Genomic DNA, 56,783 nt, shown 5'->3' on the forward strand with positions numbered 1-56,783 from the left:
TGTTGCGTCGACCGATTGAGACCGCCGGCTTCACTGAGCAGGAAGTGACCTTCGCTTCCGCGGTGTCCCCGGCGCCAGGATCAAGGGGTGTGCGAGTAATCAGCGCGCGGTGTAGCCGCCGTCGATGGCCAGCTCGGCGCCGGTGACGAACTTGGATTCGTCGGAGGCCAGGTAGACGATGCCCCACGCGATGTCGTCGACGTCGCCCATGTGGCCGAGCGGATGCAGCTCCCCGACCGCCTTGCGCGCGGCGGCGACGTCGGTGGCGCCGCTGGCCTTGAGGTGGCCCTCGACCATCGGCGTCCAGATGTAGCCGGGGTGCACCGAGTTCACCCGGATCCTGTCGGCGGCGTAGCAGAGCGCGTCGGTCTTGCTCATCAGCCGCACCGCGCCCTTGGAGGCGTGGTAGGCGGGTACGTCGGGCGCGCCGACCAGGCCGTAGATGGACGAAAGGTTGATGATGCTGCCGCCACCGGCCGCCTTCATGTGCGGGATCGCGTGCTTGCAGCAGAACAGCACGCCCTTGACGTTCACCGCCTGCACCCGGTCCCACTCGGCTTCGGTGATCTCGTGGGTGAGCTTGGTGGAGCCGGAGATGCCGGCGTTGTTGACCAGCACGTGCACGCCGCCGAACTCGGCCGCGGCCTCGTCCACGGCGCGCTTCACCGCGGCCTCGTCACTGACATCGACGTGCCAGTAGCGGGCACGGGCGCCCTGCGCGCGCAGGGCTGCGGCGACGGCCTCGCCCTCGGCGTCATGCAGGTCGAACAGCGCGACCGCGCCGCCTTCCCCGGCCAGCCGTTCGGCGCAGGCCTTGCCGATGCCGAGCGCCGCGCCCGTGACGATGCAGGTTTTTCCCTTTACGCGATCCATGGCGGTTCTCCGGAATGGCCAGGCCTCCAGTGTGTACCGGTTGGCGGCCGCTGCTTTGACTTGCGTCAGCTGGCCCGGTCGCGCCCGCGGCTGATCCAGGTCAGGGACGGGCGCCGCCGTCGGGGCCAGCATGGCAGCCGGTCAGCCTGGGCAATGACCCGCCGTTCACGAGGGAGGCATGGGATGGACATCGTTTGGAACGACTTCGGTTCGCACCAGCTCAGCGGCGTGGCCGAAGCGCTGGATGCGGCGGGGATCGGCACCTCGGCGGCCGAGGGGCCCGGGGCGACCGCCGCCGACGCTGCGGCGCGGGCTTCCGTCGAAGTGGATGCCGCCCTCGTGGCATCCGGCCTGGGCCTGGCACCCGCGCAGGTGCCGGCGATGCTGGCGGACCGGCGCATCGCCACCTTGTGCGAGCGCGGCACCGGCGAGGATGCCGGGCGGTACCGGTTCACCTTCTATCTCGGGAACCGGCGTTTCCGGCTGCTTACCGACGCGAGCGGACGCCCGCTGCCAGGCTGAGGGTCGAGCGGCCAGGGGGCCCGCGCCGGTAAACTGCCGCGATGATCCCGCTGCCCGCCCCCGAAGCCACCCGCCTGACGGTGGCGCCGATGATGGACTGGACCGACCGGCACTGCCGCGTCTTCCACCGCCTGCTGGCGCCCAATGCCCGGCTCTACACCGAGATGGTGCACGCGCAGGCGGTGATCCACGGCGACCGCGACCGTCTGCTGGGCTTCGATCCGATTGAACATCCCGTGGCGCTGCAGCTGGGCGGCAGCGATCCCGCGCACCTGGCCGAGGCCAGCCGCATCGGCGCCGACTGGGGCTACGACGAGATCAACCTCAACGTCGGCTGCCCGTCCGATCGCGTGCAGGCCGGGCGTTTCGGCGCCTGCCTGATGCGCGAGCCGCGGCTGGTGGCCGAGTGCGTCGCCGCGATGGCGGCCGCCTCGCCGGTGCCGGTGACGGTGAAGTGCCGGCTGGGCGTGGACGAGATGGAGGACTACGAGGTGTTCCTGGCCTTCGTCGATACCGTCGCCGCCGCGGGCTGCGGCCTGTTCGTGGTGCATGCGCGCAAGGCCTGGCTGCAGGGCCTGAGCCCGAAGGAAAACCGCGAGATCCCGCCGCTGCGCTACGACTGGGTGCATCGCCTCAAGCGCGAGCGGCCGAAGCTGCGCATCCTGCTCAACGGCGGACTGGCCACGGTGGAGGACGCCGTGGCGGCGCTGGACCACGTCGACGGCGTGATGATCGGCCGCGCCGCGTACCACGAGCCCTACCGCCTGCACCTGATGGACCAGGCGATGTTCGCGCCGGGCGCGCCGCCCCGCGATCGGGCCGAGCTGCTGCGTTCGCTGCGGCCCTACATCGAGTCGCAGCGCGCGCGCGGCGTCGCGCTCAAGCACGTCAGCCGCCATTTGCTCGGGCTCTTCCACGGCCAGCCGGGCGGGCGCGCGTTCCGCCAGGTCATCAGCGAAGGCGCGCCGCGCCCGGGCGCGGGCTGGGAGCTGATCGAGCAGGCGCTGGCGATGACCACGCGCGCCGGGCGCGCCGCATGATCACGCGCGACGCCGCCGCCTTCGTGGCCCACGCGCGGTCGCTGGCGCCGGACTTCGGGCCGTCGTGTGCGTCGGCTGCGTTCCTGGTGACGCCGGAGGGCTTCGCCCTGGCCGAGCAGTCGGCCAGCGACAACGCCTACATGGATCTTTCGGCCGCCGTGGACCCGGCGCGCGCGCTGGACCAGCACCGCGGCCTGCAGCGCGCGCTGGCGCAGGACCTGCCGGTGGTGGCCTTCCCGGGCGATCCGGCGGCGCCGGACGGGCTGTTCCCGAACAACGTCTTCGCCACCGCGCCGGGCCGGCTGCTGGTCGGGCGCATGCGCCACCCGGTGCGCCAGCGCGAGGCCGAGCGGGCCGACATCCGCGGCTTCTTCCGCGCCATGGGCCGCGAGGAAGTGGACCTGCGAAGCCGGCCCGGCGTCTGTGAGCTCACCGGCTCGGTGGTGGTCGACCGCGCCCGCGGCATCGCCTTCGCCGGCCTCGGCGAGCGCTGCGACGAAGCCGGCGCCGCGGCCCTGCACGCCGCGCTCGGCCTGCGCGCGACCCTGCTGTTCGACCTCGCGCCCGGCGAGTACCACGCCAACGTGGTGATGAGCGTGCTGGCCGGCCGCGCCCTGGTGGCCTGCCCGGCCGGCTTCGCCGACCCTGGCGTGGCCGCCGCCATCGCCAGCCTTTATGCCCCGGCGGTGGTGCTGCTGGATCCCGCGCAGAAGGCCGCCTTCGCCGGCAACTGCATCGCCCTGGCCCCCGGGCGCGCCTGGTTCAGCGCCGCCGGCGCCGCGGCGCTGCGCGACGACCAGCGCGCCGTGCTGGCCGCGGCGGGCTTCGAGGTCGGCGCCGTGCCGCTGGATGAAATCGAGAAGGCCGGTGGCTCGCTGCGCTGCTGCGTGGCTGAAATCTACTGAGTGCTGAACCCTGCCCGCCGCCAAGTATTTGAAGCGCTTAGGGTTCAGAAAGGATTCACCGCCTCCCGCCCAGACTTCGTCGCATGGTCCGGCTGGCTAGCGGACCCCCTTGGAGCTAGTATCCCGACGATGCCAACCGCCCTTCGCCCCCTGCTGCTGTTGATCGCCTTCGTGGCGGTCGCGCCCGTGCAGGCGCAGGACGAGGCGCCGCGCCCGAGCCAGCGCGAGGACGCCGGCGCCCGCGTGCGGCAGGTCGAACGCGACGGCGGGCGCGTGCTGCAGGCCGAGCCGATGCAGCGCGGCGGCCGCCAGGTCTACCGCCTCAAGGTGCTCACCCCGGAAGGCCGCGTGCGCGTGCTGCAGGACCAGGACGGCCCGTCCGTGCGTCCGCCGCCCCGCGAGGCGCGGTTCCAGCTTCGCGAGCGCGAAAGCCGGCGCGACAGCCTGATCCGCCCACGCACCCCGGTCCGCACCGAGCCCGCCGCCCCGCCCCCGCGTGGCGACGACATGCCCCGCGAGCTCGACTGATCCGTTCCCGTTCCTGTTTCGCCTGCCCGCAAGGGTCGGCCCCTGTCGAAAGGAGACGACATGCGCGTACTGCTGGTCGAGGATGAAGCCCCGCTGCGCGAGACCCTGGCTGCGCGCCTGAAGCGCGAGGGTTTCGCCGTGGATACCGCCGGTGACGGCGAGGAAGGCCTGTACCACGGCCGCGAAGTGCCGTTCGACATCGCCGTGATCGACCTGGGCCTGCCCAAGATGTCGGGCATGGACCTGGTCAAGGCGCTGCGCGCCGAGGGCCAGAAATTCCCGATCCTGATCCTGACCGCGCGCTCGAGCTGGCAGGACAAGGTCGAGGGCCTGAAGTCCGGCGCCGACGACTACCTGGTCAAGCCCTTCCATGTCGAAGAGCTGCTGGCCCGCATGAACGCCCTGTTGCGCCGCGCCGCGGGCTGGTCCAAGCCCTCGCTCGACTGCGGCCCGGTCAAGCTCGACCTCTCGGCCCAGACGGTCACCGTCAACGGCGTCGGAGTCGACCTGACCAGCTACGAGTACAAGGTGCTCGAGTACCTGATGCTGCACGCCGGCGAGCTGGTCTCGAAGGCCGACCTGACCGAGCACATCTACCAGCAGGATTTCGACCGCGATTCGAACGTGCTCGAGGTCTTCATCGGCCGCCTGCGCAAGAAGCTCGATCCGGAAGGCGAGATCAAGCCGATCGAGACCGTCCGCGGCCGCGGCTACCGCTTCGCCATCCCGCGCGACGAGTAAGCCGCCTTGCGCGGCTGGCGCACGCTTTCGCTGCAGGCCCGACAGCTGCTGGCGGCCAGCCTCGCGCTGGTCGCCTTCCTCGGGCTGACCGGCTACGCGCTCGACCGCGCCTTCGTCGACACCGCCCAGAACGCCCTGCGCGAACGCCTGGCCGACTTGGCCAACGGCTATCTTTCCGGCAGCGAGCTCGACCGCGGCCGCGCCTTCATCTCGCCGGAAACGCCGCCCGACATCCGCTTCATGATCCCGGGCAGCGGCCTCTACGCCAGCGTGCGCGGCGATGGCCTGCGCTGGGAGTCGGCCTCGTCGCTGGGGCGCTCGCTGCCGCCGGTGGCCTTCCTAGAGCCCGGCGAGCGCCGCTTCGAAGGGCCGCTGCGCATCATCGATGCGCGCGGCATGGAGAACAGCGTCTACGCCTATTCGATCGGCGTGATCTGGGAGTCGGCCGGTGATTTCCGCCTGACCTTCAGCGTCTACGAGGACGCGGCCCAGATCCAGGACCAGGTCAACGTGTTCCGGCGCGCGCTCTGGGGCTACCTCGGCCTGGCCGCCGGCCTGCTGCTGATGGTGCAGGTGCTGGTGCTGCGCTGGAGCCTGATGCCGCTGCGCAACGTCGAGCGCGAGCTGGCGCGCGTGCGCAAGGCGCAGAGCCAGCGCCTGTCCGGCCGGCATCCGCGCGAGCTTGAATCGATCACCGAATCGATCAACAACCTGATCGAATCCGAGCGCAGCCACCTCGAGCGCAGCCGCAACACGCTCTCCGACCTCGCCCACAGCCTCAAGACGCCGCTGGCCGTGCTGCGCTCGCGCCTGGAGGCCGATGCCAGCCACGAGGAGCTGCGCACCGAGGTCGCGGCGCAGGTGCAGCGCATGAACGAGATCGTGTCCTACCAGCTTTCGCGCGCCGCCCGCAGCGGCCACGCGCTATTCGCCGCGCCGATCGAGATCGAGGCGCGCGCCGAGGAGATCGTCGCCGGCCTGGAGAAGGTGTACGCCGCCAAGGGCGTGCTGTGCGAATTCGAGATCGACGCCAGCGCGCGCTTCTACGGCGAGCTGGGCGACCTGCAGGAGTTGCTGGGCAACCTGCTCGAGAACGCCTTCAAGTGGGCCCGCAAGCGCGTGCTGCTGGTGGTGCAGGTCGAGCCGGCCGCGCCCAACCAGCGCCCGGGCGTGAACTTCATCGTCGACGACGATGGCCCCGGCATCCCGGCCGAGGCGGTGGAGCGCCTGCTGCAGCGCGGCGTGCGCGGCGACGAGCGGGTGCAGGGCCACGGCATCGGCCTGTCGATCGTGCAGGACATCGTGGCGGCCTACCGCGGCCAGCTGCGGGTGGAGCGCGCCCCCGAACTGGGCGGCGCCCGCTTCCAGGTGCGCATCCCGCCGGCGTTCTGAGCCGGCCGCGCGCGTCAGGCCGCGGGAATCGGCGAACGGCCGTAGAAGCGATGCAGGTGCGCGGCCACGGCCGGCATTTCGGCGGCCAGCAGCGCCGGCGCGGAGAAGTGGTACTCGCTGGTGACGGCGAAGAATTCCTCGGGCGCCTCGGCCGCGTACGGATCGATCGGCGTGTCCTCGCCCGCGTCCACGCGCGCGCAGAAGGCTTCGTAGGCCGCCTGGAAGTCCCGCGCCCACTCGCGCTGCCAGGCCGCGGGCAGCGGCGGGGTGCCGTCCATCGCGCCGTCGAGCGCGTCGAGCTTGTGCGCCATCTCGTGAACCACCAGCTGGAAGCCGGCCTCGGGCTCGGCCAGGTCGGCCTCGATGTCATCCCAGGACAGCACCAGCGGGCCCTGGTCCCAGGCCTCGCCCGCGAGCTCGTCCTCCCACTCGGCGACCACGCCGGTGTCCTCGTCGTGGTGGCGGCGGTGCACGCGGAAGGCGCCGGGATAGACGATCACCTCCGACCAGCCGCGCAGGCCTTCTTCACCGAACTCGAGCAGGGGCAGGCAGGCCAGCGCGGCCAGCCGGCGCTTGTGCACCGGCGACAGCACCAGCCCGTGCACGGGCGTGATGGCCTTGCGGGCCAGGAAGCGGGCGGTGAGCGCGAACAGGCGTTCGCGGCGCGCGTCGTCGAGGCGCGAGAGCCAGGGCAGGTCGGCGAGCAGGCCCGCGGCGTCCTCCGGGGACAGCGCGGGCGGGGCGGGCAGCAGGCGGCGGAGCAGGGACTTCATGCCCGCAGCGTGCGGGCGATGCGTGCCACAGGCAAGGCGTCGGCCTTAGCGGATCATCCCGGGCAGCAGGCTGTGCCAGCGCGGACCGCTGCGGGTGCCGGTGGCGCGCGGCCGCACCGGCGCGGGCGTGCCCGGGCGGGTGGCGGTGGTGGAGCCATCGGCCGCGGCCGGCGCCTCGCCGGCGGCGGGCTTGGCCTTGGTGCAACCCGGGGCCTCGGATTCGACCGGCACGGGTTCGGCGGCGAGCGCGGCCGGGGCGGCGAGGGCGAGGCTGAGGGCGAGCAGCATGCGGTACATGGCGGACACCTTCGGTGGGGGACGTCCCTTCGGATGCCGTGGCGGGCCCGAGGGTTGCAACGCGGGATTCTAACCCCCTTTTCCGGCCGCTGCCGGGCGCCCCGGATGCGGCGGCGCAGCATGGCCGCCGGCGCGCGTTTTGCGGCAGACTCCGGCAGCCCATGAACGCCGCATTCCTTGAATCTCCCCGCCCGCTGATCCGCGGCCCCGCGCTCCGTCGCGCCCTGATCGCCGGCGCCCGCCGCGTCATCGCCCAGCGCGAACAGCTCAACAAGATCAACGTCTTCCCGGTGCCCGACGGCGACACCGGCAGCAACCTCGCCTTCACCCTCGGCGGCGTGCTGGCCGGCGCGCTGAGCCGCCGCACCCAGGGCGCCGGCGACCTGCTGCGCCGGGTCGGCGAGGACGCGGTGGACGGCGCCCGCGGCAATTCCGGCGCGATCCTCGCGCAGTTCCTCACCGGTGTCGCCGAGGCCGCGGGCAGTGCCCGTGCGCTCGAGCCCGAGGCCCTGGCCCGCGCCATCCGCGCCGGCGCCGCGTCCGCGCGGCAGGCGCTGTCGGAGCCGCGCGAGGGCACCATCATCAGCGTGATCGCCGCCTTCGCCGAAGCGCTGGAGCATCCCGGCGGCGGCGACCTCGGCGAATGGTTCCGGCGCGGGCTCGAGCACAGCCGGCGCGCATTGGCGAACACCCCCAACCAGCTGCCGGTGTTGGCCAAGGCCGGCGTGGTGGATGCGGGCGCGCAGGGCTTCGTCGACCTGCTCGAGGGCATCGACGAGTTCATCGCCTCCGGCGCCGTCGACGCGATTGGCGTCGCCGACGAGCAGCCCGCCGACCTCGAGGCCGCCGAAGGCCACGGCGAACTCGGCGACGCCGATCCCGAGCATCGCTGGTGCAGCGAATGCCTGCTGGTCGGCGAAGGCCTGGACCGCGCCGGCCTGCGCGCGGCGATGGGCGAGCTGGGCTCGTCCTGCGTGGTGATCGCGGGCAGCCACACCCGGCTGCGCCTGCACGCGCACGTGGCCAACCCGAGCGCGATGTTCGAAGTGGCGGCGCGCTTCGGCCGCGTCGAGGGCGCCAAGGCCGACGACATGCACGCCCAGGCCCGCACCGCCGCCGGCGCCATCGCGGTGGCCGTGATCACCGACAGCGCGGCCGACCTGCCCGAAGCCGAGATGCAGCGGCTCAACATCCACATGGTGCCGGCGCGGGTGAACTTCGGCGACCAGGATTACCTGGACAAGGTCGGGCTCTCGACCGCCGAGTTCTACCGCAAGCTGCGCACGGAGCTGGTGCTGCCGCGCACCAGCCAGCCGCCGCCGGGTGATTTCCGCCGGCAGTTCGAGTTCCTGCTCTCGCACCATCGCGAGATGGTCTACGTCGGCCTGTCGCGCGCGATCTCCGGCACGCTGCAGTCGGCCGAGACCGCGGCCCAGCGCGGCCATCCCGACCGCACCCACGTGTTCGACACCGGCAATGCCTCCGGCGGCGAAGGCCTGCTGGTGATGCGCGCGGCGGAAATGGCCCAGGCCGGCGCCGACGCGGCGACGATCCTGGCTGAGCTCGCCCGGCTCAAGCCGCTGACCCTGACCTGGGCCCTGGCCCGCGACGTCCGCCACGCCGTGCGCGGCGGCCGCATCCCGGCCTGGGCCAAGCCGCTGGTGGACTGGCTGGGCCTGACGCCGATGGCGAAGGTGAAGCCGAGCGGGCGGCTGGGCGTGGTCGGCGGCCTGTTTGGCGCCGCGAACCAGCCCGAACGCTTCGGACGCTACGTGGCCCGGCGGGTGGGGCGCGGCCAGCGCCTGCGCGTGATCGTCGGCCACTGCGATGCCGCCGCCGACGGCGAGCGCCTGCTGGCCACCCTGCGCGCCGAGCTGGACGTGGCCGAGGGCTGGCTGGTCGAAACCGGCTCGGCGATCGGTGCGCACGCCGGCCCGGGGGCGCTGGTGGTGTCGGTGCAGCCGCTGGCCTGACGGGGGCGGCGGGCTGGCCCATAATGCGGCGATGATCGCGTTCGCCCTTCTCGTCGTTGCCTACCTGCTTGGCTCGCTGTCGGGCAGCCTGCTGCTCGGCCGCCTGCGCGGCGTGGACATCCGCACGCAGGGCAGCGGCAATGCCGGCGGCACCAACGCGCTGCGCACGCAGGGCTGGAAGTTCGCGCTGGGCACCGTGCTGGTGGACGTCGGCAAGGGCGTGCTGGCGGCGTGGCTGGCGCTGCGCTTCGGCGGCGGTGAGCCCTGGCTGCCGTGGGCGGCCGGTTTCGCGGCGGTGCTGGGCCACGTGTGGCCGGTCTTCCATGGCTTCCGCGGCGGCAAGGGCGCGGGCACCCTGGTCGGCGTGCTGCTGGTGCTGTGGCCGCTGGGCCTCGCCGTGCTGATCGGTACCTGGCTGCTGGTGCTGGGCCTCGGCGGCTACGTCGGGTTGTCCACCATCCTCGCCGCGGCCAGCCTGGTGCCGCTGGCGCTGCTCACCGGCGCCGATCCGTGGCGGCTGGGCTTCGCAGGCGTGCTGGCGGTCTTCATCCTGTTCACCCACCGCAGCAACGTGGCGCGGCTGCGGGCCGGCACCGAGCCGCGCTTCGAGCGCGCGCGCTTCCTGGTGCCGCGGCGCCGCGCGCATGACTGACCGCGCGCTGCTGGCGCGGCTGTGCGACGGCCCCGCCTCGGGCGCGGCGCTGTCGCGCGAACTCGGCATCACGCGCAGCGCGGTGTGGAAGCGGATCGAGGCCTTGCGCGCGGCGGGCGTCGGGATCGACGCGCAGGCGGGGCAGGGCTACACCCTGGCGCGGCCGGTGCAGCTGCTCGACGCCGCGCGGCTTTCGGAGGCGCTGGCCCCGGCGGCGCGCGCCGAGCTGGCGGGCCTGGAGGTGCTGTTCGACACGGACTCCACCAACGCCGTGGCGCTGCGCGAGCCGGTGCCGTCGCGCGGCTGCGGCGTGTGGTTCGCCGAGCGCCAGTCGGCGGGGCGCGGCCGCCGCGGCCGCGCCTGGGCGTCGCCGCTGGCGGCGCACGTGTACCTCAGCGTGTCGCGCCGCTTCGAAGGCGGCGTCGCCGCGCTGCAGGGCCTGAGCCTGGCGGTCGGCGTGGCGGCGGCGGAAGCGCTGCATTCGCTCGGCTACCGCGACGTCGGCCTGAAGTGGCCGAACGACCTGCTGGTCGGCGACCGCAAGCTCGGCGGCATCCTGGTCGAGATCGGCGGCGACGCCGGCGGGCCGCTGCGCGTGGTGGTCGGCCTCGGCCTCAACGTGGCGATGCCCCCCGACGCGGCGCGCGCCATCGATCAACCCTGGTGCGACCTCGCCGGGCTGTCCGGACACGCGCCCGATCGCCACGCGGTCTGCGTCGCCCTGCTCGACCACCTGCTGCCGATGCTGGCGAATTTCGAGCGCGAAGGCCTGGCGCCCTGGCTCGAGGCCTGGGACCGCCACGACCTGCTCGCCGGCCGCGCCGTGCGCGTGGTGGAAGGCGAACGCGTGTACGAAGGCGTGGCCGCCGGCATCGCCGCCGACGGCGCGCTGCGCCTGCGAATTGCCGACGGCGAACGGCGCTGCCACGCCGGCGAAGCCAGCTTGCGCGCCGCATGAACTGGCTCCTCGACCTCGGCAACTCGCGGCTCAAGGTCGCGCCCTGGGATCCGGCCGGCGGCCTCGGTGCGGTGCAGGCGTGGGCGCACGGCGCCGCCGACTTCGCGCCGTCGCTGCAGCGCTGGCTGGCCGGCGTGCAGCCGGGCGACCGCTGCTGGCTGGCCTCGGTGGCGGGCTCGGAGCCCACGGCGGCGGTGGCCGAAGCGCTGGCCCGCCACGGCCACCCGGCCACGCGCGCGCGCACCCAGGCCGAATGCGCAGGCGTGCGCATCGCCTATGCCGAACCGGCGCGCCTGGGCGTGGACCGCTTCCTCGGCCTGCTGGCCGCGCACGCGCGCGGCCCCGGGCCGTGGCTGACGGTGTCGGCCGGCAGCGCACTCACCGTCGACCTGCTCGACGGCAGCGGCCAGCACCGCGGCGGCGTGATCGCGCCCAGCCCCGAACACATGCGCGCGGCGCTGGCCGCGCGCTTCCCCGCGCTGGCCTATGCCGGCGGCGAGGCCTGCGACTTCGCCACCGACACCGCCGATGCGCTCGCCGGCGGCAGCGTCGGCGCCGCGGTCGGCCTGGTCGAGCGCTGCCACCGCCAGGCGATCCGCCTGCTCGGCGTGGCGCCGCGGGTGCTGGTCAGCGGCGGCGGCGCGCCGCGCCTGCTCGAGTGGCTCGAGATCGAATCCGAATCCGCACCCGGACTGGTGCTGGAAGGCCTGGCGGTCTACGCCGCCGACAAGAGGAACAAGGACGAATGATCCTGCGTGGACTGGCGGTGCTGCTGATCTGCCTCAACCTCGGCGTCGCCGCCTGGTGGGCGCTGCACGAACCGCCGCAGCCGCTGGCGCCGCCGGCGCGCGACGATGGCGTCGGCAGCCTGGTGCTGCTCGGCGAGGCCGAGGCGCCGCCGCCGCCCGATGCCGCCGAACTGGGCGCGGTGCCGGTGCCGCTGCCGGCGGAGCCCAGCTGCCTCAGCCTCGGGCCGTTCGGCACGCCGGCGGAGCTGCGCGCGGCGATGGCCGCGCTCACGCCCGGCGTCGCCCGCATCCAGTTCCGCGAGGTGCCTGCGACCGAACTGCGCGGCTACCGCGTCTTCCTGCCCGCCGCCGGCAGCCGCGAGGCCGCGCTCGCCACCGCGCGCCAGCTCGCCGCCAAGGGCGTGCGCGACTATTACGTCGTCACCGCCGGCGCCCAGGAAAACACCGTGTCGCTCGGGCTGTTCCGCGACCTCGGCAACGCCAACAACCGCCGCGAGGAACTCGCGACGCTGGGTTTCCAGGCGGTGCTGGAGCCGCGCACCGAGGACGCCGCGCAGTGGTGGATCGACATCGCCGCCGAGCCCGGCTTCCAGTGGCAGCCGCTGCTGCCGCGCGCCACCGGCATCGAAGCGCGCCCGGTCGCCTGCGAGTGACCGGCGCCACGGCCGCGCGCCGCGGGTTAGAATCCGCCGCGTTGCCGGCATAGCTCAGTTGGTAGAGCAACCGCCTTGTAAGCGGTAGGTCCCCAGTTCGAATCCGGGTGCCGGCACCATCCCTGCCCTGGCTGCGAAATCCGGTCATGGCATTCGCCCCGGAATTGCGTTCCTATAGCCAAAGGCAGACTGGCCGCGATGGCTGGTGGAGTCGGCGTCGCGCATGGGGAACGAACACCGCACAGACGCAGTGCAGCCTCCCGGCGCGTCCCCGGACGGGCAGCCTTGGCTCGTGCCGGGCATCGGCCTGCTGCTGCTGACGCTGGTCGACGCGCTGCTGGTGCGGCCGTCCACGCCGGCCCCCGGCCTGCCGGCGCTGCTGGCCCTGGCCACGCCCTTCCTGGTGGGTACCTGGTTCCTGCTGTTGGGCCTGGCGCCGGCGCGGGCCGGCGCCACGCGCATCCTCCCGGGCCTGCTGCTCGTCGTGCTGGGTGGCCTCGTGGCCTGGCCGGCGGCGCACTGGCTGGCGCAGCCGGCGGCGGCCCTGGGCACCGCCATGGCGCTGGTCGGACTCGGCCTGGCCGGGGCGCCGCGCCCGCCGCTGCGCGATGCCGCGGTGCGGGTGATGGGCGCCGCGCAGCTGGCGCTGGCCGCCGTGGCCTTCGCCGCCGCCGACGGGCGGTCGCCGCGCAGCGATGAATTCCTGCTGGCCGCGTCGGCGATCGCCGCGCACGCCGCGCTGGGCGGATGGCTGCTCGTCGCCGGCTTGGGCGCGCAGCCGCAGCGGATGCTGCGGCTGGCCTCGGCGCTGCTCGCGGGCCTTGGGCTGCTGGCGATGCTGGGCTGGGCCACCGGCAGTGCCGACATCGTCCAGGCCGGCACCGACTACGTGCCGATGCAGTTCAACACCGCGCTGTCCTGCGTGCTTGCCGCGGCCAGCCTGGGGCTGATGGCCGTCGGTTGGCGCCGCCGGGCGCTGCTGCCGATGCTGCCGGTGGTGGTGCTGGCCGCGGCGAGCCTGGCCGAGGAGTACGCCGGGCTGGCGCTGGGCGTTGGCGAATGGCTGATCTCGCACGGCATCGTCGCCGAGGACGTGGTGCCGGGGCGCATGGCCCCGAACACCGCCACGGCGTTCCTGCTGGCCGCGCTGGGCGTCGCGCTGGCGCCGCGCACCGGGCAGCTGGCGCCGACCCGCTGGGCGGCGACCTGGGCCTGCGGCTTCATGGTGGCGGTGATCGGCGCGGTGGTGCTGGCCGGCTATCTGGTCGACGTGCCCGTGGTCCGCGCCTGGGGTTCGCACACGCCGATGGCGCTGCTCACCGGCGCCGCGATGCTGGTGATGGGGCTGGGCCTGGCCTTCGCCGGCCCGGGCGCCGGCGTCCGCGACGGCCAGCGGCGGCGGGGAGTGTGGCTGCCGCTGGTGGTGGCGGTCGCGGTGACCCTGACGTCGCTGGTGGTCTGGTACGGCATCAACCAGGACCAGGCGCGGCGCGAGAAGGCGTCCCTGTTGCGCCAGATGGACGTGGTGGTGCTGGCGCTCGAGGAGGGCGAGCGCACCCGCCTGGGCGCGCTTGATCGCATGGCGGCCCGCATGACCCGCGCCACGGATACCGAGACCCAGCGCCGCTACTTCCGGCTTGACGCCGAGCTGTTCGTGCGCGACTTCCCCAGCATGGCCGCGATGGTCTGGGCCGATCCGGACGGTGTGGCCACCGAGGTCTACACGCGCCTCGAGAACCCGCCTGACCTGGTGGGCAAGCATCTGGAGCTGGACGCAGGCCTGGCCGCACTGTTCCGCGACGCCGAGTCGGATACGGACTCGGCCGGCGCCCGCTCGTCGCCGGTCGATCGCGGCGAGCTGGTGGTCAAGCGCGCCGCCCGCGACGGCCAGACCCTGGGCTTCGTAGTGACCGCCATCGAGTACGAGCGGCTGTTCCCGCGCGTGCTCGGCGGCGTCGTGCCGCAGAACGCGCTGGTGCTGCGACGCGATGGGCGCGCGGTGTTCCGGCGCGGCGAGGCCGAAGGTCCGGCGGCGCTCGTGCGCGAGGTGGAATTCCTCAATGCGCCGCTGCGGATCGAGCTCTGGCCTATCGCGCCCGTGCCCGGCACCGGCAACTTCGCCAACCTGCTGCTGTTCACCGGCCTGGCCACCGGCGGGCTGCTGGCGCTGGCGTTGCGGCTGGCGGCGCTGGCCCGCGAGCGCGCCGAGCTGGCCGAGCAGCGCGGCCAGGCCTTGCGCCTGCAGGTCGAGGAGCACGAGCGTGCGCGCACGGCGCTCTACAGCGTCGAGCGCGAGCTGGCCACGGTGTTCGGCAGCATCAGCGACGCGTTCTATACCTTGGACAAGGAATGGCGCTTCGCACTGCTCAATCCCCGGGCCGAGGCGCTGGTCAGGCGACGGAAGGAAGAGCTGATCGGGCAGTCGGTATGGGAGGCCTTCCCCGAGGCCCTGGGCACCGAGGTGGAGGTCCAGTACCGCAAGGCGGTGTCCGAGCGCTGCACGGTGGCGTTCGAGGTGTTCTACCCGCCGCTGGGCACCTGGTTCGCGGTTCGCGCCTTCCCGCATCCGAACGGACTGGCCGTCTATTTCCAGGACATCGGCGAACGCAAGCGGGCCGAGCTGGCGCTGGCCCGCGCCCAGGCCAGCTCGAGCCGCGCCCAGCGCCTGGCCCAGCTCGGCGCCTGGGAATACGACCTGACCACCGGCGAGCTGCAGTGGTCGGATGAAGTCCTGCGGATCTTAGGCCTGGCCGGCCAGCGCTTGGCGCGGGGCCTGCCGGCCCTGCTCGAGCGCGTGGCCTTCGACGACCGTCCGCGGGTGCAGGAAGCGCACCGCAGCCTGCACGCCGGCGAGGGCGACATCGACCTCGAGTACAAGGTGCTGCGTCCGGACGGCGAGACCCGCACGGTGCGCGAGATCGGCACCCTGGTCCACGACGACCAGGGCCAGCCGCTGTTCGCGGCCGGTGCGGTGCAGGACATCACCGACCGCCGTCGTTCCGAGGACGCCCTGCGCGAGCTGACGCGGCGCCTGGAGCAGTCGCTGGTGCTCAACCGCCTGGTGATGGACAACTCGCTGGACGTGATTTGCGCGATCGACGCCAACGGCCGCTTCAGCCAGGTCAGCGCGGCCAGCGCCACGGTCTGGGGCTATCCGCCGAACGAACTGCTGGGCCGGTCGGTGGTCGACCTGGTGCACCCGGACGACCGCGGCGCCACCCACCGCGCGATGGCCGACGTGCTGGCGGGCCGGCCCACTCTCGACTTCCGCAACCGCCACATCGCCCGCGACGGCCGCGTCGCGATCATGCAGTGGTCGCTGGTGTGGTCGCCGCGCGAACGGCTGGTGTTCGCAGTGGCGCGCGACGCCACCGAGGCGGAGCGCCAGTCGCAAGCCCTGCGCGAGGCCAAGGAAAGCCTGCAGCGCGCGCAACAGGTCGCCCGCATGGGCGCCTGGGAACTCGACCTGGCCAGCCAGCGCCTGGCCTGGTCGGACGAGGTGTATTCGATCTTCGAAGTGGGCCCGGACGAGTTCGCGGGCAACTTCGAGGCCTTCAGCGCCCGCGTCCACCCGGATGACTTCCCGGTGGTGAGGCGGGCGCAGGAGGCGACCGTGGCCGGCGGTCCCGACCTCGACATCGAGCACCGCATCCTGCTGCCCGGCGGCCGCATCGGCCACGTGCACGAGCGCGCGCGCCTCGTCCGCGACGAGGCCGGCGTGCCGCGCCTGCTGGCCGGCAGCGTGCAGGACATCACCGAGCGCAAGCGCACCCAGGAGCAGCTCGAGCGCAGCGAACAGCTGCTGCGCATCGCCGGCCAGGCGGCGCGATTGGGTGGCTGGTACCTCGACCTGGCCGAAAATCGCGTGGTCTGGTCGGACGAGGTGGCCGCGATCCACGAGCGGCCGGCCGGCTACTCGCCGCCGGTCGACGAGGCTATCGGCTATTACGCGCCGGAATACCGGGACCGCCTGCGTGCCCTGCTGGCCGACTGCGTGGAGAACGGCCGGCCCTTCGACGAGCAGATGGAGCTGCTGCCGGCCAGCGGGCGCCGGGTCTGGGTGCGCGCCCTGGGCCTGCCGGTGTTCGATGCCCAGGGCAAGGTGGTGCGCGTGCAGGGCGCCTTCCAGGACGTGTCCGAGCGCAAGCAGCAGGAGCTCCGGCTGCTCGAGAGCGAGCAGCGCATGCGCACCACGGTCGAGAGCGCGTTCGACTGCATCATCACCATGGGCGGCGATGGCCGGATCATCGAGTTCAATCCGGCCGCGGTGCGCCTGTTCGGCCATGCGCGCGCCGACGTGATCGGCCGCAGGCTCTCCGACGTCATCATTCCGCACGGCCTGCGCGCCGCGCACGAGGCCGGCATGCGCCGCTACCTGAAGACCGGCGAGGAGCGGGTGCTGGGCCGGCGCCTGGAGCTGTCGGCCCTGCGCGCGGACGGCGAGGAGATCCAGGTCGAGCTCTCGATCACCGAGGTCGAGTCGGAGACCGGGCGCGCCTTCACCGGCTTCATCCGCGACATCACCGCGGCCAAGCTGGCGCAGCGGATCGAGGCCGGCCAGCGCGCGATCCTGGCCGGCATCGCCGCGCGCCGGCCGCTGCCCGAAACCCTCGACGCCGTCGCCCGCCTGTACCAGCTGCAGTACCCCGAGGCGATGTGCTCGATCCTGCTGCTCGACGAGGACGGCAAGCGCGTGCTCACCGGCGCGGCACCGGACCTGCCCGAGGCCTTCACGCTCGGCGTCCACGGGCAGCCGATCGGCCCCAAGGCCGGCTCCTGCGGCACCGCGGCCTGGCGCCGCGAGCGCGTGGTGGTCACCGACATCGCCACCGACCCGCTCTGGGAGGACTACCGCGCCCTGGCCCTGGAGCACGGCCTGCACGCCTGCTGGTCGACGCCGGTGCTGTCCGCCAAGGGCGGGGTGCTGGCCACCTTCGCCACCTACTACCGCCAGCCGCGCACGCCGACCGACGCCGAGCTGGCCGTGGTGGACAGCCTGGCCGCGATGGTGGCCATGGCGGTGGAGCAGGTCGCCGACTACCGCCGCATCCAGCTCAGCGAGCAGCGCTTCCGCTCCCTGTTCGACGAGCATCCGGATGCGGTGTACTCGATGGACCTCGACGGGCGCTACACCGATTACAACGGGCGCCTGCGCGCCACCGGCCGCAGCATCGAGCAGGTGCGCGGCCAGATGTTCGATGCCAACGTGGCGCCCGAGCAGCGCGAAATCGTGCGGGCCCACTTCAGTGCCGCCGTGCGCGGCGAAGCGCGCACCTACGAGGCCACCGCCGTGCTCGATGGCGGGCACCGGCTGGACATGCGCGTCACCAACCTGCCGATCGTGGTGGACGGGCGGGTGACCGGCGTGTTCGGCATCGCCCAGGACATCAGCCTGCTGCGCAAGCACCAGCGCGACCTGGCCGACGCCCTGGATGCCGCCGAGAACAACAGCCGCCAGCTGCGCCGCCTCAGCGACGCGGCGATCCTGCTCAACCGCGACATCGCCGAAAAGGAGCTCTACCAGCTCCTCGCCGACCAGGCGCGCGCCATCCTCGGCGCAAACCAGGCCGTCGCCAGCGTGGTCCTGGGCGGGGCGGTGCACCAGATACACGCGGTTTCGCTGGCCGCGAAATACGCGAAGTGGCGCGACTACGCGACGCCGGCCGACAACAGCGGCATCTACGCGCTGGTGGCGGAGACCAACCAGCCGATGCGCCTGACCCAGGCCGAGCTGGAGGCTCACCCCCGTTGGCGCGGTTTCGGCCCGCACGCCAAGGACCATCCGCCGATGCGCGGCTGGCTGGCGGTGCCGCTGGTGGACGGCGCCGGCCGCAACATGGGCCTGCTGCAGCTGAGCGACAAGCAGCAGGGCGAGTTCACCGAGGACGACCAGCTGGTGGCGATGCAGTTCGCGCAGATGGCCTCGATCGCGATCGAGCGCGCGCGCCTGATCGAGCGCCTGAGCGTGCGCGACCGCTTCTTCGACATGTCCGCGGAGATCTTCGTCATCTACGACCCCGCGACCCGGCGCTGGCTGCAGGTCAACCCGGTGTTCACCCAGATCACCGGCTACAGCGCCGAGGAGCTGTGCAGCCGCGAGTTCACCGACTTCATCCATCCCGACGACCATGGCGCCACCCGCGACCGGTCCGCCCGGCTCAAGGCGCGGGTGCCGGTGCCGCTGCACTTCGAGAACCGCTACGTGCGCAAGGACGGCGCGGTGCGCTGGATCGACTGGATCTCGGTGCCCGGCGCCGATGGCCTGGTCTACGGCGTCGGCCGCGACATCACCGAGCGCCGCCGCGCCGAGCAGGCCCTGCGTCAGACCCTGGCCGACCTCAACAACCGCAACCGCGAGCTGCAGGATTTCGCCTTCATCGCCTCGCACGACCTGCAGGAGCCGCTGCGCAAGATCCGCGCCTTCTCCGACCGCCTCAAGGAGCGCCACGCCGCGCAGCTGGCGCCCGAGGCGCGCGATTACCTCGACCGCACCGGCCAGGCCGCGGCGCGCATGCAGACCCTGATCGACGACCTGCTGGCCTACTCGCGGGTGGTCGCGCGCGGCAAGCCCTTCGCGCAGGTGGACCTGGACAAGGTGCTGTCGGAAGTGATCGAGGACCTCGAGGCGCGGCTGGAGTCCAGTGGCGGCCGGATCGAGCGCGGACCCTTGCCGACGATCGAGGCGGATCCGACCCAGATGCGCCAGATGCTGCAGAACCTGCTGTCGAATGCGCTCAAGTTCCGGTCCCCGGACCGCCCGCCCGTCGTCACCCTCGCCGCGACCGCGACCACGCTCGAGGGTGCCGCGGCCTGGGAGCTGCGCATCGGCGACAACGGCATCGGCTTCGAGCCCAAGTACGCGGAGAAGATCTTCGGGCCCTTCCAGCGCCTCCACGGTCGCCAGGAGTACGAAGGCACCGGCATCGGGCTGGCCATCGTCCGCCGCATCGTCGAGCGCCACCGGGGGACCATCCGCGCCGACGGCCGGCCCGGCGAGGGCGCTACGTTCACCCTGCTGCTGCCCGCGCGGCAGCCGGCCGAGGCCGAAGCCCCGCCCCCACCCCTGCCATCCGGCGGGCTGGGGTGAAGACATGAAAGTGGGTTAGATTTGGAGCGAACCTCAATGCCTGTCCTGGGAGCCCCCCCGTTGATCACCATCCTGATGGCCGAGGACGACGCCGACGACAGGCTGATGACCCGCGAGGCGTTCCAGGAATGCCGCCTGGGCAATCCGCTGCAGTTCGTGGCGGACGGCGAGGAGCTGATGGACTACCTCAAGCGTCGCGGCGCCTTCGCCGACGCCGTGCGCTACCCCATGCCGGGCCTGATCCTGCTCGACCTCAACATGCCCCGCAAGGACGGCCGCGAGGCCCTGCGCGAGATCAAGGCCGACCCCGAGCTGCGTGAAATCCCGGTGGTGGTGCTGACCACCTCCAAGGCCGAGGAGGACGTGGCCAACAGCTACAGCGATGGCGCCAATTCCTTCATCACCAAGCCGGTCAGCTTCGCGGCCCTGATCGAGGTCGTGCAGACGCTGGGCAAGTACTGGCTGCAGATCGTCGACCTGCCGCCCGCGGGGCACCCGGCGAAATGATGCGGCCGATCCATCTTCGCGTCCTCGTGGTGGACGACGACGAAGAGGATTTCCTGATCCTGCGCGACCTGCTGGCGGATTTCCCCGCCGGCCAGTTCACGCTCGACTGGGTGCCGACCCTGAAGCAGGGCGTCGAGGCCCTGCGCGCGGGCCGCTACGACGTCTACCTGGTCGATTACCTGCTGGGCCCCGACAACGGCCTGGACCTGGTGCGGCTGGCGGTGGCCGAGGGCAGCGCGCACCGGCCGGTGATCATGCTGACCGGCCAGGGCAACGACGAAGTGGACCGCGAGGCCCTGGATGCGGGCGCCGCCGATTACCTGGTCAAGGGCAACATCGACGGCGAGAAGCTGGCGCGCTCGCTGCGCTACGCCGCCGAGCGCGCCCGCCACGTCGGTGAGCTGGACGAGGCCCGGCAGCGCTACCAGACCCTGTTCAACCGCAACCCGATGCCGGCCTGGGTCTACGACACCGAGACGCTGCGCTTCGTGGCGGTGAACGACGCCATGGTGGCCAACTACGGCTACGACCGCGACGAGCTGGCGATGATGACCATCGCCGACATCCGCACCCCGGCCGAGGCCGAGCGCCTCCGCGCCCACCTGGCCGGCCGGGGCTGCATCGATGGCTTCGCCGGCGTCTGGCAGCACCGGCGCAAGGACGGCAGCACGCTCTGGGTCGAGATCACCAGCCACCGGCTGGTGCTGGACGGCCGGCCCTGCCGGCAGGTGCTGGCCAACGACATCAGCGCCCGCCGCTCGGCCGAGGAGCGGCTGCAGCTGCTCGAGCGCGCGGTCGAGTCGAGCATCAACGGCATCGTCATCACCGACCCGCGCCAGGCCGACAACCCCATCGTCTACGTGAACCCGGCCTTCGTGGAGATGACCGGCTACACCGCGGAGGAAGCGATCGGCCGCAACTGCCGCTTCCTGCAGGACGGCGCCACCAGCCAGGCCGAACTCGACATCCTGCGCGCGGCCCTGCGCGAGGAGCGCGACTGCAACGTCATCATCAGCAACCGGCGCAAGGACGGCAGCCATTTCTGGAACCACCTGTTCCTCTCGCCGGTGCGCGACGACCAGGGCCGGCTGGTGAACTACGTCGGCGTGCAGAACGACCTCACCGAGCGCCACCGGGTGGAGGCCGAGCTGGCCTACACCGCCAGCCACGACGCGGTCACCGGGCTGCAGCGCTTCCCGGTGCTCGAGTCCACGCTGGCGGAGTTGCTGTCGGCCGAGGGCGCGGTGGTGTCGGTGCTGTTCATCGACATCGACCGCTTCCACGCCATCAACGAATCCATGGGCCACCTGATCGGCGACGAGGCCCTGCAGCTGCTGGCCGCCCGCATCGGCCCGGAAGTGGGCGGCCGGGGCTTCCTGTCGCGCTTCGCCGGCGACGAGTTCGTGGCGATCGCGCCGGGCGTCGACAGCGCCGGCGCCATGGACATGGCCCGCCGGGTGCGGGCCGCCGTCGCGCAGCCGATCGAAGGCGATGGCTACAAGCTCTTCCTCACCGCCAGCATCGGCATCAGCCGTTCGCCCGAGCACGGCGACAGCGGCATGGAGCTGCTGCGCCGCGCCGAGGCGGCGATGACCCGCGCCAAGCGCCAGGGCCGCGACAGCATCTGCGAGTTCTCCGCCACCCAGATGCAGGAGCTCGAGGACCGGCTGGTGCTCGGCGCGCGCCTGCGCGAGGCCATCGCCCGCGACGAGCTGAGCCTGCACTACCAGCCGCAGCTTTCCGCCGCCGACCTGCGCATCACCGGTTTCGAGGCGCTCGTGCGCTGGACCAGCCCCGACCTCGGGCCGGTGCCGCCGGGCCGCTTCATCCCGATCGCCGAGTCGCTGGGCCTGATGCCGGAAGTGGGCCTGTGGGTGCTCAACGAGGCCTGCCGGCAGCTGCGCGTCTGGCGCGACCAGGGTCGCGACGGCTTCACGGTGGCGGTGAACTTCTCGGCCCAGCAGCTGCAGCGGCCCGACATCGTCGAACAGGTGCGCGAGGCGCTGTCGCGCCACGGCGTGCCGGCGACCATGCTCGAGATCGAGCTGACCGAAAGCTCGCTGATGGAAAACGTCGAGCGCGTTCAGGGCCGCCTGGCCGAACTCAAGGCGTTGGGCGTGTCGCTGTCGCTGGATGACTTCGGCACCGGGTATTCCAGCCTGTCCTACCTGCGCGAGTTCTCGCTCGACAAGCTCAAGATCGACCGCAGCTTCGTCCGCGACCTGCCCGAGAGCGCCGACGACGCCGTGATCGCCCGCACCATCGTCGCCATGGCGCACCAGCTGCGCATGCGGGTGGCGGCCGAGGGCGTGGAGAACGAGGCCCAGGCCGGCTTCCTGCGCCAGATCGGCTGCGACGAGCTGCAGGGCTACCACTTCGGCCGCCCGGCGCCCGCCGACGAGATCGACCGCAAGTTCCCGCGCGACTGAACCGCCGCCGCGCCGCGGGTGGCGGCCGGCGCGCGGGCGGGCTTATCCTGAGGGCCCCCAAACCACGCGAGGACGCGCCCATGCGCCGTCATCCGATGCTGCTTTCCCGGGCCCGCCAGGGCCTGCTGCTGGCCTGCCTGCTGCCGATCGCGGCGCTGGCCGGCCGCCCCGACGTTTCCCCGGCCGCGGTCGCCGAGATCACCGCCCGCCCGGATGCGCCGCTGCTGCTGGACGTGCGCAGCCCCGAGGAGTTCGCGGCCGGCCACGTCGCCGGCGCGGTGAACATCCCGCATGACCAGCTGGCTTCGCGGCTGGCCGAGGTCGAGGCCGCCGACCGCCCCTGGGTGCTGGTGTATTGCCGCAGCGGCAAGCGCGCCACCAGCGCGGAAGAGGTGCTGGCCAAGGCCGGCGTCGAAGTGCGCCAGATCGAGGGCAGCTGGCTCCGGTGGGAGGCCGAAGGCCGACCCGTGGCCAAGCCCGCCGCCTCGGAGTCGGGCCAGTGAGTCTTTCCCGATCGATCGCGCTGATCGGCGCCCCCACCGACATCGGCGCCGGCCATCGCGGCGCCAGCATGGGCCCGGAGGCGCTGCGCGTCGCCGGCCTGGCCGAGGCCCTGCGCGAGCGCGGGCTGGAAGTGCACGACACCGGCAACCTGCTCGGCCCCTACAACCCCTGGCTGCCGCCCACCGACGGCTACCGCCACCTGGCCGAAGTAGTGGACTGGAACCGCCGCGTGATGGACGCCATGGGCGAACAGCTCAAGGCCGGCCGCCTGCCGATCCTGCTCGGCGGCGACCACTGCCTGGGCGTGGGCAGCATCACCGCCGTCGCCCGCCACTGCCGCGAGACCGGCAAGAAGCTGCGCGTGCTCTGGCTCGACGCCCACGCCGACTTCAACACCAGCCAGGTCACGCCCTCCGGCAACGTGCACGGCATGCCCGTGGCCTGCCTGTGCGGCCTGGGCCCGGACGCGCTGGTGAACCTGGGCGGCAGCTCGCCCGCGATCCAGCCGTCGGAGATCCGCCAGATCGGCATCCGCTCGGTGGACCAGGGCGAGAAGCGGCTGGTGAAGGAATACGGGCTCGACATCTACGACATGCGCTTCATCGACGAGTTCGGCATGAAGCGCGCGATGGAGAAGGCGCTCGAGGGCGTGGACGCCGACACCCACGTGCACGTCAGCTTCGACGTGGACTTCCTGGACCCGGCGATCGCGCCCGGCGTCGGCACCACCGTGCCCGGCGGCCCGAACTACCGCGAGGCGCAGCTGGTGATGGAGATGATCGCCGACACCGGCCGCCTCGGCTCGCTGGACATCGTCGAGCTCAACCCGGCCTTCGACGACCACAACCGCACCGGCCTGCTGGCGGTGGACCTGGTGGAGAGCCTGTTCGGAAAATCGACGCTGATGCGCGACTGAACCGGGGCTCGCCGCCAGCGTGAATCCCGGGTGAAAACGCCCGGCGTTTATTGACTGTGCATCCGGCCGGAATAGACTCTGGCCACCACAACAACAAAGGAGCTCGCCATGACCCGTGCCCGTTCGTTCCAGCTCGTGCTGCTGTCCCTGATCGCCGCGTTCGCCCTGTCCGGCTGCAACACCGTCGAAGGCTTCGGCAAGGACGTGAAGAAGGCCGGCGGCGAGCTCGAGGAAGCCGCGGAAGAAGCCAAGAACTGATTCCGCACCGCGCGACACCGAAGGGCCGGGCCTGCAAAGCCCGGCCCTTTTTCGTTCGTGTAGGAGGGCCTTCAGGCCCGAAGCTCTTCGGCCAGAAGCTTCGGGCCTGAAGGCCCTCCTACATTGGCTTGGTCAGTACGGATCGGGGGCGAAGCCGATCGGGAAGGCCTCGGGCTGGCGGTGCGAATGCGGCCAGCGGGCGGGCAGCACGCCGCGGGCGACCAGGGCCTCGGTGCTGTCGTACCAGAGCGACAGCACCTGGTTGGGATGCGCGCTCTGGCGTTCGAAGTGCGTCGTCCGGGCGGCATCCCAGCGGCGCTGGCCGTGGCCGGTGCCGAGCTGCTGGCGCTGCACCGATCCGGCGTAAGCCTCCGCGCGCGCGCTTTCCGCGGCCGCGGCGGGCGCTGCGGCGTCGGCGGTGCCGCCCCGGGCCCGCTCGGCCGGGGCCGCCTGCGCGATCTCGTCTTCCCAGCGCGGCGGCGGCGGGCGGCGCTCGCGGAAGGCGGCGACGCCGATCACGCCGACGTTGCCGGGACGACCGGTGCGGGCGGTGTAGCTGTCGCCCAATGCGGTGAACTCGAACTCCGCGACCTGCGAGAGGTCCTTGCGCCAGCCGCGCACTTCCATGCGCTGCCAGGGCCCGAGGACATAGCCGGCCTGTCCGGCGCCGGCGGTCTCGCCGCTGATGGCGTTCACGCCGTCCACCGAGACCACGGCCAGCACGCGCTCGCCGGTGAGGTTCTGCAGCACCACGGCGTAGCGGTGGCCGGGACGGCCTTCGATGAACTCGCGGCCGTGGTGCGGGTGGCGGGGCAGGGTTTCGTGGCGGTCCAGGTCCAGCACCTGCAGGTCCACGAGGGCCGCGGAACGGGCGGCGGCGGGCAGGCTGGCCAGCGTGGCCAGGGCGAAGAGGGCGGGGATCAGGCGTTTCATGGGCGGGCTCCGGGGTTGGGCGCGCATTTCAACGTTCCGCCGGCACGAACGGGGTTGGCGGCCCGGGCGGGCTAAAATGCCGCGGTTCACACAGCAGACGACGACATGCCCGCCACCCGCGTCCTCACCGGCATCACCACCTCCGGCACCCCGCACCTGGGCAATTACGCCGGCGCGATCCGCCCCGCGATCGCCGCCAGCCGCCGCCCCGGCGTGGAGAGCTTCTATTTCCTGGCCGACTACCATGCGCTGATCAAGGTGCAGGACCCGGCGCGCGTGCAGCGCTCGACCCTCGAGATCGCCGCCAGCTGGCTGGCCTGCGGGCTGGAGCCCGACAAGGTGTGGTTCTACCGCCAGTCCGACATCCCCGAGATCCCGGAGCTGACCTGGCTGCTGACCTGCGTGGCCGGCAAGGGCCTGCTCAACCGCGCGCACGCCTACAAGGCGGCGGTGGACCGCAACCGCGAGGCGGGCGAGGACGACGATGCCGGCGTCAGCGCGGGCCTGTTCATGTACCCGGTGCTGATGGCCGCCGACATCCTGATGTTCAAGGCGCACTCGGTGCCGGTGGGGCGCGACCAGATCCAGCACATCGAGATGGCGCGCGATTTCGGCGCGCGCTTCAACCATCTGTACGGCGATCACTTCGTGCTGCCGGAAGCGGCGATCGAGGAGAACGTGGCCACGCTGCCCGGCCTCGACGGCCGCAAGATGAGCAAGAGCTACGACAACACCATCCCGCTGTTCGCGCCGCGCGCCGAGCTGAAGAAGCTGATCTTCTCGATCGTGACCGATTCGCGGGCGCCGGGGGAGCCGAAGGACACCGAGGGTTCGGCGCTGTTCCAGCTGCACCAGGCGTTCTCGACGCCGGAGCAGTCGCAGGCCTTTGCGAAGGCCTTCGCCGACGGCATCGGCTGGGGCGAGGCGAAGCAGGCGCTGTTCGAGCAGATCGACGCCGAAGTCGCGCCCATGCGCGAGAAGTACGAGGCGCTGATGGCCAAGCCGATCGAGATCGAGGCCATCCTGCGCGAGGGCGCGATCAAGGCGCGCCGGATCGCCACGCCGCTGCTGGCCGAGCTTCGCCACGCCGTGGGCCTGCGCGACCTGCGCGAGCAGGTCGTGGTGGCGCAGGCCGGCAAGGCCAAGGCGGCCGTGCCGCAGTTCAAGCAGTACCGCGAGACCGACGGGCGATTCCACTTCAAGCTGGTGGCGGCGGATGGGCGCGAGCTGTTGCTGGGCCTGGGCCATGCCTCGCCGCGCGAGGCCGGGCAGGCCATCGCGCGCCTGAAGGCAGATGCCGGCGCGGGGCTGCGCGAAGGCGCGGGCCGCGTCGTGCAACTGGGCGAAGACGCCATGGGTGAACTCGCGGAGCACGCGCTGCTGGAAGAAGTGGCCGCCGCGCTGGCGGCATTCGCGGAGGAGGGCGCCTGATGGCCGACATCGCCGACCTCGCGATCATCCTGTTCCTGCCCTGGTTCGCGATCCTGGGTGCGTTGTACTGGTTCTACCCGCGCACGCTGGCGCGCACGCCGGCGCGGCGCAACTTCGACCTGGCGATGCTGGCGCTGGCCTTCGTGGCCAGCTTCATCGCCGGGCGCTGGGGTTACGCGATCGCCAGCACCAGCATCGAAGCCGGGCCGATCTGGCGCCAGGTGCTGGCCAGCCTGCTCGCCTACAAGGCCTTCCTCGCGGTCATCGCGGTCGCCTGGGCGTGGCGCGGGATGCGGTTCCGCTAGCGCGTCGCGCGTCCCGGCGTCTTTGCCGCAACCGCGTCCGGGCGCCGGGCCCCCGGCTTGCCCGGAAACCGTGGCGGGGTAGACTGCAGGCCTCTGGTCCGCGAGGCTCAGCGCATGCACCACGCCGGCGAGCTCGAACCGACTCCTTCCCCGGCGTGGCCGCTGCCCGGGTCGGGTGAACCCGACCGGATGGCGGCGTTGCAGCGCTTTCGCGTGCTCGACACCGTGCCCGAGGAAGCCTACGACGACCTGGTGCTGCTGGCGGCCGCGATCTGCGACACGCCGATCGCGCTCGTGAGCCTGGTGGACGGTGACCGGCAGTGGTTCAAGGCGCGCCTGGGCCTGACGGCGCCACAGACGCCGCGCAGCATTTCCTTCTGCGACCACGCCATCCGCCGGCCGTCGGAACTGATGGTGGTCCGGGACGCCACGCGCGACGACCGCTTCGCCGACAACCCGCTGGTGACCGGCGCGCCCGGCATCCGCTTCTACGCCGGCGCCCCGCTGGTGACCGGCGATGGCCATGCCCTGGGCACGATCTGCGTCATCGACGCCGTGCCGCGCGAGCTGGGCGAGCGGGCGGCGGCGGCGCTGTCCGCCCTGTCCAGGCAGGTCATGCGGCTGTTCGAGGCGCGCGAGCGCAACCTCGAGCTGCAGCGCCTGGTGGCGGAGCGCGAACTGATGGCTCGCGGCATGGTCGACTACCAGCGCCAGCTGGAGGTCGAGAACGCCGAGCTGGCGGTGGAGGCGAGCCGCGATGCCCTCACCGGCCTGCTCAACCGCAGCGGCCTGGAGAAGCTTCGCGGCGAGGCCCTGTCGGCGAAGTGGCTGACCAGCGGCGTCTACGCGGTGGCCGTGCTGGACGTGGACCACTTCAAGCGGATCAACGACAACCACGGCCACGCCGCCGGCGACCTGGCCATCCGGGCGGTGGCGGCCGAGATCCGCCGCAACATCCGCGGCGGCGACATCGCCGTGCGCTACGGTGGCGAGGAGTTCCTGCTGCTGATGCCCGGCACGCCGATGGCCGGTGCGATGACCGTGGTCGAACGCATCCGGCGCTCGGTGCAGGCCCGCACGGACATGGCGGCGCCGATGACGCTCTCCGGTGGACTGGCCTGCGGCGTGGCCGGCCGCGACGACCCCGAGGCGGTGTTCCGCGAGGCCGACCAGGCCCTGTACCGCGCGAAGCGAGGTGGCCGCAATCGGATCGTGGCCGCGGAAGACTGAACGCCAGCGGCCGCTCGGCCGCCCGGTGCCTTGTATTGCAGGGGGCGTTTCCTAAACTGGCCGGAATTCCCCGGAGGCTGCCCTGATGGATTCGAGCACCACGTGCCCTCCACCGTTACCCGAGGCCGACGAGCAGGCCCGGCTGGCGGCGCTGCGCCGGTATCGCATCCTCGACAGCCTGCCCGAGCAGGCCTATGACGACATCGTCGCGCTGGCGCGCGAAGTCTGCGGCACCCCGCAGGCGGTGATGACCTTCGTCGACGAGGAGCGGCAGTGGTTCAAGGCCGCCGAGGGCATCGAAGGCGAGGAGACCGAGCGCAGCATCGCGTTCTGCGACATCGCGATCCGGCGTCCGGACGCGGTGACGGTGGTGGAGGACGCCTCCGTGCACCCTGTCTTCAGGAATTATCCGCAGGTCACCGGGCCCGACCACCTGCGCTTCTACGCCGGTGCACCGATGGTCGCGCCGGGCGGGCACGCGCTGGGCACGGTCTGCGTGGTGGACGTGGAGCCGCGCACGCTGTCGCCGGAACAGGAACATGCCCTGCGCGCGCTCGCGCGCCTGGCCGTGCAGCTGCTGGAGCTGCGCCGCGGCCACCTCGACAGCCAGCGCCAGCTGGCCGAGCGCGAGCTGTTCACCCGCGACCTGCTGCGCTACCAGCGCCAGCTCGAGGCCGAGAACAGCGAGCTGGCCACCGAAGCCAGCACCGACGCGCTCACCGGCCTGCTCAACCGCACCGGGCTGGAGAAGGTCCGCCAGGAGGTCGAGACGCAGGCGCGGAATGCGCCCTACGTGGTGGCGGTGCTGGACATCGACTACTTCAAGCGCATCAACGACACCCTGGGCCACGCGGCCGGCGACGAAGTGCTGCGCATCGTCGGCGAGGAAATCGCCAAGGGCGTGCGCGGCGGCGACATCGCCGCGCGCTACGGCGGCGAGGAGTTCCTGGTGATCATGCCCGGCACGCCGCTGGCCGGCGCCCGCACCGTGGTCGAGCGCATCCGGCGCGACATCGCCGCGCGCCCGGACCTGCCGATGCCGGTGACGGTCTCGGCGGGCATCGCCATGGGCCTGGCGGGGCGCGACGCACCCGAGGTTTTGTTCCAGCAGGCCGACCAGGCGCTCTATCGCGCCAAGCGCCGCGGCCGCGACCGCGTCGAAGCCGCCGAAGACTAGGCGCGGGGTCAGGTTCCGAACCTGACCCCGTTGTTTCAGGGGTGGCGGTCGGCGTTCGCGGCCGTCAGCGGCTCGCGCGCCTTGACCACGCAGAAGCGCTGGCCGGTGGGCGCCTGCATCACCACCCAGCGGCGATGGCGCGGCCGCGAGGCTTCGGTGGCGCCGAGCGCGATCAGGCGGGCGACCTCGGCCTCGAGGTCATCGGTCTCGATGTCCAGGTGCACGCGCGAGGGGTGGTCCACCTTCTGGACTTCGATGTGCAGGCCGTGGCGGCTGCCGTCCAGGCGCGCGTACTTGTCTTCGCCACCCTCGTCGGGATCCAGCACCGGCAGGCCCAGGGCGCGGCTCCAGAACCGCGCGGCCTTCCCCAGCGAGCCGCCCTCGCAGTCGATGATGAAGCCTGCGAGGCGGCTGTGGTGGGGCACGTCAGTTCGGGCGCTGGAGGTCGTCGAGGAGGGCGCGCAGGAAGCGGGCCGCCTCGCCGCCGGTGCAGGCGCGGTGGTCGAAGGTGAGCGAGATCGGCATCGTGCGGTGGGTCTCCAGCCCGCCCAGCACCGGCACCACCGCGTGGTAGAGGCGGCCGGCGCCGACGATGCAGACGCAGGGCGGCACCACCACCGGCGTGGCGTACTTGCCGGCGAAGACGCCGAAGTTCGACAGCATCAGGGTGTAGTCGCGCAGGTCTTCCGGCGGCAGGCTGCGGGTGCGCACGCCGTCGCGGATGCGGTTGAGCTCGCCGCGGATCTGCCAGGCGTCGAGCCTCTCGGCTCCGCGCAGGTTGGCCACGAACAGGCCGTCGGGCGAATCGATGGCGATGCCCACGTCCACGCGCGAGTGGCGGCGCAGCGTGCCTTCCTTCGCGTTGAACCAGGAGTTGAGCGCGGGCACGGCCTGCGCGGCCACGCCCAGCGCGCGGATCAGGCGCGCCATGATGTCCTCGCCCGGGGCCCAGGCGTGGATGTCGGCGTCGTCCATCAGCGAGGTCGGCACCACTTCGGCGTGCGCCTGCGACATGGTGCGGATCATGTTGCGCTTCACGCCGCGGACCGGATCATCCACGTCGAGCTTCGCATCGCTGTCTGTAGGAGGGGCTTTAGCCCCGAAGCTCTTCGCCGGGGGTTGCGGGCGCTCGGCGAGAGGCTTCGGGCCTGAAGGCCCTCCTACAGGTGTCGGGCGCGGGGCGGAGGCCACGGGATTGGCCGCGGCGCGCTTCACATCCGCCAGCGTCACGTCGCCGTTGGCGCCCGTGGCCGTCACGCGGGCCAGGTCGACCTTGAGCTTCTTCGCCAGCGCGCGCACGGCCGGCATCGCCTTGACGCCGCCGACGGCGATGGCCTGCTCGCTGCGCACGGCGTTGGAGCTTTCCATCGCGCCGACCACGGTGCCCGCGTCGGCCTCGTCCTCCCCTGTAGGAGGGACTTCAGTCCCGAAGCTTTCCGCGGGTGAAGCGTTCGGGACTGAAGTCCCTCCTACAGCCGCGGCGGGCTTGTGGCCGTGCGAATGGCCGGTGTCCTGGGCGTCGGCGCGCTGCGGCAGCGACGGGTCGATCTCGACTTCCACCAGCCAGTGGCCGGTCTCGATCACGTCGCCGGCGCCGCCGGCCAGGCGCAGTACCTTGCCGGAGTACGGCGACGGCACTTCCACCACCGCCTTCGCGGTTTCCATCGACACCAGCGGTTCGTCGAGCTTCACGACGTCGCCGACCTTGACCAGCCACTCGACGATCTCGGCGTCGGGCAGGCCCTCGCCCAGGTCGGGCAGCAGGAACAGTTTCTTCTCGCTCATGGAATGTCCTCAGCCGGCCGCGGCGACGCGCTGGGCGGCGGCGACGATCTTGTCCACGCTGGGCAGGTACTTCATCTCCAGGCGGAACAGGGGAATGTGGGTGTCGTAGCCGGTGACGCGCTCGACCGGGGCGACCAGGTCGAACATCGACTCCTCCGACAAGCGCGCGGCGATTTCGGCGCCGAAGCCCGCGGTCTTCGCGGCCTCATGCACGATCACGCAGCGGCCGGTCTTGGCCACCGACTCCTTGATGGTGTCGAAGTCGAGCGGCGTCAGCGTGGCCACGTCGATGACCTCGGCGCTGATGCCCTGCTCGGCCAGCTTGTCGGCGGCCTCCAGCGTCTCCTTCACCTGCGCGCCCCAGGTGACCAGGGTGACGTCGCTGCCGTCGCGCAGCACGAAGCACACGTCCAGCGGCAGCGCCTCGCCGTCGTCGGGCACTTCTTCCTTGTACTGGCGGTAGATGCGCTTGGGCTCGAAGAAGATCACCGGGTCCGGGTCGCGGATCGCGGCCAGCAGCAGGCCGTAGGCGCGCTGCGGCGAGGACGGCATCACCACGCGCAGGCCCGGCACGTTGGTGAAGATCGACTCGTTGGCTTCGGAATGATGCTCGGGCGCGCGGATGCCACCGCCCCAGGGCACGCGCAGCACCATCGGGCAGGTCAGGCGGCCGCGGGTGCGGTAGCGGAAGCGGGCGGCGTGGCAGACGATGTGGTCCACCATCGGGTACATGAAGCCGTCGAACTGCGCCTCGGCCACCGGCTTGAAGCCCTGCGAGGCCAGGCCGACGGTGAGGCCGGCGATGGTGGTCTCGTCCAGCGGCGTGTCGAGCACGCGCTCGCTGCCGAAGGTCTGCTGCAGGCCGGCGGTGGCGCGGAATACGCCGCCGTTCACGCCCACGTCCTCGCCCAGCACCACGACCGTGTCGTCGTGCTTCATCTCCCAGGCCAGCGCCTGGGTGATCGCCTCGATCAGGGTGATGGCGGCCATCAGCGGCCCTCCCACTGGATCGCGTCGGCGCGCTGGGCTTCGAGCTCAGCCGGAAGCTCGGCGTAGAGGTAATCGAACATCGCTTCCACCGGCTGCACCTTGGTCTCGAGGTAGGCGTTCACTTCTTCGTCCACGCGCTTGCCGCATTCTTCCTTCCACGCGGCCTCTTCGGTTTCGCTCCACACGCCTTCGGAAATCAGGAAGGTGCGCAGGCGCGACATCGGCTCGCGTTCCCAGCCGGCCTTGACCTCGGCGTCGTCGCGGTAGCGGCGGGCGTCGTCGGCGGTGGTGTGGTCGGAGAGGCGGTAGGTGACGAGCTCGAGCACGCTGCCGCCGTGGCCGTTGCGGGCCCGCTTGATGGCGTGGTCCATCGCGGCGCGCACGGCGATGATGTCGTTGCCGTCCACCTGCACGCAGTCCAGGCCGCCGGCCAGGCCCTTCTGGGCCAGGGTCTTGGCGCCGGTCTGGGCCTTGCGCGGCACCGAGATCGCCCACTGGTTGTTGATGATGCACAGCACGAAGGGCAGGGTGTACGCGCCGGCGGAATTGATCGCGGCGTAGGTGTCGGTCTTCGAACTGCCGCCGTCGCCGACGCAGGTGACCGCCACGCGCGGCTCGCCGCGCAGCTTGAAGGCCAGCGCCGCGCCGGCCGCGTGCAGGCACTGGGTGGCGATGGGCACGCACCACGGGTAGTCGTGCGGCGGGCCGGAGAAATCGTTGCCGCGCTCGTCGCCGCCCCAGTACATCAGGATGTCGCGCGGCTTCACGCCGCGGACGATCTGGGCGCCGTACTCGCGGTAGGACGGCGCGAACACGTCGTCGTACTGCATCGCCGTGCCGATGCCGATGTGCGCAGCCTCGTGGCCCAGGCAGCTGGCGTAGGTGCCCAGCTTGCCGGTGCGCTGCAGCGCCACCGCCTTGGTGTCGAAGGTGCGCACGTACAGCATGGTCTTGAACAATTCGACCAGGTTCTTCCGGTCCTTCGCGAACTCGGGCAGGTCGTCACGCACCAAACGGCCGTCGGGCCCCAGGTACTGCAGGTATTCGATTTCGAAACTGGCAACGGTCGCCATCACGGGCCCTCCCAGGCAGACCCGTTTGATAGCAGCCCCGGACCGGGCGTGGCAAGCGCCGGTCCGCTCAGAAGCGTGAAACCAGCGCCTTGCTGCGCGCGGTGATGGCGCACGCCCTGCACCGTACGCCGGCGTGGGTTCCCGCGCGATTTTCACCAACTGCGTACCGAGGCCATCGATCACACGCTTCGTGGTGCCGCCGTCGCCAAAAAAAGACCCCGCCGGTCAGGCGGGGTCGATCGAAGCCTCGGGTCGGATCCAACCCGGAACAGCCGGTCAGCGATTGAATGGGTTCTGCGGCTGTCCCACGATCCTAGCGTTTCCGGTATCGGCGTTGTTGGCGGCATCCAGGTCGCGGCTTAGGGTGGTCGCTGTTGCTTCTACGTCAACAGTCTGGAACACGCCGAGTCGTACGGCGTCCACCTCGAGGCGCAGGCGCTCCATTGCACCCGGGGCCATGGCCGCGTCGCGGCGGCAGGCGATCTCGCTGCCGGCCTCGGTGGCCACCGGGGCGTCGCAGGTCCAGCCGCCCACCGGGGCGATCCGCACCCGGGACGGGATGGCTTCGACCGCCACCCGCAGCGCCGGCTGCAGCGCATCCGCAGACAGCAGGTTGGCCACCGTCACGTCGAAGTGGGCGATGCGGCCGCTCGGCACGGGCTTGCGCGGGCTGTCGACCACGACGGCCAGGTCGGCGTCCAGGAATTGGCCCACGCGCAGCTCGGCCACCAGCGGATCGTGGTCGGAGGTGCGCACCGGCACGGTCGGGTCGGCGGCGTTGTCGGTGGCGAAGTCGCTGTTCACGCGGGCGTGGAACAGGCGGGCTTCGGTGTTGGCCAGCACGGTGTCGTTCACCAGCGCGTGGTCGAGGGTCTGGATGTTGCCTTCGAACACGTACGAGTAGCGCTCGGCCTCGGGCTTGGTGCCGATCAGGTTCACCAGCGGGCGGGTGACGGCGCTGGGGCCGCTGAGCAGCACTTCGTCGACCGGGGCCGGCGTGCCGCCGATGATGCCCATCACGTCCACGTAGCCGTCGCTGAAGTCGAAGCTGTTGTAGTCGCCGATCAACACCAGGTTGGCCGGTGTCGGGTCGGTCTGGATCGCCTCCACCAGCTCCGACAGCATCACCGCCTGCTGCAGGCGCTTGCCGCGCGAACGGTTGCCGGCGGTGAGCCAGGCATCGCTGCGGGTCGCCAGCGAGTTGACGTCGAGCAGCGACAGCGTGTGGTTGAGCAGCACGCTGACCGGGAACGCCTGGCCGTTGTCGCCGGTGACGCGCGCGGCCAGCAGCAGCGGCGCACGGTCGAACAGCAGGCCCGAGGCGGTGCTGCCGTCCGGTGCCACCAGCGGTTCGGTGGTGAACATCTCGGTGACCGAATCCACCGCCACCCGCGGCGCGCCACCGGCCACCGGCGCGGTCTTGACCAGGAAGCCCAGGCGCTGGCTGCCGCTACTGGCGAGCACGGTGGCGGTGTACTGCGGGCTGTCCGGGCAGGTGCCGAACTCGTTGGTGTTGATGGCCGCGGCCAAGCGGTCGGCCGCGGCCTGGTTGGCGATCTCGACCAGGCCGACGATGTCCGGGTTGCCCAGGTACTGGCAGAAGACCTCGGACAGCTTGTCCAGGCGCGTCAGGAAATCGCCGGTGAGGGCGAAGTTCTCGATGTTGTAGCTGCCGATGCGCACCGCGCCGGTCGGCGCCGCGGGCACCGCGCTGACGAAGGCGCCGCCGGTGGCGACGATGCCGCTGTTGTCGCCGAGCAGCAGGGTGAAGTCACCGCGGTCGTAGTACATCACGCCCGCCATGCCCTGCAGCTGGGTGCCGGCGTCGAGGTTGAGCGCGGTGCCCGCTTCCAGGCCCAGGCTCTCGACGCGCAGGCGCTCGGGGTTGCGGTCGAAGCGCGGGATGTTGTTCATCGCCGGCAGCGGCACCGCGTCGAGCGCGGCGATGCCGGGCTCGCGCGCGGGGCGCACGGTGGTGGGCAGGGTGATGTAGAAATCACCGAAGCCATTGGTCGGTCCGACCACGGTGGCCGCGGGCAGCTCGACGCGCATGCCCTGGTAGCGGCCCATCGCGTCCAGCGCGACGCCTTCGGACAGCACCGAGGCGTCGATCAGCACCGCCGGCGGCAGCGGGTTGCCGGTCGAGAGAACGCTAAAGCTGCTGCTGCCCAGCTGGGTCAGCGGATAGCCGTGCGGGGTGCGCGAGAACTGGGTGATCGTGCCGCCGAGGCGCAGGCGGTTGCCGATGGCGGCGTCCACCGGCGGGGTGCCGCCGGTGAACACGAACAGGCCTTCGGCGGTGGCCGGGTTGCCGTCCTCGTCGCCCGGCGCGCTCTGGATGAAGTAGCCGTTGCTCCGGCGTGCGGTGACGATGCCTTCGGTCAGCACCTGGGTGCCGACGGCCAGCGGCGTACCGGTGCCGGTACCCTGGATGTCGGAGATGCGCACTTCGGCGACCACCGACAGGCCGATGTTGCCGCTGGCGCTGCGTGCCTGCGCGTCGGCCACGGTGAACGGCAGCGAGACGGCGCCCGGGCTGGCCGCGTCGACCAGGGCCTCGAACGAGAACACGTTGTCGCCGGCGGCGGCGTCGCCCTGCAGGCCGTCGTCGCGGAAGGTCTGGCTGGCGTTGCCGCCGATCGCGCTGAGGTCGCCCACCACCGTGAGGCCGGTGGAGTCCGGGTTGCGGCCCGGGGTCACGGTGACGGTGAGCAGCGTGGTGTCGCCGTCGGCCAGGCTGGCCGGGCTGGCGCTGCCGCTGCCGACCGGATCGGTCGGATCGGTGCTGCCGGCGCACACGTTCAGCGGCGTGGCGCTGTTGCGCGGCGCCGGGGCGGCGACGGTGAAGTCGGCGCTGTTGTTGTCGGTGTCGGTGCAGCCACCGCCGGCGCGGAAGGCGGCCGTGGTGTTGCTCAGGGGCGGGGTGGACGCGGTTTCGGGCAGATTGTTGGAGCCGAAGCCGACGCGGTCGATGAAGAGCGCGAGCTGGGACTCGCTGCAGGGCGTCGCCGTGGCGCCGCAGGACACGTTGGCGGTGCCATCCACCAGCGCGACCTTGCCGCTGGCGCCGGCCAGGTTGGGCGAGGAGCCGCTGAAGTCGGGGGTCGCCGGCAGGGCCACGCCGGTGGCGCCGCCCGCCAGCCGCACCAGGTAGTACTGGCCGGGCTGCACGGTCACCGAGGGCAGGGCAAGTGCCTGGCCGAAGTTGCCGGTGGAGGAGCCGTACTGGATCGACTTGCCGGCCAGCGACACCGGCGTCTGGCCGCGGTTGAAGATCTCCACGAAGTCGTGGGTGTAGGGCGCGCCGGAGTTGCCGCCGCCGCCGTAGACTTGGCTGATGGCAAGGTCGGACGCAGCCCAGGCAGGGCTCGCGAGGCACAAAGCCAGGATCGTCGCGGCCAGCGGGCCGCGGTGGGTCGGGTTCATGCGGTGTCTCTCCCCAGAGGTAAGCGGTGCTATCGGCGGACAGCCCGCCAAGGGGTCGGAATTTATCCGAATTCGGGGTCAGAAGTGTGACAGGGCGCAAAAAACGGCCGCGGGGACAGCCCCCAGGGTCTTCACATACCATGGACACCCTGTCCGACCCCCGCCGACCCCCGATGACCTCGCCCGACAACCTCCGTCCGCTGGAGGACGCCATCACCACCGACCTGCGCGAGCGCCTGACCTACGGCGGCTACCTGCAGCTCGACACCCTGCTGGCCGCCCAGAAGCCGCTCTCGAACCCGGTGCACCACGACGAGATGCTGTTCATCGTCCAGCACCACGTGGCCGAGCTCTGGATGAAGCTGCTGATCCACGAGCTGCGCGCCGCCATCGCCTGCCTGCAGCGCGACGAGCTCGACCCGATGCAGAAGATCCTGGCCCGCGTGAAGCAGGTGCAGCGCCAGCTCACCGAGCAGTGGTCGGTGCTCGAGACCCTGACGCCGGCCGATTACCTGCAGTTCCGCGACATCCTGGGTCCGGCCTCGGGCTTCCAGTCGCTGCAGTACCGGCTGATCGAGTTCCTGCTGGGCAACAAGAACGCCGGCATGGTGAAGGTGTTCGAGCACGACGCCGCCGCCAGCGCCGCACTCACCGAAGTGCTGCACGCGCCCAGCCTGTACGACGAGTTCCTGCGCCACCTGCACCGCCGCGGCCACGCCATCCCGGCCAGCTGCGTCGAGCGCGACTGGTCCCAGCCGCACGCGCGCGAGCCGGCGCTGATCCCGGTGTTCAAGGCCATCTACGAAGACACCGACACGCACTGGGAGGCCTACGCCACCTGCGAGCAACTGGTGGACGTGGAGGGCAGCTTCCAGCTCTGGCGGTTCAGGCACATGAAGACCGTGGAGCGGATCATCGGCTTCCGCCGCGGCACCGGCGGCAGCTCGGGCGTGGGCTTCCTGAAGCAGGCGCTGGAGCTGACCTTCTTCCCCGAACTGTTCGAAGTGCGCACGGTGCTGGGCCAGCCGGGGTGATGCCGGGGCGGGGCAGGGGCTGCTAGCATCCGGCGTCCTTTGATTTCCGGAGCCCATCGATGAGCCAAGCCCCCGCCAACACGCCCGTCGCCCCGCGCGGCTGGGTCGTGCGCGCCCTGGACCGGGTCGAGAAGATCGGCAACAAGTTGCCCGACCCGGCCATCCTCTTCCTGTTGCTGATGGTGGCGGTGTGGGTCGTCTCGTGGTGGCTGTCGGGCGTGACGTTCGAGGCCATCGACCCGCGCACGGGCAACCCGATCGTGGTGAAGAACCTGCTCGAGGGCACCGCCCTGACCGGCTTCGCCGCGGCGATGGTCAACACCTTCGTCACCTTCCCGCCGCTGGGCGTGGTGCTGGTGGCGATGCTGGGCCTGGGCGTGGCCGAGCACACCGGCTTCATTTCGGCAGCACTGCGCGCGGCGCTGTCGGTGACCCCGCGCATGCTGCTCACCCCGGCCCTGATCGGCGTGGGCATCCTGAGCCACATCGCGGTGGATGCCGGCTACGTGCTGGTGATCCCGCTGGGCGCCGTGATCTTCTACGCCGCCGGCCGGCATCCGCTGGCGGGCATCGCCGCGGCCTTCGCGGGCGTGTCGGGTGGCTTCTCGGCCACGATGGGCATCCCGAGCAGCCTTGACCCGCTGCTCTCGGGCCTGACGCAGACCGCCGCGCACCTCACCGACCCGACGGTGAGCGTGAACCCGCTCAACAACTTCTTCTTCACCACGGCCTCCAGCGTGCTGATCATCCTGGTCGGCTGGTTCCTCACCGACCGCGTGATCGAGCCGCGCCTGCGCGGGACGCCGGTGGACGGCGATGCGTCGCAGATGCCCAAGCTCGACCCGCTGACGGCGTCCGAGAAGGGCGGCCTGGGCTGGGCCGCGCTGGCCATGGGCGTCACCGCGCTGCTGTTCCTGCTGACGCTGCTGCCCGAGGGCTCGGCCTGGCGCGCGCCCGACGGCACGCCGCTGCTGCCCGGCCAGAGCAACCTACTGGTGGCGCAGGCGCCGCTGATGCAGTCGATCGTGCCGCTGATCTTCGTGTTCTTCCTGGTGCCCGGCGTCGTCTACGGCCTGGTGTCGGGTTCGGTGAAGACGCATCGCGACGTGGTGCAGGGCATGGCCAAGGCCATGAGCGGCATGGGCTACTACATCGTGATGGCCTTCTTCTGCGCCCAGTTCATCTGGGCCTTCGGCCAGAGCAACCTCGGTGCGCTGATCGCGGTCGAGGGCGCCGGCGGCCTGCGCGCACTCGGCCTGCCGACCTCGGTGACGCTGATCGGCATCATCCTGCTCACCGCCTCGGTGAACCTGATGATCGGCTCGGCCTCGGCCAAGTGGGCGCTGATCAGCGCGATCATGGTGCCGATGCTGATGGAACTGGGCGTCTCGCCCGACCTGACCCAGGCGGCCTACCGCGTGGGCGACTCCACCACCAACATCATCACCCCGCTGCTGCCGTACTTCCCGCTGATCGTGGTGTTCTGCCAGCGGTACGTGAAGTCGTCGGGCATCGGCACGCTGCTCGCGCTGATGCTGCCGTACTCGCTCACCCTGCTGGTGACCTGGACTGCCTTCCTGCTGGGCTACTGGGCGCTGGGCTTCCCGCTGGGCTTCGGCGCCAGCTACGAATACGTCCCGGCCGGCTGAACCGGCGGCCCGGCCCGTTCATCCGACGGGCCGGGTTTGTGACGATGGTTTGACGCGCGCCGCCCATTCCGGCTAAACCTTCCCGGCCTTCACAGGCCGGCTGGGGCCGGCCGGCCCGGCCTTGCCGGACACATAACCACAATAAACCCAGGGGAGAGACCGCATGAGCGGTACCGCAAACCAAGCCACCGCCGGCGTGCCGGAATTCAAGGACGTCCTCGGCCATCCGCGCCCGCTGTGGATGCTGTTCATGACCGAGTTCTGGGAGCGCTTCGCCTTCTACGGCATGCGCTGGGCGCTGACGCTGTACATCGTGGCGCAGTTCTTTGGCGGCGACGCCTCGGGCGAGGGCTATGCCAGCCGCACCTACGGCGCGTTCCTGGCGCTGGTGTACGCCACGGCGCTGTTCGGCGGCTGGGTCGCCGACCGCATCATCGGCTACCAGCGCTCGATCCTGCTGGGCGCGGTGATCATGGCGGCGGGCCTGTTCGTGATCATGCTGCCCAACCAGTCGCTGTTCGTGCTGGGCCTGTCGCTGGTGATCGTCGGCAACGGCCTGTTCAAGCCGAACATCTCGACGATGGTCGGCCAGCTGTACGCGCAGGGTGACTCGCGGCGCGACCGCGGCTTCACCATCTTCTACATGGGCATCAACGCGGGCGCCCTGGTCGCGCCGATCCTCACGGGTTGGCTGGCCAGCGTGATCACCGACACGCCGATGGAGCAGAACTACAAGGTCGTGTTCGCCGCCACCGGCGTGGGCATGATCATCAGCTTCCTGTGGTTCTGGTTCGGCCGCGCCCAGCTCAAGGGCATCGGCGAGCCGCCGGCCGACCGCAACGGCAAGACCAGCCTGATGTGGGTGATCCTGGGCTGCGTGGTCGCGGTGCCGCTGGTTTACCTGCTGATCGCCAAGGTCGGTGCCTCGGTGCTGGCCTGGGTGCTGGGCGCGCTGTTCATCGGCCTGGCGGTGATGCTGCTGGCCGAGGCCGTGCGCGGCGGCGGCGTGGCGCGCGACAAGGTGATCGCGATGCTGATCATCTTCCTGTTCAACGTGCTGTTCTGGATGTTCTTCGAGCAGGCCGGCAGCTCGTTCAACTTCCTGGCGCAGAACATCGTCGACCGTGACCTGGGTGGCTGGGAGTTCCCGGTGGGCTGGTTCCAGTCGGTGAACCCGGTGGCGATCGTGCTGCTGGCGCCGCTGGTGGCCCTGGTCTGGGGCTGGATGGCGAGCCGCAACATCGAGCCCTCGATCCCGCGCAAGTTCGGCCTGGGCCTGCTGGGCAACGCGGTGGCCTTCCTGGTGCTGATGTACGCGCTGAAGAACCTGGTCGTGGACGGCCAGATCCCGTTCTGGCCGCTGGTGCTGGTGTACGTGCTGCAGACGGTGGGCGAGCTGTGCCTGTCGCCGATCGGCCTGTCGATGGTGACCAAGCTGGCGCCGATGAAGGTGGTGGGCCTGGCGATGGGCGGCTGGTTCCTGTCGACCGCGATCGGCAACAACCTCTCGGGCATCTTCGCCGGCAGCGTGTCGGGCGAAACCGGCATGACCGTCGCCTCGGCGCTGCACGGCTTCACCTTCAGCTTCTGGCTGCTGCTGGGCGCGGGCGTGCTGCTGTTCCTGATCGCTCCGCTGATCAACAAGCTCATGCACGGCGTCAAATAAACCAGGTTAATTGATCGCCGAAGCCCCGGCCCAGCGCCGGGGCTTTTCTTTGGAAAAGCCGTACCGGGTTCATTTTCTTTCTCGATGAGACTGCGATCCGCGGTGCGGATCGCAGTCTCATCGAGAAAGAAAATGAACCCGGTACGGCTTTGACGTCAAAGGAGATGCCGAAGATCCGGCAAGTATTTCTCCAGCGACCCGGTGTTGACGGCGACCACGCGCTCCCCGCGCTTGAGCAGTCCGCGGTCGAGCAGTTGGGGCAGGGCGGCGAGGCAGGCGGCACCTTCGGGCGAGATCCAGTGCCGGCGCTCGCGCCAGACTTCCGCGAGTTCGCGTGCGGTGTCGGCTTCGGACACCGCGATGGCGGCGCCGCCGCTGGCGCGGATGATCTGCAGCACGCGGAACTGGCCGACGCCGGCGGGGACGTTCAGGCCGGTGGAAAGCGTGGGCCCGGTCTGCGGCAGCGCGTGGGTGTCGTCGGCGCCTTCGTCGAAGGCGCGCACCAGCGGCGTGGTCACCTCGGACTGCACGCAGAACATCTTCGGGCGGCGCGAGTCGATCAGGCCCAGCGCCTCGAGCTCGTCGAAGGCCTTCCACATGCCGAGCACGCCGGTGCCGCCGCCCGTGGGGTAGACGATGGCGTCGGGCAGCGACCAGTGGGTGTCGCCCGGCGGCGGCTCGGCCATCTCCAGGCCCAGGGTCTTCTTGCCTTCGATGCGCCAGCCGGGTTCCTGGAAGGTGGCGCAGTTGAACCAGCCGTTCGGCCAGTAGTCCGCCTTCAACTTGGCGGCCGCCTCGCGGATGGTGCCTTTCACCAGCTCGAGGTGGATGCGGCCCGGGTGCAGGCGGGTCATCGCGGCGACCTGGCCGAGGATGGGCATCGGCGTGTCGTCGGGCATCGCCACCACGACCTCCATCCCGCCGGCGAGGCCGTAGCGCACCAGCGAATCGCCGGCGTTGCCCTGCGTGGGCACCGCGAGGCGGGTGAGCCCGGCGCGGCGCGCCATCGCCACCACCATCGCCATGCCGCGGTCCTTGAAGCTCTGCGTGGGATTGGCGCCGTAGCCGGGATGGGCGCGGCCTTCGTCCTTGAGCTGCAGCTTCAGGCCGGCGGCGCGCGCGACGGCGTGGTCGGCGTAGTCGAGCAGGGGCGTGTGGCCTTCGCCCAGCGCGACGATGTGCGCAGCGTCGGCGGGGTCGGTGATGTCGAGCGGCATCAGCGCACCGAAGCGCCACATGTCCTTGCGGCGCGGGTCGTACCAGGCCGCGCCGGGCTTCTCGCGCGCCAGCCGCTCGAGGTCGAGCACCATCTGCACCGGCCGGCCGTCGACCGGATCCAGGTTCATCGGCGGCTCGGCCGGATATTCGACGCCGGAGCCAATGCCCCTCAAGCAACGCAGGTAACCCATCTTTTGACTCCTTCGTCAGAAGCCGTACCGGGTTCATTTTCTTTCTCGCTGAGACTGCGAGTCGCGGCGCGGCTCGCAGTCTCAGCGAGAAAGAAAATGAACCCGGTACGGCTTTTACTTCGTGATCGCCTCGGCGGCGCCCAACAGGTCGACCAGGCGGGCGAGGTCGGTGCGGTCCCCGGCGCTGAGGTTCGACAGCAGGCGGCGTTCGTAGGCTAGCGCGGCCGGTGCGACTTCGGCGTAGACGCGCTGGCCTTCCTCGGACAGCTCGAGCACGGAGCGGCGGCGGTCGGCGCCGTGGGTGTCGCGGGTGATGCGGCCGGCGGCCAGCAGGCTGGCCACGGCGCGGCTGACGGCAACCTTGTCCATGGCCGTGCGCTCCGCCAGTTCGCTGGCCGACAGGCCGGGGTAGCGGCCCAGCACGGCCAGCAGCCGCCATTCCGTCACGCCCAGGTCGAAGCGCTCGGCGTAGAGCCGGGCGATGTCCTGGCTGATCCGGTTCGACAGCACCGAGAGCCGGTAGGGCAGGAAATGTTCGAGGTCCAGGATGTCCCGGTCGGGCATTGCGGCGCTGCGCCTTGAAAATGGTTGCAAATGAAACTATAACGGCAGCCTTCCCCATGCAAGCCGCCCCCACCGGAGGACCGCCATGAGCGCCCAGCCCCAGACCCACGCCCCGAACCTCGGCATGAAGCCGACCACCTTCGAGAACCCGATGGGCATCGACGGCTTCGAGTTCGTCGAGTTCGCGGCCCCCGCCGGCAGCCCGATGGACCTGCACGCGATGTTCCGCGCGATGGGCTTCAGCGCCACGCTGCGCCACAAGACCCGCAAGATCACCGTCTACCGCCAGGGCGGCGTCAACTTCCTGGTGAACGAGGACCCGGACAGCTTCGCCGCCGACTTCGCCGCCCAGCACGGCCCCTGCGCCTGCGGCTTCGCGATCCGCTTCACCCAGCCGGTCGCCAAGGTGTTCGAGGTGGTGAAGGGCAATGGCGGCGAAGCCATCGAACACAAGCCGGGCACCGGCGCCATCGGCGTGCCGGCGGTGAAGGGCATCGGCGACTGCATGCTCTACCTCGTGCCCTCCGGCGAGGACGCCTACGCCGCCGACTACGAGCTGATCCCGGGCGCCGACCCGAACCCGGCGGGCTTCGGCCTGACCTTCATCGACCACCTCACGCACAACCTCTACTTCGGCAACATGCAGAAGTGGAGCGACTACTACGAGCGCCTGTTCAACTTCCGCGAGATCCGCTACTTCGACATCAAGGGCGTCAAGACCGGCCTGGTGTCGAAGGCGATGACCGCGCCGGACGGCGTGGTGCGCATCCCGCTGAACGAGTCCAACGACCCGAAGTCGCAGATCAACGAATACCTCGACGCCTACAAGGGCGAGGGCATCCAGCACATTGCCTGCTTCACCGACGACATCTACACGACCGTCGAGGCGATGCGCGCCCGGGGCGTGCAGTTCCTCGACACGCCCGACACCTACTTCGACGTGATCGACGAGCGCGTTCCCAACCACGGCGAGGACGTGCCGCGCCTGCGCGCCAACAAGATCCTGATCGACGCCGACCCGGAAACCAAGCAGCGCAAGCTGCTGCAGATCTTCACCCAGAACGCGATCGGCCCGATCTTCTTCGAGATCATCCAGCGAAAGGGCAACGAGGGCTTCGGCGAGGGCAACTTCCAGGCCCTGTTCGAGTCCATCGAACGCGACCAGATCCGCCGCGGCGTCCTTTGACTGGTCGCGAAGGTTCAGCATGGCGTGATTGAACGCGGATCAGAGCGGATGTACGCGGATAAGAGCGGATAGAACCAAGGGGTGTTGTCCAAGGTCGTCCGTTTCTATTCGCGAGGATCCAGCTTTTCAATTCGATTCATCCGCTTTTATCCGCGTGCATCCGCTCTGATCCGCGTTCAAACACATGACCCACGGAAGCGCCGCCATGTCACTGCAATACCAGAGTGGTTTCGGGAACGAGTTTGCGACGGAGGCGCTGCCGGGGGCCTTGCCGGTGGGGCGGAATTCGCCGCAGCGGGCGCCCTACGGGCTGTATGCCGAGCAGGTGTCGGGCACGGCGTTCACCGCGCCGCGCAGCTGCAACCGGCGCAGCTGGCTGTACCGCATCCGTCCCGCGGCCGGGCATGGCGCCTTCAGCGCGCTGGCGCATCCGCGCTTCCACAACGACTTCGGCCACGGGCCGGTGACGCCCGAGCAGCTGCGCTGGAGCCCGCTGCCGATGCCGGCGGCGCCTACCGACTGGCTCGATGGCCTGTTCACCATGGCCGGCAACGGCGGTCCGTCCGCCGGCGGCATGGGCATCCATGTCTACGCTGCGAACAAGGACATGGATGGCCGCTACTTCTACGACGCCGACGGCGAGCTGCTGATCGTGCCGCAGCAGGGGCGCCTGCGCATCGCCACCGAGCTGGGCGTGCTGGAGGTCGAGCCGCAGGAGATCGCGCTCATCCCGCGCGGCCTGCGCTTCACCGTGTCGCTGCCCGATGGCGAGGCCCGCGGCTACGTGTGCGAGAACTTCGGCGCCATGTTCAAGCTGCCCGACCTCGGCCCGATCGGCAGCAACGGCCTGGCCAATCCGCGCGATTTCCTGACGCCGGTGGCCGCCTACGAAGACCGCGACGGGGACTTCGAGCTGGTGGCCAAGTTCCAGGGCGGCCTGTGGCGCGCCGACATCGACCACAGCCCGCTGGACGTGGTGGCCTGGCACGGCAACTACGCGCCCAGCAAGTACGACCTGCGCCGCTTCAATACCATCGGCTCGATCAGCTACGACCACCCGGACCCGTCGATCTTCCTCGTGCTGCATTCGCCCAGCGACAGCGAGGGCGTGAGCAACATCGACTTCGTGATCTTCCCGCCGCGCTGGCTGGTGGCCCAGGACACGTTCCGGCCGCCGTGGTTCCACCGCAACATCGCCAGTGAGTTCATGGGCCTGGTGCACGGCGCCTACGACGCCAAGGCCGAGGGCTTCGTGCCGGGCGGCGCCTCGCTGCACAACAGCATGAGCGCGCACGGCCCCGACGCGGCCACCTTCGAGAAGGCCTCGAACGCCGACCTGTCGAAGCCCGACGTGATCCGCGACACCATGGCCTTCATGTTCGAATCCCGGCACGTGATCCGCCCCGCCGCCCAGGCGCTGGACGCGGGCCAACGGCAGGCCGACTATCTGCGTTGCTGGCAGGGGCTGTCCCGCCAGTTCGACCCGGGGGTGCGCTGATGCGGCACGCGAAATTCCTTCCCGGCGCCCTGCTGGTGGCCGTCCTGGCCGCCTGCTCGGCTCCGCCGTCCGGTGACACCGGCGCCGATGCCGCCACGCCCGGCCCGGCGCCGGCCGCAAGCCCGGAGCCTGCCACGCCCGCCGCGCCCGAGGCGCCGGTGCCTGCGCAGGCCGCCGGCCCGCGCGGCGAGCACGATGCCGCGGTGGTCAACTTCCGCGGCTTCGGACCGGCCAGCTTCGGCGACGGCGAGGAGCGCGTTCGCCAGGCCTGGGGTCGCCCGCTGCAGCCCTACACCCTGACGGGCACCGAGCTTTGCTACTACCTCGAGATGGACCCGCGGCCGCCGCAGGGCGCGGACGAGTCCGTGGCCTTCATGCTCGAAGAATCGAAGTTCGTGCGCTACGACGTGTACGGCCGCGTGCCGGCGGCGCCCGGCGGATTCGTCGTGGGGTCGCTGGCCAGCGACGTGCTGGCGACCTTCGGCAGCCGGGTCGAGGAGCAGCCGCACAAGTACCTGCCCGGGGGCCGCTACCTGGTGGTCACGCCCGAGTACGGCGAGGCCGCGCGCCTGGTGTTCGAGATCGACGCCGAGGGGCGGGTGGTGCAGTGGCGGATCGGCCTGCCGCCGCAGGTTTTCTACGTCGAGGGCTGCGCCTGAGGCGCCGCCGGTGATTGCAACGCGCGCACGCCGCGCCATCAGGAATTGAACGAAGATGAAACTGGGTTCCCTCAAGGAAGGCGGCCGCGACGGCACGCTGGTGGTGGTGTCGAAGGACCTGGCGCGCGCGGTGCGCGTGCCCGGCATCGCGCCCACGCTGCAGCGCGCGCTGGAAGACTGGTCGAACGCCGCCCCGCGCCTCAACGGCGTGTACGAGGCGCTGGAAGGCAGCACCGCCGAAACCATCAACGGCGAGCCGGTGTTCGCGGTCGATTTCGCCGCGTTCGCGTCGCCGCTGCCGCGCGCCTATGAGTTCGTGGACGGCAGCGCCTACCTGCCGCACGTCGCCCGCGTCCGCAAGGCCCGCGGCGCCGAGGTGCCGGAGAGCTTCTACACCGATCCGCTGATGTACCAGGCGGTCAGCGCCGGCTTCTACGGCCCGCGCGACCCGGTGCTGGTGGCCGACGAGGCCTACGGCATCGACCTCGAGGCCGAGGTCGTGATCGTCACCGACGACGTGCCGCAGGGCGCGACGCCGGCCGAGGCCGCGGGCCACATCCAGCTCATCGGCCTGGTCAACGACGTCTCGCTGCGCAACCTGATCCCGGGCGAGCTGGCCAAGGGCTTCGGCTTCCTGCAGTCCAAGCCGCGCTCGGCGCTGAGCCCGGTGTTCGTGACCCCGGACGAGCTGGGCGAGGCCTGGCAGGGCAACAAGCTGCACCGGCCGCTGCTGACCCACATCAACGGCAAGTGGTTCGGCGCGCCCGAGGCGGGCGTGGACATGCAGTTCGACTTCAGCCAGCTGGTGGCGCACGCGGCCAAGACCCGCCCGCTGTCGGCCGGCACGATCGTCGGCTCGGGCACGGTGGCCAACGAGGACACCTCGCTGGGCGCCAGCTGCTTCGCCGAACAGCGCACGGTCGAGGCCCTGCGCGACGGCAAGCCCAGCACGCCCTTCATGTCCTTCGGCGACACGGTGCGCATCGAGATGCTGGACGCCGCCGGCGCCTCCATCTTCGGCGCCATCGAACAGCGCATCGCCAAGGCCTGACGCCTCAGAAAAAGGGGCCAGAGTAAATTACCGTTTCAAACGGTAATTTACTCTGACCCCTTTTTTAGAAGTCCCTCCTACAGGGTCTCCCACAACCGCCGGGGGCGGGGGTATGCTGAGGCCACAAGACCCGGCGCCAGCCGGGCCGCCGTAAACGGGAAGGGGACGGTCGCATGAGCGCGGGAAACATCCGGCTTTATTCGTACTGGCGTTCCAGCGCCGCCTACCGCGTGCGCATCGCGCTCAACCTCAAGGGCCTGCCCTTCGAGACCATGCCGGTGCACCTGCTGCAGGACGGCGGCCAGCAGCACACGCCCGAGTTCAACGACCTCAACCCGCAGGAGCTGGTGCCGGTGCTGATGCACGGCAACCGCATCCTGCGCCAGTCGATGTCCATCATCGAATACCTCGACGAGACCTGGCCGACCCCGCCGCTGATGCCCGCCACCGCGCGCGAGCGCCAGCGCGTGCGCGCGATCGCCCAGATGATCGCCTGCGACATCCACCCGCTGAACAACCTGCGGGTGCTGCAGTTCATGGACAAGACCTGGAACGTGCCGCAGGCCGAGCGCGACACCTGGACCCGACACTGGATCAAGGTCGGTCTCGACGCGGTGGAAGACACGCTCTGCGACAACCCGTCCACCGGCGATTTCTGCGACGGCGAGCAGCCGACCCTGGCCGACTGCTGCCTGGTGCCGCAGGTCTTCAATGCCGAGCGCTTCGGCGTGGACATGGCGCCCTACCGCACCATCCGCCGGATCGTGCAGAACTGCCTGGCCATGGATGAGTTCAAGGCCGCGCGGCCGGAAAACCAGCCGGACGCCCCGGCGCCGGGCGGCAACTAAGCGGGCAGGGAATCGCCGGGCGGCCAGCGGCCGCCCCGGCGGGCCGGCTCAGTAGCCGGCGGTGGCGTTCTCGCTGCCCGGGCCGCCGCCGCCGTACATGTCGGCGTACGGGTCGTGCTCGCCGGTCGCGCCTTCCGAAAGGCGGATCTTCAGGGCCAGGCCATCGCGCGAGTCGGCCTTGCGCAGCGCCTCCTCCAGCTCGACCTTGCCTTCCTTGTACATGCGGAACAGGGCCTGGTCGAAGGTCTGCATGCCGGCTTCGAGCGACTTGTCCATCGCGTCCTTGATCTCGTGCACCTCGCCGCGGCGGATGAGGTCGCGGATCATCGGCGTGTTGATCAGGATCTCGGCCGCCGGCAGGCGCTTGCCGTCCTTGCCGACCACCAGGCGCTGGCTGATGATCGCCTTGAGGTTCAGGGCGAGGTTCATCAGCACGTTCTTGTGGGCCGACTCCGGGAAGAAGTTCAGGATGCGGTCCAGGGTCTGGTCGGCGTTGTTCGAGTGCAGGGTGGCCATGCACAGGTGGCCGGTCTCGGCGAAGGCGATGGCCGATTCCATGGTCACGGCGTCGAGGATCTCGCCGATCAGGATCACGTCCGGCGCCTCGCGCATCGCGTTCTTGAGCGCGTTGTGGAAGGCGTGGGTGTCCAGGCCGACCTCGCGCTGGTTCACGATCGACTTCTTGTGCTTGTGCAGGAACTCGATCGGATCCTCGATGGTGAGGATGTGGCCGGTGTTGTTGGAGTTGCGGTGGTCGATCATGGCCGCGAGCGTGGTGGACTTGCCCGAGCCGGTGGAGCCGACGACCAGCACCAGGCCGCGCTGCTCCATCACGATGTCCTTGAGCACGGCCGGCAGCTTGAGCTGGTCGATGCTGGGGATCTCGGACTTGATGGCGCGGATGACCATGCCCACTTCGCCGCGCTGCTTGAACACGTTGACGCGGAAGCGCCCGGTGTCCTTCACGGCGATGGCCATGTTGTACTCGAGGTCGCGCTCGAACGCGGGCACCTGGCCCTCGTCCATCAGCGAATAGGCGATCTTCTTGACCATGCCGGCCGGCAGGCCGGTGTTGCCGAGGGGGTAGAGCTTGCCCTCGACCTTGATGTAGACGGGCGCGCCGGTGGTCAGGAACATGTCCGACGCGTTCTTTTCCGTCATCAGCTTCAGGAAATAGCCGATGTCCATGTGCGTATCCTTGGGTTCCCCGTTCCTAACCGTTGGGCGGGCCCCGGACGGCTACAATGGCCTGCGTCCCTTTGCCCACCTGCGAGATCGCCTTATGACATTATCCTCGCTAAAAATCCATCACGCGCTCGCGCTTCTGCTGCTTGCGTCAAGCTCCGGGGCCTTTGCCCAGGACAGCGCCGAACTGCTGGCCGCCGAAGCCGCCGTCGCCTCCGCCGAACGCGCCCAGCCGCGCGGCGACGCCGCCGCCCTGCTTGCCGACGCCCGGTCGCAGCTGCAGGCGGCCCGCGACGCGCACGTGCGCCGCAAGCGCCAGGACGCCCTGCACCTGGCCCAGGCGGCCGAGGCCACCGCCGACCTGGCGCGCGCCCGCGCCGCCCTCGACGCCGCCCGCGCCGACGTCGACAGCAAGTCGGCCCGCAATGCCGACCTGCGCCGCCGCCTGCTGGTCAACGGAGGACGCCGCTGATGCGCCCCTACCTGATCCCCTTGCTGCTGGCCGCCCTGCTGGCCGCGCCCGCCGCCGTCCAGGCCCAGTCCGCCGCCGAGCATGAGCAAGCCGTCGCGCGCCTGGTCGCCGAGCTGCGCGACCTCGAGTCCGATCCCTCGCTGGCCGACCTCGCCGGCCTGGAGCGGCTGAAGGCCCGCCAGGCCGTCGCCGCCGCCCAGGAGGCCAAGCGCCGCGACCGCGCCCACAGCGTGCGCATCGCCGGCCTGCGCATCGCCGCCGCCCGCGCCGCGGCCGAGGCCGACCTGCTGGCCGGCCAGTCGCAGCAGCTCGACCGCGAGCGCGACCAGATCATGATCGAGGCCAGCCAGCGCGAGGCCGAGCAGGCCCGGCGTGAGACCGAGCGCCTGCGCCTGCAGGGCCTGGCCCGCGAGGAAGCGATCCAGCGCGAACTCGAGGCCACCGCCGCCGCCCAGACCATCGCGCTGGAAGCCGCCGAAGCCGAGACCGCCCAGGCCCGCAAGCTGGCCCAGGCCCGCGCCCGGGAGGCCGAGCTGGCCCGCAAGGAGGCCGAGCTGGCCGCCGCGGTCGCCGGTGGCGACATCACCGATGCGCCGGCGCCGCCGTCGCGGCGCGAAGGGGGCCGCACCATCTACACGCTGGCCGGCAACGCCTTTGGCAGCGGCAGCGCCAGCCTCACGGCGTCGGCGCAGGCCAGCCTGCGCACGCTGGCGGCGTCGCTGCCCGCGGGCGGCGCGATCCGCATCGAGGGCCACACCGACAGCCAGGGCGCGGACGCGGCCAACCAGGCGCTGTCGAAGCGGCGCGCCGACGCCGTGCTGCGCGCGCTGCAGGACGCCGGCGTGTCCGCCGGCCGCCTCAGCGCCAGCGGCAAGGGCGAGGCCAGCCCGGTCGCCGACAACGCCAGCGCCGACGGCCGCGCACGCAACCGGCGGGTCGAGATCATCGTGGAATGACAGCAGGATCAATCACTTGGCGCATTCAGCGAAGTCTTCACTTCACTAAGTGATTGAATCCAAAGGCCCCGCCGCGGGTCCTGGAAGCCCCCGTTCATCGGGGGCTTTCCTCTTCAAGTCAATGGCTTATCGAAAGGCTTGCGACCCCGAAAACGGGGGAGTAGGTTCAAAGTCCCGACGGCGCCGCGTCGCCGGGATCACCGAGCCAGGCCGATGAAAGCAGACCTCGCCCCCGCCGAGCGCACGTCCACCCACGATGGGGTGCGTCGGTCGCTCGGGGGCGCCGCCCGCGAAAGCGACCTGACCTTTGTCTCATGCGCCACGCCTCGTCCTTCGCCGGCCGGGGCGTTCGCGTTTCTGGAGGAGGTCAATCCGATGTTTGAAGGGCAACCGCAAAGCGAACTTGATGCGCTCATGAAGAGCGACCCGGAATTCCGCCAGCTCTACCACCGGCACCGCGAGCTGGACAAGCAGGTGCTGGACGCCGAGCTGGGCGTGCTTCCGCTCGATGACACCACGCTGGGGCGCATGAAGAAGGAAAAGCTCAACGCCAAGGACCGGCTGACCCGCATGTTCGACACGCGACGACACTGAGTTCCCGCTGCGGCGGCGGCGGCCCACCTCGTCGGGTCGCCGCCGCCCGCATTTATCCGCTGGTTTCCGCCCGATGGCCCCGGAGCACGGCGTGCGGACAGGGGGCGGGCCGAGGGCCCGGGCTGCTAGAATCCCCGGCTGGCGCTCCCGCCGAATGCCCCTGATTCCCATGACGGTCCAGCACAGCGTCCTCCAACTGATCGGCGACACCCCGATCGTCAAGGCCCGTCACCTCGACGCCGGCCTTTGCGAGCTGTACCTCAAGCTCGAGTGCATGAACCCCGGTGGCTCGATCAAGGACCGCATCGGCCTGAAGATGATCGAGGCCGCCGAGAAGCGCGGCGACCTCCGCCCCGGCGCCACCCTGGTCGAGGGCACCGCCGGCAACACCGGCATCGGCCTGGCGCTGGTGGCCCAGCAGAAGGGCTACAAGCTGCTGCTGGTGGTCCCGGACAAGATGAGCCGGGAGAAGATCTTCAACCTGCGCGCCATGGGCGCCGAGGTCATCCTCACCCGCTCGGACGTGGCCAAGGGCCATCCCGAGTACTACCAGGACATGGCCGAGCGCATCGCCCGCGAAACCCCGGGCGGCTATTTCATCAACCAGTTCGGCAACCCCGACAACCCGGCGGCGCACGAGGAGGGCACCGGCCCCGAGATCTGGCGCCAGATGGACGGCGACATGGACGCCATCGTCTTCGGCTGCGGCAGCTCGGGCACGATGACCGGCCTCTCGCGCTTCTTCGCCCAGGCCGCGCCGCACGTCGAGCTGGTGCTGGCCGACCCGGTCGGCTCCATCCTAACCCAGTACATCAACGAGGGCGTGCTGAGCACCAAGTCGGGCAGCTGGCTGGTGGAAGGCATCGGCGAGGACTTCCTGCCGTCGATCTCCGACTTCACCCGCGTGAAGAAGGCCTACGCGATCACCGACAAGGAAAGCTTCCTGGCCGGCCGCGAGCTGCTGATGAAGGAAGGCGTGCTCGGCGGCAGCTCCAGCGGCACCCTGCTGGCCGCGGCGCTGAAGTACTGCAAGGAACAGACCACGCCCAAGAAGGTGGTGGTGTTCGTCTGCGACACCGGCAACAAGTACCTCTCGAAGATGTACAACGACTACTGGATGCTCGACAACGGCTTCCTCGAGCGCCCGGCCCACAACGACCTGCGCGACCTGATCCTGCGCCCCTATGCGCAGCGCGACACCGTCGTGGTGTCGCCGGCCGACACGCTGCAGGTGGCCTACCAGCGCATGAAGATGTACGACGTGTCCCAGCTGCCGGTAATGGAGGGCGACGCGATCGTCGGCATCGTCGACGAATCCGACGTGCTGATGCACGTGTTCGGCCGCGACGAGAAGTTCAAGGAGCCGGTGTCCACCGCGATGGTGCGCAAGCTCGACAAGCTGGACGTGACCTCGCCGATGGCGGCGCTGCTGCCGGTGTTCGACCGCGGCCACGTCGCGATCATCATGGACGAGCAGAGGTTCCTGGGCCTGATCACGCGCATCGACCTGCTGAACTACCTGCGCCGGCGGGCCCAGTGAGAACCTGAACAGAATCCGAGAGATTTTCCCGCCCCCGGGGAAAACGCTCTTTCCAACCTTAAAATCCCCGGCCGAACTTTCGGCCCAGAAGGCCCCCCGACATGAGCAACAAGCAAGGCCTCGGCACCCTGGCCATCCACGCCGGCCAGTCGCCTGATCCGAGCACCGGCGCCGTGATGACGCCGATCTACGCCACCTCGACCTATGTGCAGTCCAGCCCGGGCGTGCACCAGGGCTTCGAGTACTCGCGCAGCCACAACCCCACGCGCTTCGCCTACGAGGGCTGCGTGGCGGCGCTGGAGGGGGGCAGCAAGGGTTACGCGTTCGCCTCCGGCCTCGCGGCCACCTCCACCGTGCTCGAGCTGCTCGACAGCGGCGACCACGTGGTCTGCATGGACGACGTCTACGGCGGCACCTACCGCCTGTTCGAGCGCGTGCGCCGGCGCAGCGCCGGCCTCGACTTCAGCTTCGTCGACCTCGACGACATGGCGGCGCTGGAAGCCGCGGTGACGCCGAAGACGAAGCTGATCTGGTGCGAAACCCCGACCAACCCGATGCTCAAGCTGGTCGACATCGCCCGCCTGGCCGAATTCGCGCGCAAGCGCGGCATCTGGCTGGCGGTCGACAACACCTTCAGCTCGCCGATCCTGCAGCGCCCGCTGGCGCTCGGCGCGCACCTGGTGATGCACTCGGCCACCAAGTACCTCAACGGCCACTCCGACATGGTCGGCGGCATGGTGGTGGTCGGCGACGACGCCGGCCTCGCCGAGCGGATGACCTTCCTGCAGAACGCGGTGGGCGGCATCCAGGGTCCGTTCGACAGCTTCCTGGCGCTGCGCGGCCTCAAGACCCTGCACCTGCGGATGAAGGCGCACTGCGCCAACGCGATGGAGCTCGCGTCGTGGCTGGAAAAGCACCCCGCGATCGACAAGGTGATCTACCCGGGCCTGGCCTCGCATCCGCAGCACGCGCTGGCCAAGCGCCAGATGCAAGGCTTCGGCGGCATGATCTCGATCTACGTGAAGGGCGGCGGCGACGCCGCGCGCCAGTTCATGGAGCGCTGCAAGCTGTTCGCGCTGGCCGAGTCGCTCGGCGGCGTGGAAAGCCTGGTGAACCACCCGGCCATCATGACCCACGCCTCGGTGCCGCCGGAGCGCCGCGCGGCGCTGGGCATCGCCGACAACCTGGTGCGCCTGAGCGTGGGCGTCGAGGATGTGGCGGATTTGCGGGATGAGCTGGATGGTGCGTTGGGGTCTGAATGAAGCCCGTTTCCCAGTTGTTCGACATGTTGCGGGCGGGCTGGCAGTACCGCGGGTTCGTGGTGTCGTCCGTGGTCAATGATTTCCGGGTGCGCGTCGCGCGCAGCCGGCTCGGGACCGCGTGGATCGTGCTCCAGCCGCTCGCCCAGGTGCTGATCTTCGCGACCATCCTCTCCAGCGTGCTGGCCGCGAGGCTGGAGGGCGTGGACAATAAGTACGCGTATTCGGTGTACCTCATGTCGGGCATCCTTTGCTGGAGCCTGTTCGTCGAGATTGTGCAGCGTTGCATCACCGTGTTCATCGACAACGCGTCTCTGCTCCGCAAGATGCAGTTTCCGAGGATCACGCTGCCGGTCGTGGCGATCGGCTCGGCACTGGTCAGCAACGTCGCCTTGCTGGCCGTGATGCTGGTGATATTCCCCTTGCTTGGCTTCTACCCGAGCCTGGCTTGGGCCTGGCTGCCACTGCTGATGGTTCTCACCGTCGCGCTGGCGACGGGACTGGGACTGCTCCTGGGCACGCTGAATGTGTTCGCGCGCGACATCGGGCAGGTGATGGCGGTGGTGCTCCAGTTCTGGTTTTGGGTCACGCCGATCGTTTATCCGGTGGCCATCGTTCCGGAGGCCTTCAAGGTGACGTTGGTGGTGAACCCGGTGGCGCCGTTGGTCATGGCCTACCATGACGTCATCGTCTACGGGAAAGCGCCGGGCCCGGGACTCTGGGTGGTGGCCCTCACGGCGGTGGTATTGCTGGCGTTCTCGCTGCTGGTCTTCCGACGCGCATCCGCCGAATTGGTGGACGCGCTATGAGCCGGGAGGTCCTGGCCGTCGAGAACCTCGGCAAGGCTTATCTCGAATTCGACAGCGAGCTGCAGCGATTCGCGCGCTGGTTCGGCGTGCCCGTGAAGCCGCGCTCGGAACACTGGGTTCTCAGGCACGTCAGCTTCCGGCTGCAGGCGGGCGAGGCCATGGGTATCGTCGGCCAGAACGGGGCCGGCAAGAGCACCCTGCTCAAGCTCATCACCGGTACGACTCGCGCCAGCGAGGGCCTCGTCCGTTCGGGCGCCCGGATTTCCGCGCTGCTTGAGCTGGGATTGGGCTTCAATCCCGAGCTGAGCGGCCGCGAGAATGCCCGCCATGCCGGCGGCCTGATGGGAATCGCCGCCGAAGAGATCGAGCGATTGATGCCCGCCATCGAATCGTTCGCGGAAGTGGGGGAGTACTTCGACCAGCCGGTCCGCACTTATTCCAGCGGCATGCAGATGCGGGTGGCGTTCAGCGTGGCAACCGCCATCCGCCCCGACGTACTGATCGTCGACGAGGCGCTCGCCGTCGGCGACGCCTATTTCATCCACAAGAGTTTCCAGCGCATCCGCGAGTTCAGGGAGGCCGGGACTTCGCTGATCATCGTTTCCCACGACGCCAGCGCCATCCAGTCGCTCTGCGACCGCGCGATCCTGCTTGAGGGAGGCCAGATGATCCTGGACGGCGGCCCGCAGGAAGTCCTGGACTATTACAACGCGCTGATCGCCGAGAAGGAGAACCGCACGGTCCGGACGTCCCGCGTGGAATCGAGCGTAGCGACCGAGTCCGGCAGCGGCGAGGCCACGTTTGAGTCCCTGCAGCTGCTGGATGCCAACGGCACGCCGATCGAATTCATCGGGGTTGCCGATCCGGTGGTCCTGCGTGCCCGCGTCCGCGCGCACTCCGCCGTATCCCGGCTGGTGTTCGGCTACATGATCCGCGACCGCCTCGGCCAGCCCGTGTACGGCACCAACACCCACCATACCGACCAGGCGCTCACCGACCTGGCGGCCGGCGAAGTAGTCGAGTTCGACGTGCGCTTCAACGCCGAGTTTGGCCCGGGCAGCTACTCGATATCGGTGGCCCTTTCGAGCACCGAGACGCACCTGGTGAAGAATTACCAGTGGAAGGATCTCGCACTGGTCTTCACCGTCGCCAATGTCCGCCACCCGTTCTTCGTGGGCGTGGCGCATGTTCCGCCGCGCATCAGCGCCCAAGTGATCCGCCCGGCCGAACCATGAAAGATCCGTCGCGTCTGTGGGTAGCGTATGTCGAGCAGGCGTCCGAGGCCAGGCGGGCGCATGCCGAGATCAAGCGCATGCAGGAAAGCCGCAGCTGGCGCCTCACTGCCCCGTTGCGTTGGCTGGTCGCCAGGCTCCAGCCCGCCATGCCGCTGCGACCGAAGCTCCAGCCGCCCGGAATCCCCTCGGAGTTGACCTCTCCGCCCCCTTCGACGCTGCCGTCGTGCCTACCGCGCGGCCTGTCGGCGTCACGGGCGGACGCGCCAAGACTGCTGGTCGATGTCACGCAGCTGGCGCTCGAAGACCTCGGCGCCGGTGTGCAGCGGGTGACCCGCCGCGTGCTTCATGAGCTTTTGGCCGAGCCTCCACCGGACACTGCCATCGTGCCGGTCCGTCTGGCGGACGACGGCCGCCACTACGCCGCCTGGCCTTTCGTCGAGTCCATGTACGGCGTGGCCGTGGGTAGCCTCGGCGCCGAGCAGGTGATCGAACCACGGAGCGGCGACGCCTACCTGGGACTGGATTTCTGTCGCGAGCACAGCGTGGCGCTGGGCAAGGCGCTGGCGCCTTTGCGCGCCGCCGGCGCTCCGGTCGCGCTCGTCGTGCACGACCTGCTTCCACTCGATCATCCGGCGTGGTTCCCGGCCCCGGTAGCGGCGGACTTTGCCGACTGGCTGGCCGTGCTCGCGCTGAACGCGGACGTCGCACTTTGCATCTCCGAGGCGACCCGTCTCGCACTCGCAAGGCAACTCGCCGCCCGGGGCCTCGCCTTCCAAGGTCGATCAACCACCGTCCCGCTGGGCGCCGACGCGCTGGCGCCGCTGCAGGAAGTCGCCGCGCTGCGCCGGGCCACGGAGCCAAGGATGAAGCGCGTGCTGATGGTCGGAACCGTCGAGCCTCGCAAGGGCCACGCCGAGGTCCTCGATGCTGCCGACCGGCTCTGGGCAGAGGGCATGGATTTCGAGCTGGTAATCGTCGGGCACCGAGGCTGGCTGGTGGATGGGCTGAGTGATCGGATCAAGCGCCACCCGCTTTCGGGCCAGCGCCTGCACTGGATTGACG

At 70.7% G+C, this 56,783-nt stretch carries 49 protein-coding genes and 1 tRNA gene (1 of these 50 running past the window's edge); 38 read left to right on the forward strand and 12 right to left on the reverse strand.

Going from position 1 to position 56,783, the window contains the following annotated elements; all coding sequences use genetic code 11:
- Nucleotides 1-99 precede the first annotated feature (99 nt).
- Nucleotides 100-873: an SDR family NAD(P)-dependent oxidoreductase gene (locus N787_RS11710; protein ID WP_034214361.1), complete on the reverse strand. Its 774-nt coding sequence runs from the start codon at nt 871-873 to the stop codon at nt 100-102.
- A 183-nt stretch (nt 874-1,056) separates the two neighbouring features.
- Between N787_RS11710 and N787_RS11715 the strand changes: the two genes are divergently transcribed.
- The 6 genes from N787_RS11715 (at nt 1,057) to N787_RS11740 (ending at nt 6,001) form a co-directional block, all read left to right on the forward strand.
- On the forward strand, nt 1,057-1,395 hold the full coding sequence (locus tag N787_RS11715) for a DUF6522 family protein (protein WP_245594008.1): 339 nt from the start codon (nt 1,057-1,059) through the stop codon (nt 1,393-1,395).
- Nucleotides 1,396-1,436: 41 nt separating this feature from the next.
- Complete coding sequence (gene dusA / locus N787_RS11720) at nt 1,437-2,435, forward strand: tRNA dihydrouridine(20/20a) synthase DusA (RefSeq protein WP_034214374.1); 999 nt, start codon at nt 1,437-1,439, stop codon at nt 2,433-2,435.
- Nucleotides 2,432-3,340, forward strand: a complete 909-nt coding sequence (locus N787_RS11725) for an arginine deiminase-related protein (protein ID WP_034214377.1) — start codon at nt 2,432-2,434, stop codon at nt 3,338-3,340. The genes dusA and N787_RS11725 overlap by 4 nt, the downstream gene beginning before the upstream one ends.
- A gap of 129 nt (nt 3,341-3,469) precedes the next feature.
- Nucleotides 3,470-3,868 (forward strand): hypothetical protein, encoded by a 399-nt coding sequence (locus N787_RS14475; protein WP_052575423.1) that lies wholly within the window; start codon nt 3,470-3,472, stop codon nt 3,866-3,868.
- Between the two features lie 60 nt (nt 3,869-3,928).
- Nucleotides 3,929-4,609, forward strand: a complete 681-nt coding sequence (locus tag N787_RS11735; RefSeq protein WP_034214380.1) for a response regulator transcription factor — start codon at nt 3,929-3,931, stop codon at nt 4,607-4,609.
- Nucleotides 4,610-4,615: 6 nt separating this feature from the next.
- Nucleotides 4,616-6,001 carry an ATP-binding protein gene (locus N787_RS11740; RefSeq protein WP_034214381.1) on the forward strand — a complete coding sequence of 462 codons (1,386 nt, stop codon included), beginning with the start codon at nt 4,616-4,618 and terminating at the stop codon, nt 5,999-6,001.
- Nucleotides 6,002-6,015: 14 nt separating this feature from the next.
- Here N787_RS11740 and N787_RS11745 read toward each other — a convergent pair whose 3' ends face one another.
- Together N787_RS11745 and N787_RS14480 are read right to left on the reverse strand one after the other, a co-directional pair.
- Nucleotides 6,016-6,774, reverse strand: coding sequence for a M90 family metallopeptidase (locus N787_RS11745; protein ID WP_034214383.1), 759 nt, complete (start codon nt 6,772-6,774; stop codon nt 6,016-6,018).
- Nucleotides 6,775-6,819: 45 nt separating this feature from the next.
- On the reverse strand, nt 6,820-7,071 hold the full coding sequence (locus N787_RS14480) for a hypothetical protein (RefSeq protein ID WP_052575424.1): 252 nt from the start codon (nt 7,069-7,071) through the stop codon (nt 6,820-6,822).
- A gap of 161 nt (nt 7,072-7,232) precedes the next feature.
- On the opposite strand from N787_RS14480, the gene N787_RS11755 reads away from it, so the two are divergent.
- From N787_RS11755 to N787_RS14815, 12 genes are all read left to right on the forward strand, one after another.
- The gene (locus tag N787_RS11755) at nt 7,233-9,044 is read left to right on the forward strand and encodes a DegV family protein (protein WP_034214389.1); all 1,812 of its coding nucleotides are present in this window, start codon (nt 7,233-7,235) and stop codon (nt 9,042-9,044) included.
- Nucleotides 9,045-9,075: 31 nt separating this feature from the next.
- Nucleotides 9,076-9,696, forward strand: coding sequence for a glycerol-3-phosphate 1-O-acyltransferase PlsY (gene plsY / locus N787_RS11760; RefSeq protein WP_034214392.1), 621 nt, complete (start codon nt 9,076-9,078; stop codon nt 9,694-9,696).
- Nucleotides 9,689-10,654 carry a bifunctional biotin--[acetyl-CoA-carboxylase] ligase/biotin operon repressor BirA gene (gene birA / locus N787_RS11765; RefSeq protein WP_034214395.1) on the forward strand — a complete coding sequence of 322 codons (966 nt, stop codon included), beginning with the start codon at nt 9,689-9,691 and terminating at the stop codon, nt 10,652-10,654. The genes plsY and birA overlap by 8 nt, the downstream gene beginning before the upstream one ends.
- Nucleotides 10,651-11,403: a type III pantothenate kinase gene (locus N787_RS11770; protein WP_034214397.1), complete on the forward strand. Its 753-nt coding sequence runs from the start codon at nt 10,651-10,653 to the stop codon at nt 11,401-11,403. Before birA ends, N787_RS11770 begins: the two co-directional genes overlap by 4 nt.
- Nucleotides 11,400-12,056, forward strand: coding sequence for an SPOR domain-containing protein (locus N787_RS11775; protein WP_034214400.1), 657 nt, complete (start codon nt 11,400-11,402; stop codon nt 12,054-12,056). Before N787_RS11770 ends, N787_RS11775 begins: the two co-directional genes overlap by 4 nt.
- Before the next feature lie 43 nt (nt 12,057-12,099).
- Nucleotides 12,100-12,175: transfer RNA gene (locus N787_RS11780), tRNA-Thr, on the forward strand.
- A gap of 173 nt (nt 12,176-12,348) precedes the next feature.
- The gene (locus tag N787_RS11785; protein WP_034214401.1) at nt 12,349-19,143 is read left to right on the forward strand and encodes a PAS domain S-box protein; all 6,795 of its coding nucleotides are present in this window, start codon (nt 12,349-12,351) and stop codon (nt 19,141-19,143) included.
- Between the two features lie 60 nt (nt 19,144-19,203).
- Nucleotides 19,204-19,650: a response regulator gene (locus N787_RS11790; protein ID WP_245594009.1), complete on the forward strand. Its 447-nt coding sequence runs from the start codon at nt 19,204-19,206 to the stop codon at nt 19,648-19,650.
- A complete protein-coding gene (locus N787_RS11795; RefSeq protein ID WP_034214826.1) occupies nt 19,650-22,079 on the forward strand; it encodes an EAL domain-containing protein in 2,430 nt (809 codons plus the stop codon). The genes N787_RS11790 and N787_RS11795 overlap by 1 nt, the downstream gene beginning before the upstream one ends.
- Before the next feature lie 80 nt (nt 22,080-22,159).
- Nucleotides 22,160-22,582, forward strand: a complete 423-nt coding sequence (locus N787_RS11800) for a rhodanese-like domain-containing protein (RefSeq protein ID WP_052575426.1) — start codon at nt 22,160-22,162, stop codon at nt 22,580-22,582.
- Entirely contained in the window at nt 22,579-23,499 is a 921-nt protein-coding gene (gene rocF / locus N787_RS11805) for an arginase (RefSeq protein ID WP_034214405.1), read from the forward strand. The genes N787_RS11800 and rocF overlap by 4 nt, the downstream gene beginning before the upstream one ends.
- A gap of 108 nt (nt 23,500-23,607) precedes the next feature.
- A complete protein-coding gene (locus tag N787_RS14815) occupies nt 23,608-23,757 on the forward strand; it encodes an entericidin A/B family lipoprotein (RefSeq protein WP_084590786.1) in 150 nt (49 codons plus the stop codon).
- A gap of 132 nt (nt 23,758-23,889) precedes the next feature.
- On the opposite strand, the gene N787_RS11810 is transcribed toward N787_RS14815, so the two are convergent.
- Nucleotides 23,890-24,690: a hypothetical protein gene (locus N787_RS11810; protein WP_034214406.1), complete on the reverse strand. Its 801-nt coding sequence runs from the start codon at nt 24,688-24,690 to the stop codon at nt 23,890-23,892.
- 105 nt (nt 24,691-24,795) lie between these two features.
- Between N787_RS11810 and N787_RS11815 the strand changes: the two genes are divergently transcribed.
- The 4 genes from N787_RS11815 (at nt 24,796) to N787_RS11830 (ending at nt 28,833) form a co-directional block, all read left to right on the forward strand.
- The gene (locus N787_RS11815) at nt 24,796-26,121 is read left to right on the forward strand and encodes a tryptophan--tRNA ligase (protein ID WP_034214409.1); all 1,326 of its coding nucleotides are present in this window, start codon (nt 24,796-24,798) and stop codon (nt 26,119-26,121) included.
- Nucleotides 26,121-26,426 carry a hypothetical protein gene (locus N787_RS11820; RefSeq protein WP_342668025.1) on the forward strand — a complete coding sequence of 102 codons (306 nt, stop codon included), beginning with the start codon at nt 26,121-26,123 and terminating at the stop codon, nt 26,424-26,426. Before N787_RS11815 ends, N787_RS11820 begins: the two co-directional genes overlap by 1 nt.
- 114 nt (nt 26,427-26,540) lie before the next feature.
- The gene (locus N787_RS11825; protein WP_052575427.1) at nt 26,541-27,656 is read left to right on the forward strand and encodes a GGDEF domain-containing protein; all 1,116 of its coding nucleotides are present in this window, start codon (nt 26,541-26,543) and stop codon (nt 27,654-27,656) included.
- Between the two features lie 85 nt (nt 27,657-27,741).
- A complete protein-coding gene (locus tag N787_RS11830) occupies nt 27,742-28,833 on the forward strand; it encodes a sensor domain-containing diguanylate cyclase (RefSeq protein ID WP_034214411.1) in 1,092 nt (363 codons plus the stop codon).
- A gap of 35 nt (nt 28,834-28,868) precedes the next feature.
- Here the strand turns inward: N787_RS11830 and N787_RS11835 are convergent, their stop codons facing one another.
- The 5 genes from N787_RS11835 to N787_RS11855 form a co-directional block, all read right to left on the reverse strand.
- A complete protein-coding gene (locus N787_RS11835) occupies nt 28,869-29,258 on the reverse strand; it encodes a VOC family protein (RefSeq protein WP_034214412.1) in 390 nt (129 codons plus the stop codon).
- Between the two features lies 1 nt (nt 29,259).
- Nucleotides 29,260-30,618, reverse strand: a complete 1,359-nt coding sequence (locus tag N787_RS11840) for a dihydrolipoamide acetyltransferase family protein (RefSeq protein ID WP_034214414.1) — start codon at nt 30,616-30,618, stop codon at nt 29,260-29,262.
- Nucleotides 30,619-30,627: 9 nt separating this feature from the next.
- The gene (locus N787_RS11845) at nt 30,628-31,608 is read right to left on the reverse strand and encodes an alpha-ketoacid dehydrogenase subunit beta (RefSeq protein ID WP_084590787.1); all 981 of its coding nucleotides are present in this window, start codon (nt 31,606-31,608) and stop codon (nt 30,628-30,630) included.
- Nucleotides 31,608-32,681, reverse strand: coding sequence for a pyruvate dehydrogenase (acetyl-transferring) E1 component subunit alpha (pdhA, locus tag N787_RS11850; protein ID WP_034214417.1), 1,074 nt, complete (start codon nt 32,679-32,681; stop codon nt 31,608-31,610). Before pdhA ends, N787_RS11845 begins: the two co-directional genes overlap by 1 nt.
- 276 nt (nt 32,682-32,957) lie before the next feature.
- A complete protein-coding gene (locus N787_RS11855; protein WP_034214419.1) occupies nt 32,958-36,107 on the reverse strand; it encodes a lamin tail domain-containing protein in 3,150 nt (1,049 codons plus the stop codon).
- Between the two features lie 140 nt (nt 36,108-36,247).
- Between N787_RS11855 and N787_RS11860 the strand changes: the two genes are divergently transcribed.
- The 3 genes from N787_RS11860 (at nt 36,248) to N787_RS11870 (ending at nt 40,456) form a co-directional block, all read left to right on the forward strand.
- Nucleotides 36,248-37,141 (forward strand): tryptophan 2,3-dioxygenase, encoded by an 894-nt coding sequence (locus N787_RS11860; RefSeq protein ID WP_425387877.1) that lies wholly within the window; start codon nt 36,248-36,250, stop codon nt 37,139-37,141.
- 59 nt (nt 37,142-37,200) lie between these two features.
- Entirely contained in the window at nt 37,201-38,790 is a 1,590-nt protein-coding gene (locus N787_RS11865) for an AbgT family transporter (RefSeq protein ID WP_034214423.1), read from the forward strand.
- Between the two features lie 163 nt (nt 38,791-38,953).
- Nucleotides 38,954-40,456, forward strand: a complete 1,503-nt coding sequence (locus N787_RS11870; RefSeq protein ID WP_034214426.1) for a peptide MFS transporter — start codon at nt 38,954-38,956, stop codon at nt 40,454-40,456.
- A gap of 155 nt (nt 40,457-40,611) precedes the next feature.
- Here the strand turns inward: N787_RS11870 and N787_RS11875 are convergent, their stop codons facing one another.
- A complete protein-coding gene (locus N787_RS11875; protein WP_156969026.1) occupies nt 40,612-41,865 on the reverse strand; it encodes a threonine synthase in 1,254 nt (417 codons plus the stop codon).
- Between the two features lie 114 nt (nt 41,866-41,979).
- Nucleotides 41,980-42,429, reverse strand: a complete 450-nt coding sequence (locus N787_RS11880; RefSeq protein ID WP_034214429.1) for a MarR family winged helix-turn-helix transcriptional regulator — start codon at nt 42,427-42,429, stop codon at nt 41,980-41,982.
- 85 nt (nt 42,430-42,514) lie between these two features.
- Here N787_RS11880 and hppD point away from each other — a divergent pair, with 85 nt between their 5' ends.
- From hppD to maiA, 5 genes are all read left to right on the forward strand, one after another.
- Nucleotides 42,515-43,615: a 4-hydroxyphenylpyruvate dioxygenase gene (hppD, locus tag N787_RS11885; protein WP_034214431.1), complete on the forward strand. Its 1,101-nt coding sequence runs from the start codon at nt 42,515-42,517 to the stop codon at nt 43,613-43,615.
- A 205-nt stretch (nt 43,616-43,820) separates the two neighbouring features.
- Nucleotides 43,821-45,113 (forward strand): homogentisate 1,2-dioxygenase, encoded by a 1,293-nt coding sequence (gene hmgA / locus N787_RS11890; RefSeq protein WP_034214838.1) that lies wholly within the window; start codon nt 43,821-43,823, stop codon nt 45,111-45,113.
- Complete coding sequence (locus tag N787_RS11895) at nt 45,113-45,772, forward strand: hypothetical protein (protein ID WP_034214433.1); 660 nt, start codon at nt 45,113-45,115, stop codon at nt 45,770-45,772. The genes hmgA and N787_RS11895 overlap by 1 nt, the downstream gene beginning before the upstream one ends.
- A 55-nt stretch (nt 45,773-45,827) precedes the next feature.
- Nucleotides 45,828-46,823, forward strand: coding sequence for a fumarylacetoacetate hydrolase family protein (locus tag N787_RS11900; protein WP_034214434.1), 996 nt, complete (start codon nt 45,828-45,830; stop codon nt 46,821-46,823).
- 173 nt (nt 46,824-46,996) lie between these two features.
- Nucleotides 46,997-47,671, forward strand: a complete 675-nt coding sequence (maiA, locus tag N787_RS11905) for a maleylacetoacetate isomerase (protein ID WP_034214436.1) — start codon at nt 46,997-46,999, stop codon at nt 47,669-47,671.
- 48 nt (nt 47,672-47,719) lie between these two features.
- On the opposite strand, the gene N787_RS11910 is transcribed toward maiA, so the two are convergent.
- Complete coding sequence (locus tag N787_RS11910; RefSeq protein WP_034214438.1) at nt 47,720-48,859, reverse strand: PilT/PilU family type 4a pilus ATPase; 1,140 nt, start codon at nt 48,857-48,859, stop codon at nt 47,720-47,722.
- A 94-nt stretch (nt 48,860-48,953) separates the two neighbouring features.
- On the opposite strand from N787_RS11910, the gene N787_RS11915 reads away from it, so the two are divergent.
- From N787_RS11915 to N787_RS11950, 8 genes are all read left to right on the forward strand, one after another.
- The gene (locus N787_RS11915; protein WP_034214440.1) at nt 48,954-49,328 is read left to right on the forward strand and encodes a DUF4398 domain-containing protein; all 375 of its coding nucleotides are present in this window, start codon (nt 48,954-48,956) and stop codon (nt 49,326-49,328) included.
- Entirely contained in the window at nt 49,328-50,284 is a 957-nt protein-coding gene (locus tag N787_RS15440) for an OmpA family protein (RefSeq protein ID WP_052575428.1), read from the forward strand. Before N787_RS11915 ends, N787_RS15440 begins: the two co-directional genes overlap by 1 nt.
- 375 nt (nt 50,285-50,659) lie before the next feature.
- Nucleotides 50,660-50,878 (forward strand): HP1242/YdcH family protein, encoded by a 219-nt coding sequence (locus N787_RS11925; protein WP_034214442.1) that lies wholly within the window; start codon nt 50,660-50,662, stop codon nt 50,876-50,878.
- Between the two features lie 169 nt (nt 50,879-51,047).
- Nucleotides 51,048-52,418 carry a pyridoxal-phosphate dependent enzyme gene (locus N787_RS11930; protein WP_034214843.1) on the forward strand — a complete coding sequence of 457 codons (1,371 nt, stop codon included), beginning with the start codon at nt 51,048-51,050 and terminating at the stop codon, nt 52,416-52,418.
- 101 nt (nt 52,419-52,519) lie between these two features.
- Nucleotides 52,520-53,680: a cystathionine gamma-synthase gene (locus tag N787_RS11935; protein ID WP_034214444.1), complete on the forward strand. Its 1,161-nt coding sequence runs from the start codon at nt 52,520-52,522 to the stop codon at nt 53,678-53,680.
- Nucleotides 53,677-54,486, forward strand: coding sequence for an ABC transporter permease (locus N787_RS11940; protein WP_245594011.1), 810 nt, complete (start codon nt 53,677-53,679; stop codon nt 54,484-54,486). The genes N787_RS11935 and N787_RS11940 overlap by 4 nt, the downstream gene beginning before the upstream one ends.
- Nucleotides 54,483-55,721, forward strand: a complete 1,239-nt coding sequence (locus N787_RS11945; protein ID WP_034214446.1) for an ABC transporter ATP-binding protein — start codon at nt 54,483-54,485, stop codon at nt 55,719-55,721. The genes N787_RS11940 and N787_RS11945 overlap by 4 nt, the downstream gene beginning before the upstream one ends.
- Nucleotides 55,718-56,783: the 5' portion of a glycosyltransferase family 4 protein gene (locus N787_RS11950; RefSeq protein WP_052575429.1), read on the forward strand. It continues 329 nt past the right edge of the window; only the first 1,066 of its 1,395 coding nucleotides appear in the window; it begins with the start codon at nt 55,718-55,720; its stop codon lies beyond the right edge, outside the window. The genes N787_RS11945 and N787_RS11950 overlap by 4 nt, the downstream gene beginning before the upstream one ends.

This window comes from Arenimonas metalli CF5-1 (genome assembly GCF_000747155.1).
Lineage (GTDB): Bacteria > Pseudomonadota > Gammaproteobacteria > Xanthomonadales > Xanthomonadaceae > Arenimonas > Arenimonas metalli.

What these genes read in the sequence shown, in the direction of transcription:
- N787_RS11840 (WP_034214414.1), bottom strand. Translation starts at nt 30,618, where the DNA reads ATGAGCGAGAAGAAACTGTTCCTGCTGCCCGACCTGGGCGAGGGCCTG.
- N787_RS11860 (WP_425387877.1), top strand. Translation starts at nt 36,248, where the DNA reads ATGGACACCCTGTCCGACCCCCGCCGACCCCCGATGACCTCGCCCGAC.
- N787_RS11875 (WP_156969026.1), bottom strand. Translation starts at nt 41,865, where the DNA reads ATGGGTTACCTGCGTTGCTTGAGGGGCATTGGCTCCGGCGTCGAATAT.
- N787_RS11735 (WP_034214380.1), top strand. Translation starts at nt 3,929, where the DNA reads ATGCGCGTACTGCTGGTCGAGGATGAAGCCCCGCTGCGCGAGACCCTG.
- birA (WP_034214395.1), top strand. Translation starts at nt 9,689, where the DNA reads ATGACTGACCGCGCGCTGCTGGCGCGGCTGTGCGACGGCCCCGCCTCG.
- N787_RS11900 (WP_034214434.1), top strand. Translation starts at nt 45,828, where the DNA reads ATGAAACTGGGTTCCCTCAAGGAAGGCGGCCGCGACGGCACGCTGGTG.
- N787_RS11915 (WP_034214440.1), top strand. Translation starts at nt 48,954, where the DNA reads ATGACATTATCCTCGCTAAAAATCCATCACGCGCTCGCGCTTCTGCTG.
- N787_RS11820 (WP_342668025.1), top strand. Translation starts at nt 26,121, where the DNA reads ATGGCCGACATCGCCGACCTCGCGATCATCCTGTTCCTGCCCTGGTTC.
- N787_RS11825 (WP_052575427.1), top strand. Translation starts at nt 26,541, where the DNA reads ATGCACCACGCCGGCGAGCTCGAACCGACTCCTTCCCCGGCGTGGCCG.
- N787_RS11930 (WP_034214843.1), top strand. Translation starts at nt 51,048, where the DNA reads ATGACGGTCCAGCACAGCGTCCTCCAACTGATCGGCGACACCCCGATC.
- hmgA (WP_034214838.1), top strand. Translation starts at nt 43,821, where the DNA reads ATGTCACTGCAATACCAGAGTGGTTTCGGGAACGAGTTTGCGACGGAG.
- N787_RS11925 (WP_034214442.1), top strand. Translation starts at nt 50,660, where the DNA reads ATGTTTGAAGGGCAACCGCAAAGCGAACTTGATGCGCTCATGAAGAGC.
- N787_RS11755 (WP_034214389.1), top strand. Translation starts at nt 7,233, where the DNA reads ATGAACGCCGCATTCCTTGAATCTCCCCGCCCGCTGATCCGCGGCCCC.
- N787_RS11895 (WP_034214433.1), top strand. Translation starts at nt 45,113, where the DNA reads ATGCGGCACGCGAAATTCCTTCCCGGCGCCCTGCTGGTGGCCGTCCTG.
- N787_RS11865 (WP_034214423.1), top strand. Translation starts at nt 37,201, where the DNA reads ATGAGCCAAGCCCCCGCCAACACGCCCGTCGCCCCGCGCGGCTGGGTC.
- N787_RS11940 (WP_245594011.1), top strand. Translation starts at nt 53,677, where the DNA reads ATGAAGCCCGTTTCCCAGTTGTTCGACATGTTGCGGGCGGGCTGGCAG.
- N787_RS11775 (WP_034214400.1), top strand. Translation starts at nt 11,400, where the DNA reads ATGATCCTGCGTGGACTGGCGGTGCTGCTGATCTGCCTCAACCTCGGC.
- N787_RS11880 (WP_034214429.1), bottom strand. Translation starts at nt 42,429, where the DNA reads ATGCCCGACCGGGACATCCTGGACCTCGAACATTTCCTGCCCTACCGG.
- N787_RS11845 (WP_084590787.1), bottom strand. Translation starts at nt 31,608, where the DNA reads ATGGCCGCCATCACCCTGATCGAGGCGATCACCCAGGCGCTGGCCTGG.
- N787_RS11800 (WP_052575426.1), top strand. Translation starts at nt 22,160, where the DNA reads ATGCGCCGTCATCCGATGCTGCTTTCCCGGGCCCGCCAGGGCCTGCTG.
- N787_RS11810 (WP_034214406.1), bottom strand. Translation starts at nt 24,690, where the DNA reads ATGAAACGCCTGATCCCCGCCCTCTTCGCCCTGGCCACGCTGGCCAGC.
- N787_RS11715 (WP_245594008.1), top strand. Translation starts at nt 1,057, where the DNA reads ATGGACATCGTTTGGAACGACTTCGGTTCGCACCAGCTCAGCGGCGTG.
- plsY (WP_034214392.1), top strand. Translation starts at nt 9,076, where the DNA reads ATGATCGCGTTCGCCCTTCTCGTCGTTGCCTACCTGCTTGGCTCGCTG.
- hppD (WP_034214431.1), top strand. Translation starts at nt 42,515, where the DNA reads ATGAGCGCCCAGCCCCAGACCCACGCCCCGAACCTCGGCATGAAGCCG.
- N787_RS11770 (WP_034214397.1), top strand. Translation starts at nt 10,651, where the DNA reads ATGAACTGGCTCCTCGACCTCGGCAACTCGCGGCTCAAGGTCGCGCCC.
- N787_RS11935 (WP_034214444.1), top strand. Translation starts at nt 52,520, where the DNA reads ATGAGCAACAAGCAAGGCCTCGGCACCCTGGCCATCCACGCCGGCCAG.
- N787_RS15440 (WP_052575428.1), top strand. Translation starts at nt 49,328, where the DNA reads ATGCGCCCCTACCTGATCCCCTTGCTGCTGGCCGCCCTGCTGGCCGCG.
- N787_RS11945 (WP_034214446.1), top strand. Translation starts at nt 54,483, where the DNA reads ATGAGCCGGGAGGTCCTGGCCGTCGAGAACCTCGGCAAGGCTTATCTC.
- N787_RS11855 (WP_034214419.1), bottom strand. Translation starts at nt 36,107, where the DNA reads ATGAACCCGACCCACCGCGGCCCGCTGGCCGCGACGATCCTGGCTTTG.
- N787_RS11815 (WP_034214409.1), top strand. Translation starts at nt 24,796, where the DNA reads ATGCCCGCCACCCGCGTCCTCACCGGCATCACCACCTCCGGCACCCCG.
- N787_RS14475 (WP_052575423.1), top strand. Translation starts at nt 3,470, where the DNA reads ATGCCAACCGCCCTTCGCCCCCTGCTGCTGTTGATCGCCTTCGTGGCG.
- N787_RS14480 (WP_052575424.1), bottom strand. Translation starts at nt 7,071, where the DNA reads ATGTACCGCATGCTGCTCGCCCTCAGCCTCGCCCTCGCCGCCCCGGCC.
- N787_RS14815 (WP_084590786.1), top strand. Translation starts at nt 23,608, where the DNA reads ATGACCCGTGCCCGTTCGTTCCAGCTCGTGCTGCTGTCCCTGATCGCC.
- dusA (WP_034214374.1), top strand. Translation starts at nt 1,437, where the DNA reads ATGATCCCGCTGCCCGCCCCCGAAGCCACCCGCCTGACGGTGGCGCCG.
- N787_RS11745 (WP_034214383.1), bottom strand. Translation starts at nt 6,774, where the DNA reads ATGAAGTCCCTGCTCCGCCGCCTGCTGCCCGCCCCGCCCGCGCTGTCC.
- pdhA (WP_034214417.1), bottom strand. Translation starts at nt 32,681, where the DNA reads ATGGCGACCGTTGCCAGTTTCGAAATCGAATACCTGCAGTACCTGGGG.
- N787_RS11710 (WP_034214361.1), bottom strand. Translation starts at nt 873, where the DNA reads ATGGATCGCGTAAAGGGAAAAACCTGCATCGTCACGGGCGCGGCGCTC.
- N787_RS11870 (WP_034214426.1), top strand. Translation starts at nt 38,954, where the DNA reads ATGAGCGGTACCGCAAACCAAGCCACCGCCGGCGTGCCGGAATTCAAG.
- N787_RS11910 (WP_034214438.1), bottom strand. Translation starts at nt 48,859, where the DNA reads ATGGACATCGGCTATTTCCTGAAGCTGATGACGGAAAAGAACGCGTCG.
- maiA (WP_034214436.1), top strand. Translation starts at nt 46,997, where the DNA reads ATGAGCGCGGGAAACATCCGGCTTTATTCGTACTGGCGTTCCAGCGCC.
- N787_RS11830 (WP_034214411.1), top strand. Translation starts at nt 27,742, where the DNA reads ATGGATTCGAGCACCACGTGCCCTCCACCGTTACCCGAGGCCGACGAG.
- N787_RS11795 (WP_034214826.1), top strand. Translation starts at nt 19,650, where the DNA reads ATGCGGCCGATCCATCTTCGCGTCCTCGTGGTGGACGACGACGAAGAG.
- N787_RS11725 (WP_034214377.1), top strand. Translation starts at nt 2,432, where the DNA reads ATGATCACGCGCGACGCCGCCGCCTTCGTGGCCCACGCGCGGTCGCTG.